General features: G+C 61.9%; 48 protein-coding genes, 1 tRNA gene and 3 pseudogenes (2 of these 52 running past the window's edge). 17 read left to right on the top strand and 35 right to left on the bottom strand.

What is annotated here, in order from left to right:
- The 8 genes and pseudogenes from trbE to ACTJKE_RS14620 all read left to right on the top strand — a co-directional run.
- Window positions 1-2299, top strand: partial view of a conjugal transfer protein TrbE gene (trbE, locus tag ACTJKE_RS14655; RefSeq protein WP_058326606.1) — the 3' portion only. Its footprint begins 146 nt before the window's first position; the window shows 2299 of its 2445 coding nt (coding positions 147-2445); its start codon lies off the left edge, out of view; it ends in the stop codon at window positions 2297-2299.
- Window positions 2296-3051 (top strand): P-type conjugative transfer protein TrbJ, encoded by a 756-nt coding sequence (trbJ, locus tag ACTJKE_RS14650; protein ID WP_058326607.1) that lies wholly within the window; start codon window positions 2296-2298, stop codon window positions 3049-3051. The genes trbE and trbJ overlap by 4 nt, the downstream gene beginning before the upstream one ends.
- An 11-nt stretch (window positions 3052-3062) precedes the next feature.
- Window positions 3063-3437: a putative entry exclusion protein TrbK-alt gene (gene trbK-alt / locus ACTJKE_RS14645; RefSeq protein WP_440636886.1), complete on the top strand. Its 375-nt coding sequence runs from the start codon at window positions 3063-3065 to the stop codon at window positions 3435-3437.
- 4 nt (window positions 3438-3441) lie between these two features.
- A complete protein-coding gene (gene trbL, locus ACTJKE_RS14640) occupies window positions 3442-4788 on the top strand; it encodes a P-type conjugative transfer protein TrbL (RefSeq protein ID WP_112995891.1) in 1347 nt (448 codons plus the stop codon).
- A complete protein-coding gene (gene trbF, locus ACTJKE_RS14635) occupies window positions 4785-5474 on the top strand; it encodes a conjugal transfer protein TrbF (protein WP_058326608.1) in 690 nt (229 codons plus the stop codon). The genes trbL and trbF overlap by 4 nt, the downstream gene beginning before the upstream one ends.
- Entirely contained in the window at window positions 5471-6535 is a 1065-nt protein-coding gene (gene trbG / locus ACTJKE_RS14630) for a P-type conjugative transfer protein TrbG (protein ID WP_082663457.1), read from the top strand. Before trbF ends, trbG begins: the two co-directional genes overlap by 4 nt.
- On the top strand, window positions 6532-7764 hold the full coding sequence (locus ACTJKE_RS14625) for a TrbI/VirB10 family protein (RefSeq protein ID WP_440636889.1): 1233 nt from the start codon (window positions 6532-6534) through the stop codon (window positions 7762-7764). Before trbG ends, ACTJKE_RS14625 begins: the two co-directional genes overlap by 4 nt.
- Window positions 7764-7970: pseudogene (locus ACTJKE_RS14620) on the top strand (DUF2274 domain-containing protein); the annotation flags it as partial. The gene ACTJKE_RS14625 and the pseudogene ACTJKE_RS14620, both read left to right, overlap by 1 nt.
- Window positions 7971-8060: 90 nt before the next feature.
- Here the strand turns inward: ACTJKE_RS14620 and ACTJKE_RS14615 are convergent.
- On the bottom strand, window positions 8061-8768 hold the full coding sequence (locus tag ACTJKE_RS14615; RefSeq protein ID WP_440636891.1) for a hypothetical protein: 708 nt from the start codon (window positions 8766-8768) through the stop codon (window positions 8061-8063).
- A 1077-nt stretch (window positions 8769-9845) separates the two neighbouring features.
- On the opposite strand from ACTJKE_RS14615, the pseudogene ACTJKE_RS14610 reads away from it, so the two are divergent.
- Window positions 9846-9956: pseudogene (locus ACTJKE_RS14610) on the top strand (JAB domain-containing protein); the annotation flags it as partial.
- Window positions 9957-9996: 40 nt separating this feature from the next.
- Here the strand turns inward: ACTJKE_RS14610 and ACTJKE_RS14605 are convergent.
- Window positions 9997-11040, bottom strand: a complete 1044-nt coding sequence (locus tag ACTJKE_RS14605) for a magnesium and cobalt transport protein CorA (protein ID WP_440636893.1) — start codon at window positions 11038-11040, stop codon at window positions 9997-9999.
- A 200-nt stretch (window positions 11041-11240) separates the two neighbouring features.
- Here ACTJKE_RS14605 and sthA point away from each other — a divergent pair, with 200 nt between their 5' ends.
- Window positions 11241-12656 (top strand): Si-specific NAD(P)(+) transhydrogenase, encoded by a 1416-nt coding sequence (gene sthA / locus ACTJKE_RS14600; RefSeq protein ID WP_112995893.1) that lies wholly within the window; start codon window positions 11241-11243, stop codon window positions 12654-12656.
- Between the two features lie 187 nt (window positions 12657-12843).
- On the top strand, window positions 12844-13668 hold the full coding sequence (locus tag ACTJKE_RS14595; protein ID WP_112995934.1) for an endonuclease/exonuclease/phosphatase family protein: 825 nt from the start codon (window positions 12844-12846) through the stop codon (window positions 13666-13668).
- A gap of 85 nt (window positions 13669-13753) precedes the next feature.
- Here the strand turns inward: ACTJKE_RS14595 and tig are convergent, their stop codons facing one another.
- From tig to ACTJKE_RS14575, 4 genes are all read right to left on the bottom strand, one after another.
- Window positions 13754-15232, bottom strand: coding sequence for a trigger factor (gene tig, locus ACTJKE_RS14590; protein WP_057255849.1), 1479 nt, complete (start codon window positions 15230-15232; stop codon window positions 13754-13756).
- A 178-nt stretch (window positions 15233-15410) separates the two neighbouring features.
- Window positions 15411-15495: transfer RNA gene (locus ACTJKE_RS14585), tRNA-Leu, on the bottom strand.
- 183 nt (window positions 15496-15678) lie between these two features.
- Window positions 15679-16266 (bottom strand): GDYXXLXY domain-containing protein, encoded by a 588-nt coding sequence (locus ACTJKE_RS14580; RefSeq protein WP_440691925.1) that lies wholly within the window; start codon window positions 16264-16266, stop codon window positions 15679-15681.
- The gene (locus ACTJKE_RS14575) at window positions 16263-17372 is read right to left on the bottom strand and encodes a DUF2157 domain-containing protein (RefSeq protein ID WP_440636896.1); all 1110 of its coding nucleotides are present in this window, start codon (window positions 17370-17372) and stop codon (window positions 16263-16265) included. Before ACTJKE_RS14575 ends, ACTJKE_RS14580 begins: the two co-directional genes overlap by 4 nt.
- A 938-nt stretch (window positions 17373-18310) precedes the next feature.
- Between ACTJKE_RS14575 and ACTJKE_RS14570 the strand changes: the two genes are divergently transcribed.
- From ACTJKE_RS14570 to trmFO, 3 genes are all read left to right on the top strand, one after another.
- Window positions 18311-18454, top strand: a complete 144-nt coding sequence (locus ACTJKE_RS14570; RefSeq protein WP_065376908.1) for a DUF1127 domain-containing protein — start codon at window positions 18311-18313, stop codon at window positions 18452-18454.
- Between the two features lie 420 nt (window positions 18455-18874).
- Complete coding sequence (locus ACTJKE_RS14565) at window positions 18875-19018, top strand: DUF1127 domain-containing protein (RefSeq protein WP_082616298.1); 144 nt, start codon at window positions 18875-18877, stop codon at window positions 19016-19018.
- 100 nt (window positions 19019-19118) lie between these two features.
- Entirely contained in the window at window positions 19119-20537 is a 1419-nt protein-coding gene (gene trmFO, locus ACTJKE_RS14560; protein WP_058320626.1) for a methylenetetrahydrofolate--tRNA-(uracil(54)-C(5))-methyltransferase (FADH(2)-oxidizing) TrmFO, read from the top strand.
- Window positions 20538-20622: 85 nt separating this feature from the next.
- On the opposite strand, the gene ACTJKE_RS14555 is transcribed toward trmFO, so the two are convergent.
- From ACTJKE_RS14555 to yajC, 5 genes are all read right to left on the bottom strand, one after another.
- Entirely contained in the window at window positions 20623-21090 is a 468-nt protein-coding gene (locus ACTJKE_RS14555; protein WP_058320625.1) for a hypothetical protein, read from the bottom strand.
- 143 nt (window positions 21091-21233) lie between these two features.
- Entirely contained in the window at window positions 21234-22076 is an 843-nt protein-coding gene (locus ACTJKE_RS14550; RefSeq protein ID WP_057255840.1) for a phytoene/squalene synthase family protein, read from the bottom strand.
- 22 nt (window positions 22077-22098) lie between these two features.
- A complete protein-coding gene (locus tag ACTJKE_RS14545; RefSeq protein WP_057255838.1) occupies window positions 22099-22485 on the bottom strand; it encodes an Mth938-like domain-containing protein in 387 nt (128 codons plus the stop codon).
- Window position 22486: 1 nt separating this feature from the next.
- Window positions 22487-25057 carry a protein translocase subunit SecDF gene (secDF, locus tag ACTJKE_RS14540; RefSeq protein WP_112995895.1) on the bottom strand — a complete coding sequence of 857 codons (2571 nt, stop codon included), beginning with the start codon at window positions 25055-25057 and terminating at the stop codon, window positions 22487-22489.
- A 47-nt stretch (window positions 25058-25104) separates the two neighbouring features.
- Window positions 25105-25440, bottom strand: a complete 336-nt coding sequence (yajC, locus tag ACTJKE_RS14535; RefSeq protein WP_057255835.1) for a preprotein translocase subunit YajC — start codon at window positions 25438-25440, stop codon at window positions 25105-25107.
- 302 nt (window positions 25441-25742) lie between these two features.
- Here yajC and ACTJKE_RS14530 point away from each other — a divergent pair, with 302 nt between their 5' ends.
- Complete coding sequence (locus ACTJKE_RS14530; RefSeq protein ID WP_058320623.1) at window positions 25743-26612, top strand: ATP-binding protein; 870 nt, start codon at window positions 25743-25745, stop codon at window positions 26610-26612.
- Between the two features lie 227 nt (window positions 26613-26839).
- On the opposite strand, the pseudogene ACTJKE_RS14525 reads toward ACTJKE_RS14530, so the two are convergent.
- The 15 genes and pseudogenes from ACTJKE_RS14525 to ACTJKE_RS14455 form a co-directional block, all read right to left on the bottom strand.
- A pseudogene (locus ACTJKE_RS14525) lies at window positions 26840-28380 on the bottom strand (peptidoglycan DD-metalloendopeptidase family protein).
- A 219-nt stretch (window positions 28381-28599) separates the two neighbouring features.
- Window positions 28600-29244 (bottom strand): biotin biosynthesis protein BioC, encoded by a 645-nt coding sequence (locus tag ACTJKE_RS14520; protein WP_440636900.1) that lies wholly within the window; start codon window positions 29242-29244, stop codon window positions 28600-28602.
- Window positions 29245-29425: 181 nt separating this feature from the next.
- Window positions 29426-30079: a protein-L-isoaspartate(D-aspartate) O-methyltransferase gene (locus ACTJKE_RS14515; RefSeq protein WP_440636902.1), complete on the bottom strand. Its 654-nt coding sequence runs from the start codon at window positions 30077-30079 to the stop codon at window positions 29426-29428.
- Complete coding sequence (gene surE / locus ACTJKE_RS14510) at window positions 30080-30847, bottom strand: 5'/3'-nucleotidase SurE (protein WP_440636904.1); 768 nt, start codon at window positions 30845-30847, stop codon at window positions 30080-30082.
- A gap of 27 nt (window positions 30848-30874) precedes the next feature.
- On the bottom strand, window positions 30875-32158 hold the full coding sequence (gene serS / locus ACTJKE_RS14505) for a serine--tRNA ligase (RefSeq protein WP_093232422.1): 1284 nt from the start codon (window positions 32156-32158) through the stop codon (window positions 30875-30877).
- Window positions 32159-32204: 46 nt separating this feature from the next.
- Window positions 32205-33047, bottom strand: coding sequence for a twin-arginine translocase subunit TatC (gene tatC / locus ACTJKE_RS14500; protein WP_057255820.1), 843 nt, complete (start codon window positions 33045-33047; stop codon window positions 32205-32207).
- Complete coding sequence (tatB, locus tag ACTJKE_RS14495; protein WP_057255818.1) at window positions 33044-33721, bottom strand: Sec-independent protein translocase protein TatB; 678 nt, start codon at window positions 33719-33721, stop codon at window positions 33044-33046. Before tatB ends, tatC begins: the two co-directional genes overlap by 4 nt.
- Window positions 33722-33795: 74 nt before the next feature.
- Window positions 33796-34002 carry a twin-arginine translocase TatA/TatE family subunit gene (locus tag ACTJKE_RS14490; protein ID WP_057255816.1) on the bottom strand — a complete coding sequence of 69 codons (207 nt, stop codon included), beginning with the start codon at window positions 34000-34002 and terminating at the stop codon, window positions 33796-33798.
- A 93-nt stretch (window positions 34003-34095) separates the two neighbouring features.
- Window positions 34096-35208 (bottom strand): ABC transporter ATP-binding protein, encoded by a 1113-nt coding sequence (locus ACTJKE_RS14485; protein WP_112995896.1) that lies wholly within the window; start codon window positions 35206-35208, stop codon window positions 34096-34098.
- A 76-nt stretch (window positions 35209-35284) separates the two neighbouring features.
- Window positions 35285-36016, bottom strand: a complete 732-nt coding sequence (scpB, locus tag ACTJKE_RS14480) for an SMC-Scp complex subunit ScpB (protein WP_057255812.1) — start codon at window positions 36014-36016, stop codon at window positions 35285-35287.
- Window positions 36009-36875 carry a segregation and condensation protein A gene (locus ACTJKE_RS14475; RefSeq protein ID WP_375374138.1) on the bottom strand — a complete coding sequence of 289 codons (867 nt, stop codon included), beginning with the start codon at window positions 36873-36875 and terminating at the stop codon, window positions 36009-36011. The genes scpB and ACTJKE_RS14475 overlap by 8 nt, the downstream gene beginning before the upstream one ends.
- A gap of 36 nt (window positions 36876-36911) precedes the next feature.
- Window positions 36912-37928: a beta-N-acetylhexosaminidase gene (gene nagZ / locus ACTJKE_RS14470; protein ID WP_112995897.1), complete on the bottom strand. Its 1017-nt coding sequence runs from the start codon at window positions 37926-37928 to the stop codon at window positions 36912-36914.
- 154 nt (window positions 37929-38082) lie between these two features.
- A complete protein-coding gene (locus ACTJKE_RS14465) occupies window positions 38083-38694 on the bottom strand; it encodes an SPOR domain-containing protein (protein ID WP_440691924.1) in 612 nt (203 codons plus the stop codon).
- A gap of 2350 nt (window positions 38695-41044) precedes the next feature.
- Window positions 41045-42805, bottom strand: a complete 1761-nt coding sequence (argS, locus tag ACTJKE_RS14460) for an arginine--tRNA ligase (protein WP_057255806.1) — start codon at window positions 42803-42805, stop codon at window positions 41045-41047.
- 96 nt (window positions 42806-42901) lie between these two features.
- Entirely contained in the window at window positions 42902-44119 is a 1218-nt protein-coding gene (locus tag ACTJKE_RS14455; protein WP_057255805.1) for a deoxyguanosinetriphosphate triphosphohydrolase, read from the bottom strand.
- A gap of 214 nt (window positions 44120-44333) precedes the next feature.
- Here ACTJKE_RS14455 and erpA point away from each other — a divergent pair, with 214 nt between their 5' ends.
- Entirely contained in the window at window positions 44334-44666 is a 333-nt protein-coding gene (gene erpA, locus ACTJKE_RS14450) for an iron-sulfur cluster insertion protein ErpA (protein ID WP_057255803.1), read from the top strand.
- Window positions 44667-44699: 33 nt separating this feature from the next.
- Here erpA and ACTJKE_RS14445 read toward each other — a convergent pair whose 3' ends face one another.
- Window positions 44700-46163, bottom strand: a complete 1464-nt coding sequence (locus tag ACTJKE_RS14445) for a phospholipase D-like domain-containing protein (RefSeq protein ID WP_058320614.1) — start codon at window positions 46161-46163, stop codon at window positions 44700-44702.
- Window positions 46164-46369: 206 nt separating this feature from the next.
- Between ACTJKE_RS14445 and xth the strand changes: the two genes are divergently transcribed.
- Window positions 46370-47161, top strand: a complete 792-nt coding sequence (xth, locus tag ACTJKE_RS14440; RefSeq protein WP_057255799.1) for an exodeoxyribonuclease III — start codon at window positions 46370-46372, stop codon at window positions 47159-47161.
- Between the two features lie 58 nt (window positions 47162-47219).
- On the opposite strand, the gene exoR is transcribed toward xth, so the two are convergent.
- The 8 genes from exoR to exbB all read right to left on the bottom strand — a co-directional run.
- Entirely contained in the window at window positions 47220-48026 is an 807-nt protein-coding gene (exoR, locus tag ACTJKE_RS14435) for an exopolysaccharide production regulator ExoR (protein WP_058320613.1), read from the bottom strand.
- A 474-nt stretch (window positions 48027-48500) separates the two neighbouring features.
- Window positions 48501-49781, bottom strand: a complete 1281-nt coding sequence (locus tag ACTJKE_RS14430; protein WP_065376932.1) for an OmpP1/FadL family transporter — start codon at window positions 49779-49781, stop codon at window positions 48501-48503.
- A gap of 488 nt (window positions 49782-50269) precedes the next feature.
- Window positions 50270-53110, bottom strand: a complete 2841-nt coding sequence (locus ACTJKE_RS14425; protein WP_057255793.1) for a valine--tRNA ligase — start codon at window positions 53108-53110, stop codon at window positions 50270-50272.
- Window positions 53111-53232: 122 nt separating this feature from the next.
- Window positions 53233-54048: a PopZ family protein gene (locus ACTJKE_RS14420; protein ID WP_057255791.1), complete on the bottom strand. Its 816-nt coding sequence runs from the start codon at window positions 54046-54048 to the stop codon at window positions 53233-53235.
- Window positions 54049-54228: 180 nt separating this feature from the next.
- On the bottom strand, window positions 54229-55599 hold the full coding sequence (locus ACTJKE_RS14415) for a TolC family outer membrane protein (RefSeq protein WP_057255789.1): 1371 nt from the start codon (window positions 55597-55599) through the stop codon (window positions 54229-54231).
- 286 nt (window positions 55600-55885) lie between these two features.
- Entirely contained in the window at window positions 55886-56551 is a 666-nt protein-coding gene (locus ACTJKE_RS14410) for a protein-L-isoaspartate O-methyltransferase family protein (protein ID WP_057255786.1), read from the bottom strand.
- A gap of 237 nt (window positions 56552-56788) precedes the next feature.
- A complete protein-coding gene (gene exbD, locus ACTJKE_RS14405) occupies window positions 56789-57214 on the bottom strand; it encodes a TonB system transport protein ExbD (RefSeq protein WP_057255784.1) in 426 nt (141 codons plus the stop codon).
- 3 nt (window positions 57215-57217) lie between these two features.
- On the bottom strand, window positions 57218-57671 hold the 3' portion of the coding sequence (exbB, locus tag ACTJKE_RS14400) for a tonB-system energizer ExbB (protein WP_058320609.1). Its footprint extends 620 nt past the window's final position; 454 of the gene's 1074 nt are visible here — the last part of the coding sequence; its start codon lies off the right edge, out of view; the stop codon is at window positions 57218-57220.

The following is a 57671-nucleotide window of genomic DNA, read 5'->3' as shown; positions in this document are numbered from 1 at the left end:
GGCCGTGCCGGCCGAACTCGTCGCCGTCGCCGGGCGCCTCAACAACGCCTTCCGCCGTCTTGGTTCCGGATGGGCGATCTTTGTGGAAGCGCAGCGCCATCCCGCCGCCGCCTATCCGGCAAGCCGTTTCCCCGACCCCGCTTCGGCTCTTGTCGACGCCGAGCGGAAGGCGGACTTCGAGGAAGCCGGCGCGCATTTCGAGTCGAGCTATTTTTTGACCTTCCTCTACCTGCCGCCCGCAGACGAGGCTGCCCGCGCCGAAAACTGGCTCTACGAGGGAAAGGCCGAGACCGGCGTGAATCCACGCGAGATCCTGCACGGCTTCATCGACCGCACGACCCGTGTACTGCAACTCGTCGAGGGCTTCATGCCAGAATGCGCCTGGCTCGACGACGCCGGGACGCTCACCTATCTCCACTCGACCGTCTCGACCAGGCGTCACCGGGTGCGCGTCCCCGACACCCCGATCTATCTAGATGCCCTACTTGCTGACCAGCCGCTCACGGGCGGTCTCGAGCCGCGCCTCGGCGACGCGCATCTCAGGGTGCTGACCATCGTCGGCTTCCCGACCGCGACGACGCCCGGCATTCTCGACGACCTCAATCGCCTTGCCTTTCCCTATCGCTGGTCGACGCGCGCGGTCATGCTCGACAAGACCGATGCGACGAGATTGCTGACGAGGATCCGCCGGCAATGGTTCGCCAAGCGCAAGTCGATCGCCGCGATCCTCAAGGAGGTTATCACCAACGAAACGTCCGTGCTCGTGGATAGCGATGCCGCGAACAAGGCCGCGGACGCGGACCTCGCGCTGCAGGAGCTCGGCGCCGACCATGCCGGACAGGCCTATGTGACGGCGAGCGTCGTGGTTTGGGATGCCGATCCGCGCGCCGCCGACGAGAAGCTGCGCCTCGTCGACAAAGTGGTGCAAGGCCGGGACTTCACGGCCATGACGGAGACCATCAATGCCGTCGACGCCTGGCTCGGCGGCCTGCCGGGGCACGCCTATGCCAATGTGCGGCAGCCACCGATCTCCACCTTGAACCTCGCCCACATGGTGCCGCTCTCCGCCGTGTGGGCAGGGTCGGAACGGGACGAGCACTTCCAAGCGCCCCCCTTGCTGCTCGGCAAGGCCGAAGGCTCGACCCCGTTTCGGTTCTCCATCCATGTCGGCGATGTCGGTCACACGCTCGTGGTCGGACCTACCGGCGCCGGCAAGTCCGTTCTGCTGGCGGTGATGGCGCTGCAGTTCCGCCGCTATGAGCGCTCCCGGATCTTTGCCTTTGACTTCGGCGGTTCGATCCGCGCCGCGGCTCTCGCGATCGGCGGCGACTGGCACGACCTCGGCGGCGAGTTGACCGAGAGTTCTGTCTCGCTGCAGCCACTCGCCCGTATCGACGACGTCGCAGAACGCGCCTGGGCGGCGGACTGGATCGTCACCAACCTGCACCGGGAGGGCGTCGCAATCTCGCCGGACGAGAAGGAGCACATCTGGACGGCGCTCACCTCGCTCGCTTCCGCGCCAACCATCGAGCGCACCCTGACCGGCCTCACCGTCCTTCTGCAATCGAACGATCTCAAGCAGGGGCTGCGCCCCTATTGCGTCGGCGGTCCCTATGCCCGCCTTCTCGATGCGGAAAGCGAGAATCTGGGCACGGCCTCCGTCCAAGCCTTCGAGACCGAGGGACTGATCGGCACCGGTGCGGCCTCCGCCGTGCTCCAGTATCTTTTCCACCGCATCGAGGACCGGCTGGACGGCAGCCCCACTCTCATGATCATCGACGAGGGCTGGCTCGCCCTCGACGATCAAGGCTTCGCCGGACAGCTGCGCGAATGGTTGAAGACGCTGCGCAAAAAGAACGCGTCCGTCGTCTTCGCCACCCAGTCGCTCAGCGACATCGACGGTTCCGCGATCGCGCCGGCGATCATCGAAAGCTGCCAGACGCGTCTCCTCCTTCCCAACGAACGCGCGATCGAGCCGCAGATCGCGGCGATCTATCACCGCTTCGGCCTCAATGACAGGCAGATCGAAATCCTCGCGCGGGCTACGCCCAAACGCGATTATTACTGCCAGTCGCGGCGCGGCAATCGCCTCTTCGAACTCGGCCTCTCGGACGTCGCGCTCGCGCTGTGCGCCGCATCGTCAAAGACCGACCAGGCCGCCATCGACAAGATTGTCGCCGAGCACGGCCGGGAGGGTTTCCTCGCCGCGTGGCTGCGCCACCGCGGCGCCACCTGGGCCGCCGACCTCATACCCGACCTCACCAATCTCATCCCTGAAGCCCTCGAGGTACAATCATGACCAACCGTTACCGTCCGCATTTTCGGGCGCTTCGCGTTGCCGCAGCCCTGCTTGCCGCATCGCCAGTGATTTCTCTGCTCACGGCGTCGGCGCAGGCGCTCATCGTCTTCGACCCGAAGAACTATGCGCAGAACCTGCTCTCGGCAGCGCGAGCGCTCCACCAGATCAACAACCAGATCAACTCTTTACAGAACGAAGCTCAGATATTGCTCAATCAGGCCCGCAATCTTGCGAGCCTGCCACACTCGTCCCTTCAGGAGCTGCAGCAGTCGGTTCAACGCACCCAACGGCTCCTCGCCCAGGCGCAGAACATCGCCTTCGACGTCCGCCAGATCGACCGTGCCTTCGAGACCACCTATCGCAGGGCCCCGATCTCTACGAGCGACCAGCAGCTCGTCGCCAACGCGCGCACGCGCTGGCATTACACGGTCGGCGGTCTGCAGGATGCGATGCGTGTGCAGGCGACCGTCATCGGAAACATCGACACCAATCGTAGAGAGATGTCGGCGCTCGTCGGCAAGAGCCAGAGCGCCATCGGCGCCCTGCAAGCCACCCAGGCCGGAAACCAGTTGCTAGCACTGCAGGCACAACAGCTCGCCGACCTGACCGCAGTGGTTGCAGCCAACGGACGGGCCACGGCGCTCAGCGACGCCGAGCGTGCGGCCGCCGCCGAGCAAGGGCGCGAACAGCGTCGCCGCTTTCTCGCCCCGGGCGTCGGCTACCAGCCGGGCAATGCCCGGATGTACCGGTGATGGAGGCGGGCATGGGCGGGAGCCGGTTGATCAGGGTCGCCGCCGTAGCCCTCGTGGCCGTCGCATTTCTTGGAGCGGCGATCGCGATGAGCCGGAAAGGGGACGGGCCGCTGGAGGCAGCGGTCGGCGGACGGGGCCCGGCCTCCGCAGATCCCCTTCGATCGGAACTCAGGCGCTGTGTCGGCATGGGAGAGGCCGGTGCCCGCGATGCCTCGTGCCTGCGTGTCTGGGCTGAGAACCGGCAGCGCTTTCTCAGGCCCGGACACGCAGAGCGTCCGGCCTTTCCCGACACCTCGCTCAGTTCACCTGCGCAAGCCGTGCAGCCCGGGGCGCCCGTCAAGGTGACCGCGCCGCTCGCCGGGCCGAACGCGGACGAGGTCCGGTGAGAATATGGGCGGCACCGGCGTCATTGACCAGTTCCTCGAGGTCTTCACCCGATACATCGATTCCGGCTTCGGCCTCCTCGGTGCAGAAGTGGCTTTCATCGCCACGACGCTGATCGTGATCGACGTGACGCTCGCCGCACTCTTCTGGAGCTGGGGTGCCGACGATGACGTTATCGCGAGGCTGGTGAAGAAAACCCTGTTCATCGGCGTCTTCGCCTATCTGATTTCCAACTGGAACAATCTCGCCCGTATCGTGTTCGAGAGCTTCGCGGGCCTCGGCCTCAAGGCGTCCGGGACCGGCTTCTCGACGGCTGATCTGCTCCGGCCGGGCAAGGTCGCCCAGACAGGCCTCGATGCCGGACGCCCTCTCCTCGAATCCATTTCCGATTTAATGGGTTACTGGAGTTTCTTCGAAAACTTCATCCAGATCGCCTGCATGATGTTCGCCTGGGTGCTGGTGCTACTCGCCTTCTTCATCCTCGCCGTCCAGCTCTTCGTCACACTCATCGAGTTCAAGCTGACGACGCTCGCCGGCTTCGTGCTCATTCCATTCGGTCTCTTCGGAAAGTCGGCCTTCATGGCCGAGCGGGTGCTCGGCAACGTGATTTCGAGCGGTATCAAGGTGCTCGTCCTCTCCGTCATCATCGGTGTCGGCTCGACCCTCTTCTCGCAATTCACTCAAGGTTTCGGGGGCCAAACGCCGACCATCGATCAGGCCATGGCGATCGTGCTTGCGGCGCTGTCGCTGCTCGGCCTCGGCATCTTCGGACCGGGTATCGCCAACGGCCTCGTCTCAGGCGGTCCGCAACTCGGAGCGGGAAGCGCAGTCGGCACCGGGCTGGCCGCTGGAGGCGTCGTCGCGGCCGGAGCGGCGACTGCCGGCGCCGCCATCTCCGGTGGCGCGGCGCTCCTTGGCGCTGCCGCGGCTGCCGCTCGCGGCGGCGCGGCCCTCGCCGGTGGAGCCTCCGCCGCCTACAGCCTCGGTGCGGCCAGCAAGTCGGGTGTCACCGGCGTCGCATCCGGGCTCGGCAGCACGGCCAGATCCGGCGCGGCCGCCGCGGTCTCGCCCCTGAAGCGCATCGGCGCTCGCGCCGCCGAAAGGCTGAGCTCAAGCCGCGCCAGTGGAGCCCAGTCCGCCTCCGCAGGAGGTGACGGCGATCGTCGGGCTGCCGGCGATGCCTCGCAAACCACCGGTCCGTTGCATGGCGACAGTCCGCCCGACTGGGCCAGGCGCATGAAGCGCGCACAGCAAATGTCACATGGCGTTCAGGCAACTGCCCACGCAATCCGCTCCGGAGACGCCCACGGCGGCGGCTCCTCCGTCAATCTCTCCGAAGGCGACCGCTCATGAATCCCTTCCGACGACCCTCCACGCATTACGGAAAGACGCCAGAGCCCGAGACACCCTATCAGCGCGCCGCCCAGGTCTGGGACGATCGCATCGGCTCGGCCCGCATCCAGGCGAAAAACTGGCGGCTCATGGCATTCGGCTCGCTCATCCTCTCGGCCGGCTTTGCGGCAGCCCTCGTCTGGCAGTCGGCCCGCGGCACGGTCGTCCCCTGGGTCGTTCAGGTCGACCGGCTCGGACAGGCGCAGGCAATCGCCCCGGCAGAAGCGGATTTTCGCCCGACCGATCCCCAGATCGCCTGGCATCTCGCGCGCTTCATCGAAGAGGTAAGGAGTATCTCGGCCGACGCGATCATCGTGCGGCAGAATTGGTTGCGCGCCTACGAATTCACCACTGATCGCGGCGCGCTGGCGCTCAACGACCATGCACGCACCAGCGACCCGTTCACCAAGGTCGGCAGAGAGCAGATCGCCGTCGACGTTTCCTCCGTCATCCGCGCCTCGCCCGACTCCTTTCGCGTCGCCTGGAGCGAGCGCCGCTATCAGGACGGGTCGCTCGCGGAGGCCTCCCGCTGGACCGCGATCCTCACGATCGTCGTCGAGCCACCGCGCGATGCCGAGAAGCTTAAGCGCAATCCGCTCGGGATCTACGTCAACGCGATCAACTGGTCGAAGGAGCTGGGACAATGAAACCGCCGTCTGAAGCCACGCAACCTGCTTTCCTCACGCGCGTCAGTTCGCGGAAAGGCGGAAACGCCGCCGCATTGTGCGCAAATGTCGTCCTCGCGATCCTGTCCGCCACGGCGCTCGCCGGATGCGCGACAGCGAAGAAGCCTCCGGAGATCTCCTACGACGATGCCGCGCCGGCGGTGCAGACCATCAATCCTCCAGCTCCAGTTCGGGTCGTCGAGATTGCGAAGCCCCTGCCCTTGCCGGGACAGATGAAGCCGATCGAGATCAGCCGGCTGAGGCCCGAACCCGCCGACCCGGCGGCCAGGATCCACCAGGCCAATGCGGCGGCCCGCGTGCAGCCGGTTCGCAACGGCTTCATCAACGCCATGCAGGTCTATCCCTTCACACAAGGGGCGCTCTATCAGGTCTATACAGCCGTTGGTCAGATCACCGACATCGCGCTTCAACCTGGAGAGCAACTAGTAGGTACTGGCCCGGTCGCCGCCGGCGACACGGTGCGTTGGGTTATCGGCGATACCGAGAGCGGATCAGGCACGACCAGGCAGATCCACATCCTCGCGAAGCCCACGCGGCCCGATCTCACGACGAACCTGATCATCAATACCGACCGCCGGACCTATCACCTGGAACTGCGATCCGGGGAGCGCACCTACATGGCATCGGTGTCATGGCAATATCCCCAGGACCAGTTGATCGCGCTTCGTCGCCAGAATATCGAAGCTCAAGCCGCGCAGCCCGTCGCCTCGGGTGTCGATCTGGCGCGCCTCAACTTTCGCTACGCGATCGAAGGCAACCGCGCCCCGTGGCGGCCGCTTCGCGCCTTCGACGACGGCCGGCAGGTCTTCATCGAGTTTCCGCGCGGCATCGGTCAGGGCGAAATGCCGCCTCTCTTCGTCGTCGGCCCCGACGGCAACGACTCCGAACTAGTGAACTATCGGGTTCGCGGCCACCACATGATCGTCGACCGGCTCTTTGCCGCCGCTGAGCTTCGTTTCGGCGCCGGCCGGACGCAGATGCGAGTGCGGATCCTGCGGACCGACGGGAGACGGATGTTGTGAGTGATCAAGAACCCCGGAACGAAGAAGGTCTGGAACCTGATGAGGCTCGCCCGCTGACGGGCGAGCCCGTGATCTCCATGCGGCTGCGCCCCAAGGCGCCGCGCGTGACCCGTCTGTCGCGGAAATTCCTGGCCGGTGTTTCCTTGATCGCCGGCCTCGGTCTCGGCGGCGCGCTGATCTACGCTCTCCAGACATCTGATGGGAGCGGGCCTGCCGAGGAGCTCTACTCGACCGAAAATCGCACCACGGCCGACGGGCTTTCCAACTTGCCGCGCGACTATACCGGTCCGATCCTCGGACCTCCGCTCCCTGGCGATCTCGGCCGCCCTATTCTCGACGCGCAGAAACGCGGGCAGGCGGTTCCCGCACCCGAGGTCGTCATGCCTGAGCCAGGCCTCAGCGAGGAGGAGCGGCGCCGGCAGGAGGAGATGGAGGCGGCACGCACGAGCCGGCTCTTCGCCAGTACCGAAACAACGCCGGCAGCCGTGGACTCGGATAGCTCCACGCCCCCGGCCGGTAATTCAACCGCCCTGTCCGATCTTGCAAGCCTTGACATCGCTCCTGAGCCCGCGACACCCACAGCAGAGGAACGGCGGCTCGCGTTTTTGAACGCCACCCCTGACAAGCGGACGGTCGCGCCGGATCGTGTCGCCACGCCAGCCTCCCCGAACATTCTCCAGGCCGGCGCCGTCCTCCCGGCCGCGCTCATCACCGGTATCCGCTCCGACCTTCCCGGCCAGATCACCGCCCAGGTGACCGAGAACGTCCATGACAGCCCGACGGGCCGCATCCTGCTGGTCCCGCAGGGCGCGCGGCTCATCGGCCAGTACGATAGTGGCGTCGGCTACGGCCAGAGACGTGTGCTCATCGTCTGGAACCGACTGATCATGCCGAACGGCCGCTCCATCGTGCTCGAACGCCAACCCGGCGCTGACAGCGCGGGCTACGCCGGCCTCGAGGACCGCGTGGACTATCATTGGGGCCAACTGTTCTGGGCCACTGCCCTCTCGACGTTGCTGAGCATCCGCGCCGAGGCGGGCTCTTCCAGCGAGGAAAGCGATATCGTCCGAGCTCTTCGCCGAGGCGCATCCGACAGCATCAGTAAGACCGGCCAGAAGATCGTTGAGCGCCAGCTCGACATTGTCCCGACGCTGACCATCCGGCCCGGTTTTCCGGTTCGCGTGCTCGTCACACGCGATCTCGTACTCGAACCCTATGGAGAATCCTGATGGCGAAGCTGAAACTCGGGCCGGTCGCGGACGACAAGCCGGTGAAGATCAGCGTCGAATTGCCTGCAACCTTGCATCGCGACCTCGTCGACTGTGCGGAACAGCTCGGTCGCGAGACCGGGCGTCCTGTCAGCAATCCTCTTAAACTGATTGTGCCTATGCTCGAGCGCTTCATCGCCACAGATCGCGGGTTCGCAAAGACCAAAAGCCCCCATCCCCGCCGGCCCCACGGGCTTAAGCCCTTGGCACGTTACAGTTTGTGCACATTGCCCAGGCCATGCGGACAACTGGCAAGGTCAGGACGTCGCCAGCTCCACGCCGAACGAGTCGAGCACGTCGGCGATGTGGTTCGCGAATGAAATGGTTGAAGTTCCCGCGAACAGCAGTCCAATTGCCATGCCCGTTGTCTGCTCAAGGATGAGCGCCCCGGAATCGCCCTCCTCGCTGAACGGGAGGGCGTCGATCGATTTAATCGCGATCTGATCGTGGAACAGAATCGTCCCGATGTCGTAGGGTACCTTGAGGTCCGTGCTGGCGCTGTCTACGTAGCCGGTCGTGTAGCCGGTTGTGCGCCCGAATTTCTCGACGATCGTGTTCAGTGCCGCGGACTTGGCACCGACAGGCGGGCCGATTGCCAAAATATCGGGGATGGCGAGTTGCCGCTTAAGCAGACGAGCAATAGCGCCATCGACGTAGTTCGGCTGCAATGTGTCGAGAGGGACAAATCCTTCCAGTTCGGCGATTTTGTCCTTCGTTGGATTGCCGGCATCGAATGGACTCGGTTCGAATACGGCCGTTCCAAACGGTTGCCGGTTCTGGTCCGCGAGCACATGGTTGTTTGACAGGATGTAGCGACCGAGACTGTCTGCCACGAGCCCGCCGAAAGTTCCCGCGAGCGAATTGAGCGGGTTGGCGTCGGCAAAGCCCGTTGAACAGCCCGGCTGCGCCGGTCGCATGCGCGAACGTGGATTTGCGAGCGGCTGCAGAAAGCCGATCTCCTCCACGTCGGTCGGTATGCCGTCGATTGCTCGGGCAGCAGATCGCCCGTGCCAATCTCGGACTTAGGTTGCTTGCGTCGGACGCAGAATTTTAGCGCCGGCTCCGAGGTTGTCCGGCCCGACACGATTTTGAAGCCGATGCCGATGCCCTGGAGATTGATGTTCGGGGAGGGCGATACCACGCGACGTCCGCCGCGAGAAACCGCCTCGAAAGCGCTGACTTGGCCTCGCCGAGATGTGTCGAGGCCGGCGCAATCGTCGATCTGCCATCCAGTTTTATGGGACTGGAAGTCGAAATAGCGGCGGTCGGGCCGGCGCGACCGCTCGACGTGCGTTAAGGGCGGCGTCATCTCGTCCGTCCCCAGTTTGACCTGATTTTGATTCCTCGACGCTTTCTAGCTCTCCACGCAATTTGAACTCTATCTGAATGCTTTTCTGCTTGCCAAAGGTGTAGATCGAGAGACCATCCGCGGACTTCAGCACGATATGGGCGAGCGATGACGACGGGCGATGGATGCTGGCCTGGTTCTGCGCAAGCGCACTGTTGCGCACTTGGCGACGTTGTCCGATAACAGGGAGTATCTCGTCACCAGATACGGACCTGAAATGGACTGTCTCAGATAAATCGGGTCACGGCGACACTTGAGGAATTGGCGCATACAGTTCGAACGATTGTGGCGGCCGAGAAATCCTACAAGTAGAAAGATCCAAGCATGGCCATCGAATAGCCCACGGACACAATCGCGTTTCACGCGGTTTCGTCGGCGGAGATGTCGTTGCGACGATCATCAAGCATAAGAACGACACGAACACGAACAGTGGATTCTACTACGTAACAGTGCTTGGCACAGATCTGCGGGATCGATTTCGTTACATCGGCGAAGCGCGGTCGGCGGCTGAACGGATATACGGCGAGCGCTGATCTCAGGCAAAAAGGGCCTGTTGCGTGGGTGCGGACCGGCAACTCTGGATGCAGCCGATCCCCATTATCCGCTAAATGTACCAATCCGCGTCCAATGAGTACGCCTCGATGTAGTCGATCTTCATCTCTGATCCATCGACAAAGTCGTCATTCGGTTTGCGTCGCGCGCGGATATCGACATGACCAAGCTGATCGTCGAAACGGCGAAACCGCTGGGGATCGCCGTGCACGATCACATCATTATCGGCAAGGATGGGCATGTCAGCCGGAAAATGCCCGCGACTGTTTTGACGTCCGCCCCGGTTTACAGGACTACAGCCACTTCGCGCGACGGAAGAAGCGAAAGAGCGTCAGGCACAAACCGATAATCACCGCCAGCACGACGAAATAGCCGTAGCGGAACTTCAACTCCGGCATATCGTCGAAGTTCATGCCGTAGATACCGGCTATCGCCGTCGGCACGGCAAGGATCGCGGCCCAGGACGCCAGCTTGCGCGAAATTTCCGTCTGTTCGGATTGCCCGACCATCAGGCTCGCCTCGAAGGTAAAGGCAAGCACCTCGCGCAACGCATCGATATCCTCCTGCACCCGGCGCACGTGGTCCGTCACGTCGCGGAACAGCGGCTGTAGCGCCGCATCCATGCCTGGCAGATCGATGTGCTCGTGCCGGCGGCAGACATCGACGAGCGGCACCACGGCATTGCGCAATCTGAGAAGATTGCGGCGCATCAGGTAGAGTCGTTCGATGTCACCCTTGACCAGTCGCTCCCGCAACAGCCGATCTTCCAGTTCCTCGACCTCCTCATGGATCGCCTCGATGACCGGCATATAGTTGTCGACGATGAAATCGAGGATCGAATAGAGGATATAGTTTTCGCCATGGGCGAGTGCTGCCGGGGAGGATTCGCAGCGCTGGCGGACGGCCATGTAGGAGGTCGATGCGCCGTGCCTGACCGAGACGACATAACCGCGTCCGACGAAGAGATGGGTCTCGCCGAACGCGATTTCGTCGCCGACCATGTGGGCGGTGCGCGCCACGACGAAAATCGAGTCGCCATAGATCTCGAGCTTCGGCCGCTGGTGCGCCTTGCAGGCGTCTTCGATGGCCAGGTCGTGCAGGTCGAACTCCTGCTGTATCTGGCGCAGCAGTTCCGCATCAGGCTCATGCAGCCCAATCCAGACCACGGCGCCCGGCCGCGAGCGCCACTTTCCGGCATCTTCAATGCGGATATCGCGTACCCTTACGCCGTTCTCATAGACCGCCGCCGCAACGACACCCGACCGATGCTCCGCTTGCGGGATGACGCTCTCGCCCTCAGACTGCCGCACCGCTCTGTTCGTCAACTCCAATCCCATCGCCCCCTCCCAGGCAAATACGACACCGATGGGCCCGGCATGTCGTAACGAAGCCAGCATACGCACGTTCCCTTATATTCTCATCCAGCTGTTTCGGCTATGAAAACCACTTCATTAAACCGTGCCATTGACGGTATAGACGCTTGCAAGCGAGAGTTTTTGCGATGCACAACGATTCCTCCCTTCAAACGGAAATGCCCATGACTCAGTTCGATCTCATCGTCGTCGGAAGCGGGCCCGCCGGCCGCCGCGGCGCCATCCAGGCCGCCAAGCTCGGCAAGAAGGTCCTCGTCATCGAACAGGGAAAGCGCGTCGGCGGCGTTTCGGTGCACACGGGCACCATCCCCTCCAAGACGCTGCGCGAGACGGCGCTCAATCTTTCCGGCTGGCGCGAGCGGGGCTTCTACGGGCGGGCCTATCGCGTCAAGCAGGAGATCAGCGCCGACGATCTCCGGCAACGGCTGATCATCACGCTCAATCACGAGGTCGAGGTCCTCGAACACCAGTTTGCCCGTAACCGCGTGCAGCAGATGCGCGGCAAGGCAAGCTTCGTCGATCCGACCACGCTCGAGGTCGTCAAGGACGACGGCGAGACCCTGCTTGTTTCAGGCACCAGCATCATGCTTGCCGTCGGCACCAAGCCTTTCCGTCCGGACTACATGCCCTTCGACGGCAAGAGCGTGCTCGACAGTGACGAATTGCTCGATATCGCAGAACTGCCGCGTTCGCTCGTCGTCATCGGCGCCGGCGTCGTCGGCATCGAATATGCGACGATCTTCAGCGCGCTCGACACGCACGTGACGGTCATCGACCCGAAGACAACGATGCTCGACTTCATCGACAAGGAGATCGTCGAGGATTTCATCTACCAGCTGCGCGATCGCAACATGAAGCTGCATCTCGGACAGAAGGCCGAGACGGTCGAGCGGCTCGACGATGGTAAGGTGCTGCTGACGCTCGACAATGGCCGCAAGATCGTCACCGACATGGTGCTTTTCGCCGCCGGACGCATGGGGGCAACCGATACGCTCAACCTGCCGGCCGCCGGGCTCGAGGCAGACAGCCGCGGGCGGCTCAAGGTCAATCCGGAGACGTTCCAGACATCGATCCCGAACATCTATGCCGCCGGCGACGTCGTCGGATTCCCGAGCCTTGCCTCGACCTCTATGGAACAGGGCCGCATTGCGGCTCGCGTTGCTGTCGGCGCGATTGCCATGGAACCGCAGAAGTATTTCCCCTACGGCATCTACGCGGTGCCGGAAATCTCCACCTGCGGCCTTTCGGAAGAAGAGGTGAAGGAACGCGGCATCCCTTACGAATGCGGCATTGCCCGTTTTCGCGAGACCTCGCGCGGTCACATCATGGGTCTCGAATCCGGTCTTCTGAAGATGATCTTCTCGATGAAGACCCGCCGTCTTCTCGGCGTGCACATCATCGGCGAAGGCGCGACCGAGCTGGTGCACATCGGCCAGGCCGTGTTGAACCTCAAAGGCACGGTCGAATATTTCGTCGAGAACACCTTCAACTACCCGACGCTTGCCGAAGCCTACAAGATTGCCGGTCTCGACGCCTGGAACCGCATGGGCGAGATCAAGCAGGAACTACCGAAAGCGTAAGCCGCCAGCGACATAGCTGAGCACGCATCAAACGACGACAACGGCAGTCAAAGGAATCCAATTCGATAGGTGACGAGCAATAGCGCTTTGTCACCTATCGCCCAGAGCGCCGTTCAAGATTGCGTGCACGCCACCATGCCGGCAAATCGGGTAGCCTTGCCGCTCCTGATGAAGAGACATGAACGCCATGCGCATCCTTTCCCTCAATGCCTGGGGCGGCAAGCTCCATTCCCCATTGATGAGATATCTGGCGGAAGTCGACGCCGATGTCCTGTGTCTGCAGGAGATCGCGCGGTCGCCGACGACCGACGCCGAATGGCTCACCTATCGCGATACAGATGTCGAACTGCCGCAGCGCGCCAACCTCTTCGATGAGATCGCGGCAGCACTTCCTTGGCATGATGGCTGCTTCTGCCCGACGGCGCGCGGCACGCTCTTTGACGGCGACAGGCCGGTGGCCTCGGAATTTGGGCTCGCGACCTTCGTCCGACGCTCCCATTCCGTCATCGGTCAGGCGCTCGGCTTCGTGCATGGCAGCTTTTCATCCGAGGGCTGGGGGCCACATCCACGTGCCCGCAATGCCCATTGCATCCGCCTGTTCGACCATGATGCCGGCACGGCAATCACCATCGCCCAGATGCATGGCCTACGGGAGATCGGCGGCAAGAACGACACACCGGCACGGCACGCGCAGGCAGACGCGCTGGTAAACCTCATCCGTCAGGTCTGGCCGGGCGATGAGCGGCTTGTCGTGTGCGGTGACTTCAACGTGCTCCCGGACAGCGTGACCTTTCAGGTGCTCGCAGAGCTAGGGCTGACTGACCTGGTCGCTTCCCGTGGCCACACGGATACTCGGACGTCGCACTATCTAAAGGGCGGCCGCTTTGCCGATTACATGCTGGTGGGTGGCGAGGTTGATGTCGCCCGGTTCGATGTCGTCGAACGGCCGGAAGTCTCCGACCATCGCGCCCTCCTCCTGGACATCGGCTGGGCCATTTCGCCACGCCGCTGAGACGGCGACGTCACCGACGCCCCTCAAACGAAAAAAGCCCTGCCGCAAGCGGCAGGGCTTTTCGATTCCTAAGGCTTCGGTCCGATTACTCGGCGCTGTCGTCAGCGGCCTTCTTCTTGGCCGGAGCCTTCTTCTTCGGAGCGGCAGCTTCTTCGCCTTCGGCGGCTTCAGCCTTGGCAGCGGCCTTCTTCTTGGCCGGAGCCTTCTTGGCAGCCTTGCCTTCGCCCTCTTCGTCGTCAGCCGTCAGCTCTTCCTTGGAAACCGTCTTGTCGGTTACCGAGATTTCGCCGAGCAAGTGGTCGACGACCTTTTCTTCGAACAGCGGAGCGCGCAGCGAAGCAGCAGCACCGGGGGTGTTCTTGAAGTAGTCGAGGATCTGCTTTTCCTGCCCCGGGAACTGGCGGAGCTGTTCGAACAGCGAACGCTGCAGTTCGTCGTCGCTGACCTGGACGCCGGCCTTTTCGCCGATTTCCGAGAGAACCAGGCCGAGGCGAACGCGACGCTCAGCGAGCTTGCGGTATTCGGCGCGGGCTTCTTCTTCGGTGGTTTCTTCGTCAGCGAAGGTCTTGCCGGCCTGCTGCAGGTCGGTGTTGATCTGGCGCCAGATGTTTTCGAATTCGGCTTCGACGAGGCGCTCCGGCGTTTCGAACTGGTAGAGTTCGTCGAGCTGGTCGAGGATCTGACGCTTGACCTTCTGACGGGTCAGGTTGCCGTACTGGCTTTCGATCTGGCCGCGGACGATTTCCTTCAGCTTGTCAGCCGATTCGAGGCCGAGCTTGGTGGCCAGTTCGTCGTTGATTTCGATGTCCTGGGCGGCAGCGACGTCCTTGACGGTGATGTCGAAGGTCGCTTCCTTGCCGGCGAGGTTTGCAGCCGGATAGTCAGCCGGGAAGTTGACAGTGATGGTCTTTTCGTCGCCGGCCTTCAGGCCAACGAGCTGCTCTTCGAAGCCCGGGATGAAGCGGTTGGAACCGAGAACCAGTTCAGCGTCTTCGTCCTTGCCGCCGTCGAAGGCAACACCGTCGACCTTGCCGAGGTAATCGATCGTGACGCGGTCGCCGTTGGCGGCCTTGCCCTTCTTCGATTCGTAGCTGCGGGCGCTTTCGGCGATCTTCAGGATCTGCTCGTTGACTTCCTCGTCAGCGATCTCGACGACTTCGCGGGTCACCTTGATGCCGCTCACGTCCTTGAGTTCGATCGCCGGGATGATTTCGTAGGCAACGGTGAACTCGAGGTCAGCTTCCGCGTTGAGGATCTTGTCGGCTTCGGCCTCGTCCTCGGTCATCGCGACTTCCGGCTGGGTCGCCGACTTCTCGCCGCGGCCCGACAGGATCTCGGTCGGCTTCTCGCGGACGATCTCATTGACGAGGTCAGCCATGATCGACTTGCCATAGACCTTCTTCAGGTGCGCAACCGGCACCTTGCCCGGACGGAAGCCGTTGATCTTCACACGGTCCTTCACTTCGGCCAGGCGCTCGTTCATCCGAGCTTCCATGTCCTTGGCCGGGATAACGACCTTGAGTTCGCGCTTCAGCCCTTGAGCGAGCGTTTCGATAACCTGCATGTTCAAACCTTCATTTCACGTTGACTGTGCTCTTCCCCTTCGAAAGGTCTGGCGAGCACGTGAGCCGATCCATTTGCCGGGAGTGGCTTTACGCAGTTCTGCAACCGTTTTGCAAGCAAAATGGCACTCCAGCCCCCTTCATCCTCGCAGAATCCGGACTTTAGGCGCGATCGCTGTCTGGTGCGGGTAGAGAGACTTGAACTCCCACGCCTTGCGGCACCAGAACCTAAATCTGGCGTGTCTACCAATTTCACCATACCCGCGTTCAGACAATCGCACCGCCTGACCGTATTTCCGCAAGTCCAACCAGCGGAATACCGCGGATACAATGGGCATGCTGAAAGTTCAGGGCTTTCCCGAGCGCGGCGTCTCTATATCACTCGTTTTCACGGGATCAAAGGGAAAATGCGGAATTCCACGACGGATCGGAGCGCGTTCGCGGAGCCTCAATAAAAGGGCTCTTCATAGACCGGACTTCCGTTGACCGCGATCTCGCGGATCTGTGCTCTGCCCTTGCCATCTACGCGGATGTTGACGGAGAGCGCCTCGGCATTGCGCGCCTCTTCCAATGTGCGCCCTTCGCCCTCCGGCACGTAGAAGCGCTCGATGCCATAGTCCACGGTCAAGGGTAGCGGCGACGGCGACGGATAGTAGGAGAATGGAAGCGAGCGGAGCACGACGCTGTCGCCGGTCACCGGCAGCGGCTGGAACGACGCTTCTGTCGCCGTCCAGAAACCGTCTGGCTGCTTCGCCAGCCGAACATAGAGCATCACCTCGCCCGATTGTGTCGGAAGTCCACCTTTGAACAGTTCCGGCTGCAACATTGAAATATCATAGCTCAGTATCACGTAGTCGCCTCTGAGCAGGTCGCGCGGATCGACGGGCACGGTCTTCAGAAGGACATCCCGCCCGCTTCTGAGGATCGAAGCCCTGCTTTCGATCATGTAACCGAGCGCCGCCGTCTGGACGCCGGCCGCAAGCAGGGCGGCGAGCAACGGGTTCAGCCAACGTCTGGTCGATGCACCACTGTTCATTGAGAAACCTCCGCCTGGCGCGTTCGCGCCATATGCCCCTCGATCCGAATGACCAGCCAGGCGACGCACGCGACGACCACGCCCGAAATCAGGAAGAAGCCCGATGTGCCAAGCATCGATCCCAAGGTTTCGAAGGCGAGATAGAGAAGCTCGCCGGCAAAGGCGATGTAACCGAGATAACGCACCGCCCCGTTCTGCGCACCGGCAAGCGCAATGCCCAGGAGCGCAACCAACAGCGTGCCTGTTCCGGTCGCGACCTCCGTCGTCACCCCAACCGCCTCGTATTGAAGTCCGGTGAAACCAAGCAGGGCGAGCGCGAAGGAATAGAAAGCGGGCGCCGAACCCGCCTCGAGCGCAAGTTGGCGCACGGGCGAACCCGGCAGGGTCGCCGCCAGAAAGGCCGCAAGGCCGAGGACTGCGAGGCCGACCGCGAAAGCAAGTGACGGACTATCCAGATAAAGCCAGCCGAGCCAGGAAAGGACGAGCAGATAGGCCAGATGCCGGGCCCTGCCCGCCTCCGTGAAGCGGACCAGAAGAACGACGATCACGGCCAGAACCGGCACGGACCACAAGTGCCAGTCAGAAGCCGTGCTGAAACCATTTTCCGTCAACATGGTACCGAAATAGAACCAAGCGAGCCCGCCGGCGGCCGTTGCCATCGCTGCAGAGCGAAACGCGAGCGCCGAAAGGCAGGCGCCAACGAACCAGAGCAGCGCTGCATCCGCCGCATCGCCCGACAAATGATACATCTGCCCGATGAGCGCGATGCCGCCGCCAAAGGCCGCCGCGCCCAGAACCAGCGCCGCGGCGGCAAATGTCGTCCTGCCATTCTGAATCAGCCAGGCAGCGGCGAAGTGGAAGCCCCAGATCAAGGCGACGATGCCGGCGACGCGCGCGAGGCGCGGCAGTTCCTCCCAATTGGCGGCAACAAGCAACAGGATCGATGCGGATAACAGAAGGGCCGCCAGCATAAGCAGGACGCGCCCTGCCCGGAACGTCGACTCGCGTCCGTCATACTCGGCAAGCATGGCGCGCGCGGCATCTTCCTGCAGCAGCCCCTTGTCGATCCAGTGTTTGAAGTCTCGCTCGAGACGCGCGCGATACATCCTGCCCCCAGCCCTAAGAATCCAATGCTTGAAATGATCCAGTTGCGTCACCAACTAACCACGTATCGGCTCGGAAACACAATCGCTCTGTCGCGACTGAGGCCCCAGAGCCGAAAGGCACTGATGAACGGCTTGCGCGATGCGCATATCTTCCATGCGGATATTGCACTGCACAAATCGATTTAAAGCGCCTATATTCAAATCATCAAAGGCGAACGACGGCATGAAGCCAGACGGTCGCCGGCGGAAGCGGCCAACCGCCTCAGTTTACTGAGAAAGGCCCGGGCAAAACCCGAGAGAATTCGGTCGAGCGTACTCCTCCTCCCAACGCTCCTCCGATCAGATTGGCAACACTCCTCCTCCCAGTTGCCAATCACTTCAAATGACGCTCGCTGGACCTCCTCCCCAGCGGGCGTTATTGTTTTCAGCCCTCCCCCAGCAAGAAAATCTCCGACTTTGCGCAATTGCACAATATTCGTGCACACTTTCTCTGTATTCGCTCGCAGCCATGCACTCGATGCATAGGTGCCATTCTGGATCAGCGCTACCCTTCCGCCCGACTCCATACTATCTTCAACTCATCGATCGGGGCGGCGCACTCCTCCTCCCAGCGCCCCTCGATTTGGATCGGCGACACTCCTCCTCCCGGTTGCCGATCAGAACAAAGCGACGCTCGCTGGATCTCCTCCCCCAGCGGGCGTTGTTTGTTTTCCGGCCCTCGATTTGGGTCGAAAGCTTCAATCATCAGAACCTGATTGCAGATGCGTTTCGAACGCCATCCGACATCTGTCCGCCGCGCTCAGGCTTGCACGTGCTGCATGGGTGCGATGCAGCATTATCTCTGTAACTTCTGCTCAAAACGATTATATTCCAGACCATCAGATGACGGCCAGCAAGAGAGATGAGCGCTGGCACACGACCCTAGAAAGGATAGGATCATGAACCTCGCACGTTCTTTCAACAATTGGCGCAAGTATCGTCAGACCTGCAACGAACTCGGCCGCATGAGCGACCGTGAGCTGAGCGACCTCGGCATCGGCCGCGGCGACATCCCCTACGTTGCTCGCCAGGCGATCAAGTAATTCAGGCTGCGCTTCAAGCGCGACCGACCTCCAGTAAACGCCCTCCGGTTCATTCCGGGGGGCGTTTTCTTTTGCCTCTTGCTCTGGCATCACCGCCGCCCTTTCGCACGTGCGAAATGCTGTTGCGCACCTCGCCGGCGAGCAGCGAGCACCACCCTCGTGCCACGCATTGCAACCGCTCGCGCTCCAATTCCAAAAACATATGAAAAACAAAACACTAGAGCGTAGTGATCCGCATTTTAATCAATCGTTAATTGATGCCACCTTTTGAAGCGGTGCCCATCTATGCGGCGATGCACTGCACAAATGCATAGCAGCTGCATTTTCTTTGCACTCCACCTTCTAATTAGACAAGCGTATAAGAACCTCAACGACGCAGACAGATGGCTGTCGCGACAAACCGATCTTGAGGAAAAAGTCATGAACCCGATTCGTATCGCAAAAAGCTGGATCAACTACCGCCGCACCGTCAGCGAGCTCGGCAACCTGTCGAACCACGCTCTCAGTGATATCGGCATCACCCGCTACGATATCCGCAACATTGCGGCCCGTTCCTTCCGTTAATCTCAACGGTTCGAACTGACTTCCAAAACGGCGCCCTTCGGGCGCCGTTTTCGTTTATTGACATTGGAACGAAGGGCCGAGCCGTGATAGGAAGCCGCCCATGAGCAAAGACACCTCTTCCCATTCTCCCATCCATGTCGTCGGCGGCGGCCTTGCCGGTTCGGAGGCTGCCTGGCAGATCGCCGAGGCCGGAGTCCCGGTCATTCTGCACGAGATGCGCGGCGTGCGCGGCACCGATGCGCACAAGACCGACGGTCTCGCCGAACTCGTCTGTTCCAACTCGTTCCGCTCGGATGACGCGACCAGCAATGCGGTTGGCGTGCTGCACGCGGAAATGCGCCTTGCCGGCTCGCTGATCATGAAGTCCGCCGATGCCAACCAGGTTCCGGCCGGCGGCGCGCTCGCCGTCGATCGCGACGGCTTCTCTGACGCCGTCAGCGCCGCGATTGCCGCCCATCCGCTGATCACGGTCGTGCGCGAAGAAATCACCGGCCTGCCGCCGAGGGAATGGGATCTTGCGGTCATCGCAACCGGCCCGTTGACGGCACCCGATCTTGCAGAAGCCATCCGCACGGAAACGGGCGCCGATGCGCTCGCCTTCTTCGACGCCATCGCGCCGATCGTCTACACCGAGACGATCGACATGGACGTCTGCTGGTACCAGTCGCGCTACGACAAGGTCGGCCCCGGCGGCACCGGCAAGGACTACATCAACTGCCCGATGACCGAGGAGCAGTACAACGCCTTCGTTGACGCGCTGGTCGCCGGCGACAAGACCGGCTTCAAGGAGTGGGAAGGTACGCCCTATTTCGATGGCTGCCTGCCGATCGAGGTCATGGCCGAACGCGGCCGCGAGACTCTACGTTACGGACCCATGAAGCCGATGGGCCTCACCAACGCCCATACCCCCACGGTCAAGCCCTATGCCGTCGTGCAGCTGCGCCAGGACAACGCGCTTGGCACGCTCTACAATATGGTCGGCTTTCAGACGAAGCTGAAATACGGCGCCCAGGCGGAAGTCTTCCGGATGATCCCGGGCCTGGAGAATGCCGAATTTGCACGCCTCGGCGGCCTGCACCGCAACACCTACATCAATTCGCCAACGCTGCTCGACCGAACGCTGACGCTGAAGTCGCGCCCGGGCCTGCGCTTTGCCGGTCAGATCACCGGCTGTGAAGGATACGTGGAGAGCGCCAGCATCGGCCTGCTCGCCGGGCGCTTCGCCGCCGCTGAGCGCAAGGGCGCGACTTTGGCCGCACCGCCAGCGACCACCGCCTTCGGCGCGCTGCTGAACCATATCACCGGCGGGCACATCGTTTCCGACGATGAGCCGGGCAAACGTTCGTTCCAGCCGATGAACGTCAATTTCGGCCTGTTCCCGCCGCTCGATCCGGGAGCAATCACCAAGCCGGAGGGCGCCAAGCGCTTCCGTGGCAAGGAAAAGGCCGCTGCCAAGAAGCAGGCAACGGCGTCGCGTGCGCTCGCCGATTGCGCCGCATGGCTCGGCAAGTCCGCCTGACGGCGAATATGAGACCAGAACAACGAAACGGCCCGCTCGTGATACCGCCAGCGGGCCGTTTCTTTTGAATGGAACTGTGAAGTCGCTACTCGCTCGACTGCGCTGCAGGGGACGGTTCCGAGTTGGGCTGCGTGAATTCCGATTTCGGGTTGAAGCTGCCGAGCAGCCAGAGAGAAACTTCCGCCGCCTCGCCGGCGTTCTGGAACTCGAAGGCATTGTCCAGATAGGCAAAGTCGGGGAAATGCACGATCAGCCCACGGCCGGTCTCAGAGCTGTTCACCCGGACCTTTCCAGGCTGGATGACGTGGCAGACATAGTGCGTGCCATGCGATTGGATGAAGCCCGCCTTGCCGTCGTGCAGCCTCAGGAAGATCGCCTTCCGATCCGCGGTGGAATGCAGTGCCCGGATCGCCTCATCCGGAAATGCGCGCCCGAATTCCACCATCGCAGAACCTGCATCGGGATTGTCCCAATCCCGCTCGGCACGAGCGTTCATCCACATGTAGAATGCGCCGGCCAGAACAATGACGGCGATGAGCAATAACCAAAGCATCCGCGGGCGCTCCCCTTCGCTCGGCATGACGCCGATAAACCGCTTCTATAGACTACGAGGCTTGTGCCAATTTGGCGTCCCGTCGGGCGCGCCGACGCGGAACGCATCGGGTTCTTAACAAGTAGCGCGTCTGCTTTGCCGCCCTAGAAGCGACGCCGCCGAGCGGCGCGCCACATCCACCATTGCCGCCGCCATTGCGCCGGCCGGATGGGTGTCTTTAAAAGTCCAGCGCCAGCCGCCTCGGCGCGATCGAAGATCGGCTCGGCCAGCGCGAGCGGCACGAACGCCGGAAAATTCGACGGCGAGATCGCCGCCATCTGAGCCCGTGCCTTGGCCAGATGATCCCGCCCGAACCCAGAAAATGCCCTAATCGCCCGGCCGATACCGTCGCTGTCTTTGCCGGCAATAAGCGTTTCCCGATCAAGGCCGGTCGCGCGCAGCAGTTCTGCCGGCAAATAGACCTGGCCGCGTCTCAGATGCAGCGGCAACAGCATCAGGAGGCCGGCGACAGTCTGCGCCACACCGGCGTGACCAGCGGCTTCCGCCGATTTGGCCGCATTCTGCGGGTCGAGCACCAGCGACGAGAGCTGGATCAAGGCCGAAGCGGTCTCGCCGGCATAACCTTCGAGCGCCGAGCGGTCTTCCAAGGGGTCGTCATAGAGATCGAAGATCCGGGCATCGATCATGTTCTGCAGGACCGAGACCGGCAGCCTGTGCTCGCGAATGCACTGCAGAAGCGCTTCGGCGAGCGGATGCCCCTCACCGGAGGCTGCATCGTTGCCGATGAGATCGCGCCACCACTGCATGCGGATTTCGCCTGGAATCGGCTCATGCACGAGATCGCGAATTCGCGCGATTTCCGCGTTGAAGGCATAGAGTGCCGCGAGCGAGCGCTGCTTGTCGGCGGGGGCAAGCAGGCAGGCGAGATAGCGGTCGCGGTCCGTATCCCTGAGGTCGGCCAGGATCTGAGCGGAAATATCTTGCACGTCGTCTTCCCCGAATGCCCGATCAGACGGCGATCAGCGCGACGGCGACAGCACGCGATTCGGCCAGCATCACATTGTAGGTGCGAACCGCAGCCCCGGTGCTCATCGGATCCGACGATACATTGACGGCACGCAGCGCGGCCTTCAGGTCTGCGGGCAGCGGGCGGATGTCCTTACCGGTGCCAACCAGCAGCACTTCGATGTCTTTCGCCTCATCGATGACCCTGAGGAATTTCTCGACGGCCAGGGGATCGCCTTCGGCCACGTCCCACGCATAGACGCCCGAGGGCAGCATCAGGATCGAGCCGCGATGCGACATGTCCGCAAAGCGAAAGCCGCCGTTGCCATAGGCATCGATCGGTGCGCGGCCCGGAAAATGCGCTTCGCGAATTTCAATACCCTTGGGCATTTCAAACTGTACCCTTTGCCGCGCCGGCAGCACCCGTATCCGCGCCGGACGCGTTTTCGTCCCCCGGAATGTGGTCGGTCCGCTTCCCGAAGAGGATGAGGATCGGGCCGGCGATATAGATAGAGGAGATCGTCCCGGCGACGACACCAAACAGCATGGTGATGCTGAATGAGCGAATGAGGCCGCCGCCGAAGAGATAGAGCGCGGCGAGCGCCAGAATGGTCGTCAGCGCCGTCAGGATCGTGCGCGAGAGTGTCTGGTTGATCGACGTATCGATCAGCACCGAAAGCGGCATGCGGCGATAGCGGCCGAGATTCTCGCGAATGCGATCGTAGATCACAACTGTATCGTTCAACGAGTAGCCGACGATGGTGAGAACGGCGGCGATACTGCCGAGATTGAACTCGATGCCCGTCAGCACCAGGAACCCAATCGTCAGCAGCACGTCGTGCACGGTTGCGATAATCGCACCGACGGCAAAGCGCCACTCGAAACGCAGCCAGACATAGAGCAGGATCGCCACGAAGGAGATTGCGAGCCCAAGCGTTCCCGCGCGCGTCAGCTCGCTCGAAACAACCGGGCCAACCACTTCGACGCGGCGGAAGTCGTATTCGTCGGCCAGCTCCGTCCTGATGACGCTGGCTGCGGTCTGCTCGGCATTGTCGCCCGCTTCTTGAGACGGAACCCGCACCAGCACATCCTCGCCCGAGCCCAGTTGCTGGACCTGGACCTCGCCAAAGTTCAGCTCGTCGAGGCGGGTGCGGAGGTCGGCAACGTCGACGGGACCGCCCTTGGAGTGCAGCTCGATGATCGAGCCGCCCTTGAAGTCCACACCCAGATTGAGCCCGATACCCGCAAGCAGGAGCACCGAGGCCGCCGACAAGGCGGCCATCAGGATGAACACCGGATTACGGATCTGCATAAAACGGATGTCCAGATCGCTGAAGCGCCCGGTTCGAATGCCCTTCGGCAGGCGTTCCGACTTCCACTGCCGGAGCCAACGCTTCACGATCAGACGGGTCACCGTATAGGCGGTGAAAAGCGTCGTGACGCTGCCGATCGCGAGAGTGACGGCGAAACCGCGCACTGGCCCGGAACCGAGGTAGAACAGGATGGCGCTGGCGATCAGCATCGTCAGGTTGGCGTCGAAAATGCTGCTGAAGACGCGAGAGAAGGCGTTGTTGATCGTGCGGAGCAAGGGCTCGCCACCACGAACCTCCTCGCGAAGGCGCTCGTAGATCAACACGTTCGAATCGACCGCGACGCCGATCGTCAGGATGATGCCGGCAATCCCCGGCAGGGTCAGCGTCGCCCCCGACACGGAAAGCGTCGCAAGGATCAAGACAATATTCAAGGCGAGCGCGATGATGGCAAAGACACCGAAAACGCCGTAGAAGAAGATCATCGAGGCGGCGACGGCGATCGCCGCGACAAAGCCGGCCTTGAGGCCATAGGCAATCGCGTCGTCACCGACACCCGGGCCGACCGTCCGCTCCTCGACGAAAGTCAGCGGTGTTGGGAGCGGTCCGGTCCTGATGAGAGCGGCGAGATCCGCAGCAGAGTCGGCCGGAAGCTCGGCAGAAATGCGCGCCGTGTCGCCTTTGACGGCTTCCGAAAGCTTGGGCGTTGCGGCAACCTGGCCATCAAGAACGATCGCAATCTTCGCCTCCGGCTGCTGCGCCGTGACGGCGGTAACCCGCTGCTGCGCGGCCGCCTCGAGCTTGACCGCGACCGACGCCGTATCGGCGCCGGCATCTGCTTCCGGCTGCGCGGCGACAAAACTGGCCGCCGCCAGCAATGGTTCCTTCTGGACCAGATAGGGAACCGGCGGATCGTCATAGGAAAAGAGGACTTCTGCGCCCGCTGGCACCTGGCCATCGACGGCTCGCTCAACGGGCACGGACGTATCCAGCAATCTGAAAGTCAGATGTGCGCTTTGGCTGAGCAGATCTTTCAGTCGTTGTGGGTCGTCGAGCCCCGGCACCTGGACGATGAGCCGATCTTCGCCACGGCGCTGGATCAGCGGCTCCAGAACGCCAACTTCAGCGACGCGGCGACGCACCACATCGATCGATTGCGCAAGGGCCAGTGACAGCCGGTAGTCGATGCCTTCGTCGGTCAGGCGCAGACGGACGAGTTCATCCTCGTCGGCGCTGTCAAACACAACTTCGGAAATCGACCCGGAGCCAAATCCGCCGGCATCGACCGGCGCCGTCAGTGTCTTCAGCTTATCGCGAGCGGCGGGGAGTTGCGCACGGTCCCGAACCCGGAACGAAATCGACTGACCTTCGCCCGATAGGCCGATATAGGCGATATCGGCATCGCGCAGGGACTTTCCGACTTCGCTGGCGACCGCTTCGAGCCTCTCGGCGACGATGTCGCTGCGCGCGGCCCGCAGCATGAAGTGCGAGCCTCCCTGGAGATCAAGGCCGAGCGCCACCTGGCGATGCGGCAGCCAGGACGGTAATCCGGCTGCCTCTTCACGGCTCAGAACATTCGGCAACGCACAGGCGATGCCGGCGAGTGCCACCAACCAGACGAGGATACGTTTCAACGGCGGAAATCTGCGCATGCCTCAAACGCTCCAGTTGTTCGTCGGATGGTGGCTGTCCGCGTCCCTTATTCTTTCACAGGTTCGCCTTTGACGCGAACTTCAGATACGCCGCTGCGAACGACGCGGATCTTCACGCCTTCGGCAATTTCGACTTCGAGTTCGTTGTCATCGACGACCTTCGTAACCTTGCCGACGATGCCGCCGCCGGTCACCACCTGATCACCGCGGCGGATGTTCTTCAACAGCTCCTCGCGGCGCTTCATCTGGGCGCGCTGCGGACGGATGATCAGGAAATACATGACAACAAAGATCAGCAGGAACGGCAGGATGGACATGAGAATGTCCGCGCCGCCGGTGGAAGGGGCACCGGCTGTCTGCGCAAAAGCTTCGGTAATGAACATCGATCACTCCTTGAGTTCAAATATCGGCGGTTCCTCCGCACCAAATCGGCCGGAATATAGGGGCGCGCGGCCGCTCTGCAAAGCGGCGGCACCCTTACCCGTTCCTGTGCCTCTGACACAATTTGCACAAGAGGAGAACCCCCCGCACGGGGCTCTGCGGCCTTTTCCAGCGCAAACCTGCGTGCTACCGGGTGTCTGTTAACGGTAGCGTCGCAATTGCGGGGCAATCGCGTGCCGTTTCAGGCGCCCCGTTTTCATTGCAGTGCGACCAAATGATTGATTCAGTTGTTGGAGATAGACATATGCCGGATGCAAAGATCGACGTTCTCATCAGGGAAATGCAGAAGCTTTCCGCGGCGATCGAGCGCATGGCCGGTCCAGCCGCAGCAAGCAATGACTGGGACGGCGCCGAATGCTTCGTCTGGGCTCCAGCCACACATCACCTGCAACCGGTTGCCAAGCCCAACCGTATCGAGTTGTCGCTGATATCAGGAGTGGATCACGTCCGTGACATCCTGCTCGACAACACGCTGCGCTTCGCCGAAGGTTTTCCTGCCAACAACGTTCTCCTGTGGGGCGCCCGTGGCATGGGCAAGTCTTCGCTGGTGAAATCCGTGCATGCGCAGGTCGCCCGCGATACCGGCGTCGCGGTCAAGCTCGTCGAGGTGCATCGGGAAGACATCGCCACCCTGCCCGCGCTGATGGACATCCTCAAGACCGCACCGGTGCCCGTGATCGTCTTCTGCGACGACCTGTCCTTCGATCATGACGACACGTCCTACAAATCGCTGAAGGCCGTACTCGACGGTGGCGTCGAAGGTCGGCCGTCGAACGTGCTGCTCTACGCGACATCGAACCGGCGCCATCTGCTGCCGCGCCACATGATGGAAAACGAGCAGTCGACCGCCATCAATCCTTCCGAGGCGGTCGAGGAAAAGGTGTCGCTGTCCGACCGCTTCGGGCTGTGGCTTGGCTTCCACAAGTGTAGCCAGGAAGACTACCTTGCCATGGTCGATGGCTATGCAAAGCATTACGGCTTTGCGGTCGAGGCCGAGACCCTGCATGCGGAAGCACTCGAATGGGCGACGACCCGCGGCGCAAGGTCCGGCCGCGTCGCCTGGCAATTCATTCAGGATCTTGCCGGACGCATGCGCCATCGACTGGACGCATAGGCGTTAGCGATCGGATCGTTGGCCAAATCTGCTCGACCATGGACAAAAAATACCGCCCGCCGAAATCCGGCGGGCGGTTTCTGATTCTTACGCTTCCTACAGCGCCGCGCGTCTTATCAGACGCGCAAAGGTCGCTGTAGCACTTTGATTTTCTGCATGTCTTTGTCCTTAGATCGAGGTCGATTTAAGGAGACATGCAGTAGATCCAGTCGGACCCGGAGGCCGGACTATTCGAGGAAGGTCGAAGGGTTCACCGCCGTCGCATTCTTGCGCACCTCGAAGTGCACCTGCGGCTGGCTGGCGCGACCGGTCATGCCGGAAGCCGCGAGCGTCTGGCCGCGCTGTACCTTCTGGCCGCGCTGAACCTTGAGCTCGGAAGCGTTGCCGTAGACCGTGACCGTGCCGTCGTCATGGCGGACCAGGACAGCGTTGCCGAGCTCCTTCAGGCTGCTGCCCGAGTAGATGACGACGCCGTTCTCGGCCGCCTTGATCGGCGTGCCCTCAGGCACCGAGATGTTGATGCCGTCGTTGCGGTTGCCGTCGACGTTGGCGCCGTAGCCGGCGACCACTGCGCCGCGAACAGGCCAGCGATATTTGCTGATCCCGGTCGACTTCGGCGAGTCCTCATCGACATCCGCCTTGAGCGCAGCAACGTCCGTAACGCTCTGCTTGGCGGCCGGCGGCTGGTATTCTGCCGGCTTACCTTTTTCGAGTGAGGCAACCTGCGGCTGCTCAGTCTTCTTGCTCGGAACCGATGCGGTTTTGACCTGGTCCGGNCGCCCGGCAACTGCAGCGTCTGGCCGACGCGGATCGATTCTGCGCTCAGACCGTTCGCCTGCTTGAGGGCTGCGACAGACACGCCCGTCGTCTTGGCAATGCGATTGAGCGAGTCGCCGGGCTTCACGGTGTAGGTGCCGCCGCCACTGCCTTCGCCGTTCGTTGCCGGCTTGCCCGCAACGACATCCGTCTTGCCAGCGTTCTTGTCGCGAGACTGGGCGGAGCCCGGCAGGATTGCAACGTCGCGCTGATCGTTGGGCAAGGGCGAAGGCTGGCGCTTGCTACCATCGAGACCAGCGATCGAGTTGGTCGCAGCCCCCTTCGCAGGGCTACCGACGGAACCAAAGGTCGGGATGACCAGGCGCTGGCCGGTTTCGACCTGAGCAGCCGATTGCAGACCGTTGGCCTTCAGAATTTCCTTCTCGGGAACGCCGAAGCGCTTGGAGAGAACTGCGACGTTGTCGCCGGGCCGAACCATGATCGTCGGCGCATTCTGCGTCGTCCAGCCGCTCTTGCTTGCGGTTTCGTTGACGGCCGCCGGGAGCGTCTGCTGCGTCGCGATTGCCGCCTGCTGACGAGCAGCGGGGAACGGCTGCGCTTCTGGACGCTGACGCGTCGTCGCGCTCGGATCGGCCAGGGTCGTGCGCTGGACGGAGATCGGCGTTGACGCACCACGGGCAGCCGACACCGGAGTGGAAGCGGTATTCACTGGATCATAGCCACCCTGCGCGCTTGCAGTCGGATAGGGTTGGCCGAGAGCACCGTTATCCGCCGGAGAAGCTGCCGCCATCTGGCCGACTGCCACGTCGCCACGCGGAACCGGCGTCGCATCGCGCGGAATTGAATTTGTGGTGATGTTGTCCGACCGGGAGAACAGGCCATCAAATCGGCTGGCATCCGAACTGCAGCCCGTTGCGGCGCCTGCTAGCAGGACCGCCACGCAAAGGCGGATCGTGGACTTTCCAACCCCGGGAGATACAAACTGACGCATGACGCTTACCCACTCCGAACGCAACTCGATGTGGGATGATTAAAGCGTATTAGAGTTACCGCCCGGTTAAGGTCAGCACCACCAAAGGACTAATTTGACGAAACGCTAACCATAGGCCCGGCCGGCCATCTGAGAATGCCGATCGGCCTGGCCGCACGCCGCGAGCGTCCCGCCACGCTTCGCGGGCGCAGAAGCCCCGCGTGCGGCAATCGCGAGAACCTAGCTCAGTTCGGAATAGAGACGCTCGATTTCCGAAACGGAACGCCGCTCCGTTGGTTCATCTTCATAGCTGATGCTTGTCAGATCCCAGGCGAAAATCGGACGCCCCTCGGGACGGACCGGGGTTTCGGACTGAGCGGTCTTGTCTTCTTCAAGCAGGACACTCACCAGCGTCTGGAACGTGGTGTCGCCGTCCGCACCGCTCGCCCGTTCATATTCAAGCGACCGCAGACCGGCCACGGCGGCCTCACGCGTCCCAAAATAGCGCAGGCTGTCCTGATCTTCGGGACGAAGGCTGTCGTAGTAGTCGATGAAGTTCTTGTAGTAGCCCTCATGATCCCCGGCATCGAGAAATTTGCCGAAGGCCTGGTATTCGCGCAACGCCAGCTGCGGAGACAGGCGGTTGTTCCACTCGTCGCGGCTGAGCGCCGGCTGTCCGTCCGATGCCTTCTTCGTTTGGCTGAGATAGAGCAGAGCATCGGCGGAAAGGGAGATGCGCGGAGTAGGGTCGAAGAAACTCGCCGCGAGCGCCTGTGCGGACTGTTCGTCCTTGCCGGCGGAATTCGCCTGGCCGGCGTTGCGCCCTGCAAGATTATTCAGCCCGTCGCCCGATGCTGCGGCCGTCAGCCTGTTCGCGATCTGCATTTGCCGTCTCCGTCAATCTCACGATCCGGCAGCAACATCCCAGTCGTGCAAGAGCGACGACTCGCGGGCGGAACCTATCGTGCAGTGGAGGGGTATGGCGCGAAGCTTGCGCGAGGCTGGACGCGGTTAAGAATTCCTTAACGCACCAAAGTGCCGGCGGAGATGTTCGGCAGCGGCCGTATCACAGGAACGACGCGAGCTGCGGCACGATCGGAAGGTAGGGCGCATCGAACAGATCCTCGCGATCGAAGCGGCTTCCCGTTCGGTTGACCCGAACGACCCGGCAATGAGTCTCACTCATCATGATCGGCACCACCAAGGTTCCGCCTGAGACGAGATGATCGGAAAACATGCGCGGCAGGCTATTGAAGGCAGCGGTGATCAGGATGCGGTCGAACGTGCCCTCGCCCGGCACCCCGGCGCTGCCATCCGCATGGCGAACGATGACGTTGCGAACGCCTGATTTCTCAAGGTTTTTCTGCGCCGTACCGACGAGTGTCTGATAGCGGTCGATCGTCAGGACGCGTTCAGCCACCCGCCCCATCACAGCTGCGGTAAAGCCGCTGCCGGTACCGACCTCGAGGATGCGCTGTCCTGTCTTCAGGTTCAGACAATGCAGCAACCGCACCGCGAAATCATAGCCTTCCATGAACGAGCCGCACTCGAGCGGAATCGTGCGCTGCGAGTAAGCCTCGGCCTGATATTGCGGCGGCGCGAACTGGCCGCGCGCGGTCTGCTCGACCGCCTTGAGGAGGTCATGATTGATGATGCCGGCGGCGCGCAGCCGTAGCACCATCCTGGCAAAGCCTTCCTGTTCCGAAACGCGCACGCTCAATCAATGAGCCCCTTCGTTCAAAGCCCGCATCAGACGGTCCTGGACGCTATAGTCCGTCAGGTCGAGCTTGAGCGGCGTCACCGAGATGTGATTCTCGCGCAGAGCATGAATGTCGGTTCCGGCGCGAAAATCGCCGAACCGCTCGCCAAAGCGCAGCCAGAAGTAGGGAAAACCACGGCCGTCCGTCCGCTCATCGATCGACAGGCCAAAGTCGAGCTTGCCTTGCGACGTTACCTCGATCCCGGCAACGGTGTCGGCTGAGCAGTTCGGGAAATTGACGTTGAGGAACGTGCCATCGGGCAAGTCCACGGCCATCATTTTGCGGATCAGGCCCGGCGCGTGCGTCTCCACCACATCCCAAGGCACGGACTTGCCGACGGCGTGGTGATAGGCCTGGCTGAGCGCGATCGAGCGAATGCCCTGCAACGTGCCCTCGATAGCGCCCGCAACCGTGCCGGAATAGGTCACGTCATCGGCCATGTTGGCACCGATGTTGACGCCGGAGAGCACGAGATCAGGCTTGCGATCCAGCACCTTGCGAACCGCCATGATGACGCAATCCGTCGGCGTGCCCCGGAGGGCAAAGCGCTTCTCGGCGATCTGCCGGAGCCGCAGCGGCTCCGACAGGGTCAGCGAATGCGCCAAACCGCTCTGGTCCGCTTCGGGTGCCACGACCCAGACATCGTCCGAGATCGTCCTGGCGACCCTTTCGAGCACAGCGAGACCTTCAGCATGAATGCCGTCATCGTTTGTCAGCAGGATCCGCATGGTTGCCGTCCTTCCCTTGACGTCCGCTCAGACGGCCTTCTCGATGCGCGTCTGGCCGCCCATATAGGGCACCAGCACATCCGGCACCGATACCGAACCGTCTTCGTTCAGATAGTTTTCGATGACGGCGATCAGCGCGCGCCCGACGGCGACACCGGATCCGTTCAACGAATGAACGAAGCGCGTGCCCTTGTCTTCCTTGGTGCGGTAGCGGGCATTCATCCGGCGGGCCTGGAAATCGCCGCAGACCGAGCAGGACGAAATCTCGCGGTAGGTATCCTGTCCCGGCAGCCAGACCTCCAGATCATAGGTCTTGCGTGCACCGAAGCCCATGTCGCCGGTGCAGAGCGTCATCACACGGTAGTGCAGACCCAAGCGCTTCAGCACCTCTTCCGCACACGCCGTCATGCGCTCGTGCTCATCCACCGAAGTTTCGGCATCGGTGATCGAAACCAATTCGACCTTGTTGAACTGGTGCTGGCGCAGCATGCCGCGGGTGTCGCGACCGGCCGAACCCGCCTCCGAGCGGAAGGACGGCGTCAGCGCGGTGAAGCGCAGCGGCAGCTTTTCGCCTTCGAGGATCTGCTCGCGAACGATGTTGGTGAGCGGCACTTCTGCAGTCGGGATCAGCCAGCGACCGTCCGTCGTGCGGAACAGGTCTTCGGCAAATTTCGGCAGCTGTCCCGTACCGTACATCGCATCGTCGCGCACGAGGAGCGGCGGCTGCACTTCGGTGTAGCCGTGTTCCTGGGTGTGCAGGTCGAGCATGAACTGGCCGAGCGCACGCTCGAACCGGGCCAGCTGGCCTTTCAGGATCGTGAAGCGCGAGCCGGAAATGCGGGCAGCCCCTTCGAAATCCATGAGGCCGAGCGCCTCGCCGATCTCGAAATGCTCGCGCGGCTGGTGATTCCAGGTGGGCTTGTTGCCGACCACGCGCTTGACGACGTTGCCGGTCTCATCTTCGCCGACCGGAACGTCCTCGAGCGGGATGTTCGGAATGCGGGAGAGCGCGTCGTTGAGCTCTGTTTCCACCTTGCGGCTGTCTTCCTCAAGCGCCGGCATGGCGTTCTTGAGTTCGGCCACCTCGGCCTTCAGTTTTTCGGCAAGCTCGGCGTTCTTCTGCGCCATAGCGGCGCCGATGTCCTTGGACGCAGCGTTGCGGCGCGACTGCATGTCCTGCAGCGACTGAAGGATCGTGCGGCGGCGTTCGTCGAGGGCGATCAGCGACGCCGACAAAGGCTCCGCGCCCCGCTTCGCCAGGGCGGCGTCCAGCATCTCGGCATTTTCACGGATCCATTTAATATCAAGCATTGTCGTTCCACGCGTTGGTCAACTCACGGCGCGAAATCTCGAATGCTCAGCCCTTGGCGGGGCCGACCTCTCCGGAAGATCCTTCCTGCGACTCGGCAACTTCGCTCTTGAGCGCGTCCGCTGCCCGCTGTCTTTCGATGAGTCGCGCCGTATAGATCGAAATTTCGTAGAGAAGGATGGCTGGCAGTGCAAGGCCGATCTGGGAAACGGGATCGGGCGGCGTCAAGATGGCTGCGACGAAGAACGCAATGACGATCGCGTACTTTCGCTTATCCTTGAGGCCCTGGGAAGTGACGAGCCCGACGCGCGCAAGCAACGTCGTCACCACCGGCAACTGGAAGACGAGGCCGAAAGCGAAGACCAGCGACATGATCAGACTCAGGTATTCCGATACCTTTGGCAGGAGCTGGATTGCCACCTGCCCTTCGCCGCCGCCCTGCTCCATGGCCAGAAAAAACCACATAACCATGGGCGTGAAGAAGAAATAGACCAGGGCGCCCCCCATGAGGAACAGTATCGGCGACGCGACCAGGAATGGCAGGAAGGCAGCGCGTTCGTTCTTGTAGAGGCCTGGGGCGACAAACTTGTAGATCTGCGCGGCGATCACGGGAAAGGCGATGACCATAGCGCCGAACATCGCCACCTTGATCTGGGTAAAGAAGAATTCCTGCGGGGCCGTATAAATCAGCTCGACATTGCGATGGTTCAGGCCGGCCCAGCCCACTGCCCATTTGAACGGCAGCACCAAAAGGTTGAAGAGGCCCTTGGCAAAGTAGAAGCAGACGAGGAACGCCATGAAGAACGCGCCGACGGCCCACATCAGGCGTCTGCGCAATTCGATCAGATGCTCGATCAGCGGCTGCGGCCGGTCCTCGATATCGCCGCTCATGCTTCACCTTTCTTGCGCGTGCTGGCGCGCGGCTTGGACGTCTTGGTAGCCGGCTCGGCTGGAGCGGGCTTCGACGACTTCTTCTCGGCCACCGCCTTTGCGGGTGCCTTTGCCGGAGTTTTGGGCGCAGCCGCCTTTGGCGTTGCAGATTTCTTTGCCACCGGTGCCGGATCGGCCTTCGCCTTTGGCATCCGCTTGGGCTTTTCAGCCGGGACGGCAACCTCGGCGCGCTCGAGCTGACGAGTGGCAGAGCCTACGGCCGCAGCGGCGACCGCATCTGCGGGCTTCGCTTCCGCGACAGCTACCGGAGCGGCCATGACCGGCTCCGCAGTCGCGGGCTCGGTGGTACCCGTCGTGGCGGGCTTGTCAGGCGTCGCAGCCTTCTGCAGGTCCGATTTGATATCGTTGCCGATCTGGCGAAGCGGATTCATCGCATCCCTGAGCGCATTGGCCGGGTTGAGACTTTGCGCATCGCTGATCGTTTTTCGGACGTCGTCCAGATCCGCTTCGCGCAACGCTTCATCGAACTGCTGACGGAACTCGGAGGCCATGCCACGCAATTTCGTGGTCATGCGCCCGAATGCCCGCAGCATCGGCGGCAGATCCTTCGGCCCGACAACGACAATGAGAACGATTGCAATGACGACAAGCTCGGTCCAGCCGATATCAAGCATTTGATATGTCCTGCAAATCCATGACCCAGCCCGCCTGGCATCAATGCCAGCCGGGCCCTACGGACGCTTGATCGTTAGCGAACTTCGTCTGACTTGTGGTCGACCGTCTTGTTGTCGATCGTCTTGTCAGCCGAACCGGCGTCGTCCTCGCTCATGCCCTTCTTGAAGTTCTTGATGCCTTTGGCAACGTCGCCCATCAATTCCGGAATCTTGCCACGGCCGAACAATAGCAGGACCACCGCCAAAAAGATTAGCCAGTGCCAGATGCTTAAGGACCCCATGCTCTTACTCCCTTGAGGCTCTCATCAAAATTAAGAGCCTGCCACATGTCAAATTTCAGGCGTGCCACGGACAATCGCGCCTTGCGATCGACCCTAAGACGTTGATGCGTCTTTTTCAAACAGCAATATATCCCGCTCGTTAACCGAAAGCATTACGTCACGCAATCCTTGCGGCAATTGGTCCGCGCGGATACGGGCGCGCACAATGTCCTCGCAGCCCGGCACGGCCAGTTCCAACAACTCCACCACACCGATGAACCGGCGGGAAACGATGCGCGCAGGCGTGTCGCCATTCTCCTCGCCGACGCGCACCCCGGAAAGCCGCACCGCGACCGAAACGCGCTCCCCTTCGCCGTGGCGCCCGGCCGCTACGGTGCCGACCGGCGTATCAACGCGGCCATTGCGAACCTGCGCATTGAACACGTTGATTTCCGAGAAGAAACCGGCCGCAAAGAGGTTTCTCGGATGGCGGTAAAGCTCATCTGCCGTACCAACCTGGACAAGTCGCCCATCTTGCAGCAGCGCAATTCGATCGGCCATGCGCATCGCTTCTTCCGCATCGTGGGTGACGACGATCGCCGTCGCCCGGGTCTCTCTGAGGATAGCGAGCGTATCGGCGCGGATCGAATCCTTCAGACGCGAGTCGAGGCCGGAAAACGGTTCATCCATCAGAAGCACGGCAGGACGCGGCGCAAGCGCGCGCGCAAGCGCCACACGCTGCTGCTCGCCGCCGGAAAGCACGTGCGGGTACTGGTTAGCGTAGTGGGAGAGCCCCACACGCTCGAGTGCCGCGTCCGCCTGGTTCAGGGCTTCCTTCTTTGGCAGCGCCGTCAGGCCAAAGCGGACGTTGTCGCGAATGGACATGTGCGGGAAGAGCGCGAAGTCCTGGAACATCAGCCCGACACCGCGTTTTTCGGGCGGCAGGAAAACCGTGGGGCCGGAAATCTCCTGGCCATTGAGCAGAAGGCGTCCCGTGCTCTGCTTCTCGATCCCTGCGGCGATACGCAGCAAGGTCGTCTTGCCGGACCCAGACGGACCGAGCAGGCAAAGGACCTCGCCGGCCTTGGCCGCCAGGCTGACGCCCTTGATCGTTTCCTTGGCGTGATAGCTGTGATGAATATCTTCGAAGGCCAGGCTCGCCGCGAAGGATACACCCGCCGTCCGTCGCGTTGTCATGACGGGAGCGTCCTGCGGATCTGAAACCATGCTCGCATTCCTTGACACCAGTCGCGCCCGCTGAAACGGCCGGGCGCCAGGGAAAGCCGATATCCCCATTCAGGTTTTAATCAGCTTCTTCGCCCTTCGGTGTCAAGAGCCCCAGTTCTTCAAGGTCCAGCTGGGTGATGGGGTCTTCGTTCTCGGCAAGTTCGTCTTCGCCTACCGGAACGGGAATATTGAGATTGGACGGCACGCGGCCGGAAAGCAGCCCCGCCCCCTTCAGCTCCTCGATACCCGGCAGGTCGCGCAGTTCTTCGAGACCGAAGTGATCGAGAAAATCGCGGGTGGTGCCGAAGGTGACCGGCCGGCCCGGCGTGCGCCGGCGTCCCCTGAAGCGGACCCAGCCCGCTTCCATCAGCACGTCGAGCGTGCCCTTCGACGTCTGAACCCCGCGGATATCCTCGATCTCCGCGCGGGTCACCGGCTGGTGGTAGGCAATGATGGAAAGAACTTCGAGCGCAGCGCGCGAGAGCTTGCGGACCTCCTGTTCGTCGGTCTGCACGACGAAGGAGAGATCGGCTGCCGTGCGGAAAGCCCAATGGTCGGCGACCTGAACCAGGTTGACGCCGCGCGTCGCGTAGAGCGCCTTCAGCCGCATCATGATGCGACCGACATCGGCACCACGCGGCAGGCGACTTTCGATATAGGTCTCCGACACCGGCTGCGCCGAAGCAAACACCAGGGCTTCCGCGATCCGCTCGGCTTCCTGCTCCATCCGAGGATCGAAGGTCGGCGTCGCTCCGATCTCATCGTCCTCGTCGGAAGCTTCGGGCACGTACTTTTGGGCTTCAGCCACGGGCTGCCTCCATTTCGGCAAGCGTCTCCGCATCGATCGGGTTCGGTCCGCGCCGAAGATAGATGGGCGCAAAGGCCTCTTCCTGGCGGATCTCCAGCCGGCCCTCGCGAACCATCTCGAGCGAAGCTGCGAAGGAACTGGCGATCGCCGTTGCCCGCTCCTTCGGCGTCGTCATGTAGCGGATGAGAAAATGATCGAGCGCTGTCCAATCGTCGAGACCGCCGATCATGCGCGCCAGTATCAGGCGCGCGTCGGCAAGCGACCACACATGGCGCTTCTCGATCGTCACCTGCGTGATCGCCTGACGCTGACGCAGGCTCGCATAGGCGCTCAGGAGATCATAGAGCGAGGCATCGAAGCCGGACTTCTTCTCGGTGACGATATGTTCCGGGGCACCGCGAACGAAGACATCCTGGCCGAGCCGGTTTCTATTGATGAGCCTTGTTGCCGCCTCACGCATCGCCTCCAGGCGTTTCAGCCGGAAAGCCAGGGCCGAGGCCATTTCCTCGCCCGTTGGACCGTCGTCCTTCGCCTGTTGTGGGATCAGCAGGCGCGATTTCAGATAGGCAAGCCATGCCGCCATGACGAGATAGTCGGCGGCAAGCTCGATGCGGATGCTGCGCGCCCGCTCGATGAAGGCGATATATTGCTCGGCGAGTGCAAGTACGGAGATGCGCGAAAGATCGACACGCTGGCTGCGGGCAAGATGAAGCAGGAGATCGAGCGGGCCTTCGAAACCGGCAAGATCAACCACCAGCGCTTCTTCATGCAGCCCGCGCTCTGAAGTCTCTTCCTGCCACAGGGGCTCCATCGGCGCCTTCGACGCAGGCTTGCCTTGTCTTTCGCCCGCATTGCTCACTGACAGTCCAATCCTTTCCTGCCGGCCGCGCCTACCTTACACCGTCGCGAACTGGCCGTTAAACTCCGTCCGTAGATCGCTTTCGCTCGCATCGTCAGGCGCCCGGAACGCCGCTTCGACAGCCTTCGCCCGACGCAGGCTCTCGCCGGCGAGAACCGGCACCACGTCGGCGACGGCCTTCATTTCTTCCATTATGCCATGACAATGCAAGACGAGATCAAGCCCCGCGGCGATGATGTTGCGCGCGCGAGCGGTCATATCGCCGGCAAGCGCGTTCATCGAGACGTCGTCCGACATCAAGAGACCGTCGAAACCGATGTGACCGCGAATGATCTCGCGGACGACCTTCGCCGAGGTTGTCGCCGGATTGTCCGGGTCGATCGTCGTGAAGACCATGTGCGCCGACATCGCCATCACCTCGTCCTTCATGGCAACGAAGGGCAGGAAGTCGCTGCCAGCAAGTTCTTCGAAAGTAGCACTGACCACAGGCAGATTGTGGTGCGAGTCGACGAAGGTGCGGCCGTGACCGGGCATGTGCTTCATGACAGGCAGCATGCCGCCGGCCTTCAACCCCTCGCCCATCGCACGGCCGATCGCCGTTACGGTCTCAGGGTCGTGACCATAAGCGCGATTGCCGATGACGTCGTGGCTGCCGGGCACCGGCACATCGAGCACCGGCAGACAATCGACGGTAATGCCGAAGCGCATCAGGTCGAAGGCGTGGAGGCGTCCCATCAGCCAGGCAGCGCGCAGACCGAGCTCCCGGTCGCGTCGGTAGATTTCGCCGATCGCCGCGCCATTCGGGTATTGCTGGACGAGCGGTGGGCGAATGCGCTGCACGCGCCCGCCTTCCTGGTCGATGAGCACAGGTGCGTTCGGATTGCCGATGCTGTCGCGAAGCGACGCCACCAGATCGGCGATCTGCTGCTCCTCGCCGATATTGCGCCCGAACAGGATGAAGCCCCATGGCCGCTCGCCGGCAAAGAACTGGCGTTCGTCTTCGTTAAGAGAAAGGCCCTTGCAGCCCGAGATAAATGCTTTTGATTCGCTCATTGAGAGAGCATAGAGCGGGCGTCGCCCGGCGCGAAGCCACAAAGACGAAGCCCCGTCGTTCATGCACAAGGCCATGGGGCAAACGAAAACCCTGAAATGCGAAGGGCGCGGCCTATGAGCCGCGCCCTCCTCAACTCTATCCGTTGTGCCCGGCTTACTTGGTCACCAGGCAGCTTCCGCCAGCGCCCTTGTACTTGGAGCACAGGGCATTTGCCTCTTCCTTGGAGCCGGCCGGGATGCGGACACGATAGTAGGTGCCCTTGCCGGCGATCTCCGCCTTGCGGATATCGACGCCACGGCCGCCAATGACGCTGCCGAACTTGCTGGAAAGGCTGTTGTAGGACTTCTGTGCTTCGGCTTCGGACGGCAGGGATGCGACCTGGATGAAGTATCCGCCGGTCGGAACCGATGCGGTTGCAACCTGCTGCGCCGGCTGGGCTTCTGCAGTGGCAGCCGCCGGCTCTTCGGCCGGACGCACGTTGCTGCGCTCGGTAGCAGTGCCGGCAACATTAGCCGGCTGCTCGACCGGACGCGCCTGCGGCGTTGGCGCCTTGTCGCCTGTTGCCGTCGTCGTCACGCTGCGAACCGGAACCTGTTCGATATCGGCATTGCCCGTTGCGGCAAGCGCCACCTGATCGACATTGGCCGATGCCTGACCGGCAGCAGTGACATCAGCCGAAGCGACTTCCTTCGAGGGCGCTTCCGGCAGCGGCTGCGTCGCACNCCGGTGCGGCAACCGGCTCTTCACGAGCAACCAGCGTGCCATCCGGCTTGACGATCATTGTGCGCACTTTGCGCGGTGCAACGGCCGGTGCCTTGTCTTCTTCCTGAGCGGCAGTCTGGGTGCCGCCATCCGGCAGCAAGCGAGCGCCGTCCTCGTCATCGGCCGGCAGGTTGGCCTGCAGGCCATCCGAGTCGTCGCTGCCTTCAAGCGGCAGCGTTTCCGGCGTCAGCGTCTTCTGAACGACGTCCATCGGCTCTTCGGTCGAAGAAACCAATGCTTCCTGCTGCGGCGCACCGGCTTGGGCTCCAGCGACGCGGTCGTAAACGGCCTTGTCCTGGTTCGGAACGGTCTTGCCGCCCTTTTCTTCCGGCACGACCTTAACCGGCCCCTTGTCGGCGAGAATGATCTTGGGACCCTCGGCAGAGGTTACCGCACCACTGCCGCCCATCCAGGCGTAGACAGCCGCGCCACCGAGAATGATGACGCCAGCAACGCTTGCCGCGAGCAGCATCGTACGCTGCGACCGCCGGCCCGAGCCGTAGTCGCGATAGTCGCCCGCATCGTCCTGGCTCTGCACCGGGGAAACCCGCTCGGCATCACGCGTCGGGGACTTCCGTTCGGTCATGGAGCGGCGGAAGTCCTCTTCCATCGCCTTCTCGAATTCGTCGAAATCGTCGAGCGCGCCGCCTCCGAACGACGGATTTGCATTTGCTGCCGAGGTCGGACGAGCCACCTCGGCCTTTTCAACCGCGGCCGGACGGGGATCCTTGGCGGCCGGAGCCGGCGTGCCGAACAGCTGCGCCATTTCCGCGTCGATATCGAGATCGTAGTCTGCTGGATAGGCGACCGGCTTTTCCGTTTCGATGACGGGCAGCTGCGGCACGTCCATGTCGGCGATCGGCGCAACGCCATTCTCGGCTTCGGCGATCATCGAGGGATCGAAGGGCAGCGTGCTTTCAGGCTGCACGTCCTGCTGCTCCACCGGGGCCGGAGCCACGAAGGTTTCGACGGAACGTTCCGGTTCACGCTGCGGAGCAACCGCTTCGATGACCGGCTGCGCAGCAGCCTGCGACACGACCACAGGTGCGACGGCAATCGGTTCGGTCGGCCCGAGGTCCGCAAGATCGAGCTTCAGTGCGGCATCGGAGAGCTCCATTTCGAAGTTCTCGATGTCGAAGCCCGGCTCGTTCTCCTGTTCTGCAACGGGCTGGACCGGCTGGACAGCCTCAACCACCGGCGAAACGGCAGGCGTGGCGACTGCGGCAGCTGCGGGTGCCGCAACAGGCGCTGCCTGCGTCACGAGCGGACCGGCGAAGGCGCGCTGCTGGCTGGCGCCCGAGGGCGAAGCAACGGGCGTCGCCCGGCTGAAGGTCGGCGTAAAGGGATAGGGACTCTTCTTCGCCGGCGCCGCAACCGTGTTTACCGGCGCGGCGGCGGGAGCAACGACCGGCTGTTGCGTGGCGTGAAGGGCCGGATGAGACTGCACGGCAGCGGCAACCACGGCGGTGATCGGCGGAACCGGGAAGCGCTCGATATCCGCAAGAAGATCGTCGCGGGCAGTGTCATGGCCAGCGGGCTCTTCCGGGATTGTCTCGCTCACGTATACGGCATCGTCCACGCGCTCCTCCGGAGCGACGTCAAGGCTAGCAACGTCAAGGTTGGCAACCTCAAGGCTCGGCTCGTCGTAAACCGGGAACGCTTCGGCGACAGCAGCGGGCTCGGCCCAAGCCGTCGACAAATCTGCGGCCGGCGCTTGCCAGTCGTCGACTACCTGTTCCTTCGCCTCAGATACCGGCTCTTCTTCGAACGGCAACAGATCGGCTTCGCCGAGCGACAGTTCGAGCTCGCGCTCCAGATCGAACGCCGGCTCGTCGGCGACGAATTCGGCGTTATCGACTTCGGCAGCCTGAGGGGCGGCCGAGAACGACTGCACCTCGACAACCTGCTCCGGTTCCTCTTCGGCGACAGCGGCCGGTGCTGCGACCGGCTCGGGCTGACGGAATATCGGCGCCTCGTACTCTTCCGCGAATTCGGCTACCGGCTCGATCCGGGCCTCTTCGACCGGCTGCGGCGCCGAAACCGGCTCCACAGCAGGCTGCTGCCCAGCACGGGGCGCATCGTAGCTGTCGAAAGCGCGAAGGAGTTCGTCTTCGAGATCGAAGGCGGGCTCCTGACGGACCGCCTCCTGATGTCGCTGCAACTCTTGCAATTGCTGTACGGCCGGACGGGCATCGTAACCGACGATCCGGGCGAGTTCGGCCAACGGATCATCGTCTGCCAATACATCGAATTCAGCCGGCCCGCTTCGTGCGAATTGTTTGTCTGCCATGCTCTCCACTCACAATTGCCTGTATTTATGTGCCAGTGCATTGTGGGAAAATGGTGACAATACTTATCGCATTTCCTCCGGTGCGGAGGTGCCTGTAATAGACAGGCCGGACTTCAATACCGAAGCGACAGCATGCACCAGCCCGAGTCTGGCAGTACTTAATTGTCTATTTTTATCGTTAACAAAACGTAATTCCGGATTCTCTTTACCTTTGTTCCAGTGTCCGTGGAAGGCAGCGGCAAGATCGTACAGGTAAAACGCGATACGATGCGGCTCCTGAGCCAGTGCCGCGGCCTCGATCACGCGCGGATATTCTGCGAGCTTGGCAACGAGCTGAAGCTCCGTCGGATCCTCGATCTGCCCCTGAACCGCACCGGCGAAATCAAGCGATTCGATGTCCAGATCCGGGAACGCGTCCGCCGCCTGGCGGAACACAGACCGGCAACGCGCATGCGCATACTGCACGTAAAAGACCGGATTATCCTTGGACTGTTCTGTAACCTTGGCAAAGTCGAAGTCGAGCGGCTCGGAATTCTTCCGGTAGATCATCATGAAACGAACCGGATCACGGCCGACTTCATCGACGACTTCGCGCAGCGTGACGAAATCGCCGGAGCGCTTCGACATCTTCACCGGCTCACCGTCGCGGAAGAGCTTGACCAGTTGGCAGAGCAGAACCGTAAGTTTCGACGAACCGCCAGACACGGCGCGCGCCAGCGCCTCAAGCCGCTTGACGTAACCGCCATGGTCGGCGCCCAGCACATAGATCATCTCGTCGAAGCCGCGGTCGAACTTGTCCTTGAAGTAGGCAACGTCAGCGGCGAAGTAGGTGTAGCTTCCATCCGACTTGATCAGCGGCCGGTCGATATCGTCACCGACCTCCGTCGAGCGGAACAGCGTCTGCTCGCGATCTTCCCAATCCTCCGGGAGCTGCCCCTTCGGCGGCGGCAACGTACCCTTGTAGACGTGCCCCTTGAAGGTCAGGTCGTTGATTGCCGTACGAATCGCAGCCGCCCCATTGGCGTGAAGCGTGCGTTCGGAGAAGAAGACGTCGTGAGTGACGTTCAACGCCGCGAGATCCTCTCGGATCATCACCATCATGGCATCGATCGTCCGGTCCTTGACGAGCGGCATCCACTTGTCTTCGGGCATCAGGCGCAGGCTCGTGCCGAATTCATCGGCGAGCGCTTCGCCAACCGGAACGAGATAATCACCCGGATAAAGACCCGGCGGGATTTCGCCGATGTCTTCACCAAGCGCTTGGCGATACCGCATGAAGGCAGAACGTGCGAGAACGTCGATCTGCGACCCGGCGTCGTTGATGTAGTATTCCTTGGTCACCGCATAACCGGCAAAGGCCAAAAGGTTGGCAAGCGCGTCGCCGACCACGGCGCCGCGGCAATGGCCGACATGCATCGGTCCCGTCGGGTTGGCCGAGACATATTCGACGTTAACCTTGCGGCCCGAACCGACAGTGCTGCGGCCATAGTCGGGGCCGGTGCGCACCATGTTCGACAGCAGCTTCTGCCAATAGGAAACCGAAAGCCGGACGTTGATGAAGCCCGGGCCGGCAACGGTCACTTCGGTGACTTCCGGATCCTGCTTGAGCTTCTCAACGATGAGCTCAGCGAGCGCCCGCGGGTTCAGGCCGAGGGGCTTGGCCAGCACCATGGCGGCATTGGTCGCGACATCACCGTGGCTTGGATCGCGCGGCGGCTCGACATTGACACGGCCGAAGTCAAGCTCGGATCGCTTTTCTCGAACGCTGTCAAGCGTTTCGAGAATGTCCTTAATTCTTGATTCGAAGTCCGTGAAGAGATTCATCTGATCCGTCCGCTTTTCCCGACCACATGTGGCCGGCGCAAAACTCAAAAAGGAGGCTCGGTTCGCTTGAACCGTAAGCCTCCGGGCGGGGCGTCCCTACCGCAAATCCGGCGTGTGGTCAAACAAGCGCTTGTGCACGCTGATCGCGAAGGTATCGGTCATGCCGGCCAGATAGTCGCCGACATGACGGGCCCTCGCCGGTTCGGCCATGCCCGAGATCTGATCGATCCAATAGTGCTCCCGCATCAATTGTGGGTCGTCCATGAAGGCATGATAGAGATCGCAGACGATCGACGCCGCACCTTCCCGCACCCGCATCACTTCCGGGTGGCGATAGATCCGGGTCATCAGCAGACGCTTGATCTGCTTGTCCGTCTCGCTCATCTCCTCGGAGAACGTCGCCATGACCGTACCCGCCTGACGTACCTCGGCTACGCTCTCGGGGCGAATGTCCGCGATACGCTGCTGGGCGACGCCGATCACGTCCTCGACCATTGCCGTGATCTGACGGCGCATGATTTCGTGCGTGAAGCGGCTGCTTTCAAGACCGGGATAGCGATCGTGAACCTCGCGCATCAGACGGGCAAGGAACGGCACGTCTTCCAGCATCTCGAAGGTCAGGTAGCCGGCCCGCAGGCCGTCATCGATATCATGGGTGTTGTAGGCGATATCGTCGGCGATGGCCGCGACCTGCGCCTCCAGGCTCGCGTAACTCGCCAGTTCCAGATCGTGAAGAGCACAGTAGTCCAGGATCGGCTGAGGGACCGGTCCACGCGTGCCCTGCCCGTCGGGCGTGAGCAACGGCCCATTGTGCTTGACCAGCCCCTCAAGACTCTCCCAGGTCAGGTTCAGCCCGTCGAACTCGGCGTAGCGCCGCTCGAGTTTGGTGACGATGCGCAGCGACTGGGCATTGTGGTCGAAGCCGCCATGGGGCTTCAGCATCTCGTGCAGGGCGTCCTCGCCCGTATGGCCGAACGGCGTGTGACCGAAATCGTGAACGAGGGCGACGCCTTCGGCGAGGTCCTCGTCGAGCTTGAGGGCACGCGCCAGGGCGCGGGCGATCTGCGCCACTTCGATCGTGTGCGTCAGCCGCGTCCGATAGTGGTCGCCGTCGGCAGCGATGAAGACCTGTGTCTTGTGCTTCAGCCGGCGAAAGGCCGTCGTGTGGACGATGCGATCGCGATCGCGCTGGAAATCCGAACGTGTCGCGCTCGACGCTTCCGGATAGAGCCTGCCGCGCGTCGCCCAGGGGTTCGACGCGAACGGCGCGTGTTCACCATAACCGAAGCCCAGCGCATTTTTGTCGAATGTCATTTTCCACCCAAATCGTCATCCCATTGACGGGACATTGAAGCCTTCATACCTATAGTGAAAGCCACGGAAACGCGTCGCGCAAGCATCGACCGATTCCGCAAGCGAAAGCAACGGCTTGGCCGCGGGGGTTGAAACGACCTCCCGGCGTTGGCCGAGGCGGTGCTGCAAACGACAATCAAATCTCTCCGGTTCTTGACCCCGGCAGGAGGCAGATATGACGCAAGAAACCGTGACCCTTTCGGACGCTGCTGCAAAGCGGATCGCCACGATCCTTCGTTCGGACAGTCACAACAACGCGATGCGGGTGTCCGTCGAAGGCGGCGGCTGCTCGGGATTCTCCTATAAGTTCGACCTGGTCGACAGCGCCAACGACGACGATCTGGTGCTGGAGAAGAACGACGCCAAGGTGCTGATCGACAGCCTGTCGCTCGTCTATATGGGCGGCTCAGAGATCGACTTCGTCGACAACCTGCTCGGCCAGTCGTTTCAGATCAAGAATCCGAATGCGGTCGCAAGCTGCGGATGCGGAACGAGTTTTTCCATCTGAGCCAACGGCCACCTGGCCTGCCTGGGGTCGCCGTCAGAGATACGGCGACCCCAGCCAAAGCACACGGTTCGCCAGCCGGTCGATAAGTGGCTTGGCGCGCAAGGCCTCGAGCGTGACCGGTTCGGCCGAAGCCAGCACATCCGATATCATGCCGCCGATCGTATGGGCGAAACCATCGTCCAGCACTTCGAGATCGAACTCGAAGTTGAGACGCAGGGAACGCGGATCGAGATTGGTCGACCCAACATAGGCCCAGCGCTCGTCCACGATCAGAAGCTTCGAATGGTTGAAGGCGCCCTCGGCGCGCCAGACCCGACAATGACCTTTCAATACCTGATCGAACTGGGCGGTCATTGCGCGATCGACCAGAAGCAGATTGTTGACCGCCGGCACGATGATGTCGACCTCGACGCCCCGGCGCGCCGCGGTCACCAAGGCGCTGATCAGTTCGCGGTCCGGAAGGAAATAGGGCGACATCAGGCGGATGTTCTTGCGCGCCACCGAGAACGCCCCCATCAGCATCTTGTGATTGGTTTCGTTCGTGGCGTCCGGCCCTGAGGGTATGGCGCGCATCAGCACAGAAGACGTTTCTGCCGGCAAAGGCATTTCTTCGAGCGCCCAGGCACCGCCCGTCAGCATCTCCCCGCTGGAAAACTGCCAGTCCTCGGCGGCGACCTGAAAGATGTCGGCGACCACCGGGCCCGTTACCCGAAAGTGCGTGTCGAGGGCCGGCTCCTCGCCGGCAATCTCGCTGCTAAAGCCCGCCCGGATGTTCATGCCGCCGGCAAAGGCGACGCGGCCGTCGACCACGAGAATCTTTCGGTGCGTGCGCAGATTGGCATAGGGCAACCTCAGCCCCATGATGATATTGCCGTTGAAGACGGCCGTCGGAACGCCGGCCGTCTTCAGATGACCGACAATGCTGGGGACGGAGTAGCGCGCGCCGACTGCGTCGATCAGTACGCGCACCTGGACGCCACGCGCGATCGCGGCGATCAAGGCGTCGGCAAAGCGAAGGCCGACCACGTCGCGATCGAAGATATAGCTCTCTATCAGGATGCTGCGCTGCGCACCGGCAATGGCCACCAGCATGGCCTCATAGGCAGCATCCCCGCCGGCCAGCACCTCGATGCCGTTGCCGGAACACATGCGGTGCCGGGAAACACGGTCGCCGAGAATTTTCATCGCGGCAAAACGATTCCCGAAACTTCCGGCAATATCTGTTTCAGAGATATCGAACCTGCCGAACTGATCGGGGCCTTGCCCGCGCAGCAGTGCGCGTTGCGAGCCGATCGAGGAGCGGCGGATACGGTTGATGCCGGCAACGGCATAGAGCAATGCCCCGACGATCGGCGAGAGCAGAACGACACCGACCCAACCTGCGGCGGCGCGAACGTCGTCCTTGGTCATGGCGGCGTGAATGGCAGCCGGGATGCCAAGCGCGAAGGACAGCAGCGCCAGGATATGCGGCCAGTAGTTCTGCACGAGATCGATCATGCGCCGGACTATAGCCGGCCATGGATCGGAATCAATTCAAGCAGCCGCACCTATACCGTATATAAACTGCGCGCGGCGTCGCCCGTCGTCGTTGCAGCTCTGCCCAGCGCTGAAAGTCCGCAGGTATCGGATTTGTCAAAAGAATCCGGAGCGGCTAGAAGAGTCCCGCCGCAAGGACTCACCTGTATGGAAGGGCGTTTCGAGCCATGAAGATTGCCACCTGGAACATCAATGGCGTCAAGGCGCGAATCGACAGCCTGTTGGCATGGCTGAAGGAAGCCAATCCGGACATCGTCTGCCTGCAGGAGATCAAGTCTGTCGACGACGGCTTTCCTCGTCTGGAGATCGAAGCCCTCGGCTATCATGTCGAGACCCACGGCCAGAAGGGCTTCAACGGCGTCGCCCTGCTCTCCAAGCTGCGTCCGGACGAAGTCAACCGCGGCCTGCCGGGCGACGACTCCGATGAGCAGTCGCGTTTCATCGAAGGCGTGTTCTCGGTTGCCGGCGGCGTGATCCGTGTCTGCTCGCTCTACCTGCCGAACGGCAATCCCGTCGATAGTGAGAAGTACCCCTATAAGCTCGCCTGGATGCGCCGGCTGACCGCCTATGCCGAGCAGCGCCTTCTGCTCGAAGAGCCCTTCATCCTGGCAGGCGACTACAACGTCATCCCGGAGGAGCACGACTGCTGGGACATCAAAGTCTGGCAGAACGACGCACTTTTCCTGCCGGAGACGCGCGCGGCCTATCGGCGCCTGCGCAATCTCGGTTTCACCGACGCGGTGCGGGCCACCTCAGACGCGGTGCCGCTCTATACGTTCTGGGATTATCAGGCCGGCTGCTGGCCGAAGAATTTCGGCATTCGCATCGACCATCTGATGCTGTCGCCGGAGGCAGCCGATCGACTGGTTTCGACGTCGATCGACAAACATGTTCGCGCCTGGGAAAAGCCCTCGGACCACGTTCCTGTTATCGGCGAGTTTGCTTTCGCGGCCGCCTGAGGTGCGGATCTGCCGTTCGGCTATTCGGTGCTGGCTGAGGAGTAGCCGCGCGGCGAACTCAGTCGTCGTCGCCCTGCATATGTAGATTCTGCGAAAGCGAGATTGCCGTACGGCGATCATCTTCGGTGGCAAGCGAGAATGCCTGCTCCTGCATCGACTGGAGCCAGGGCCGATCCTTCGGCGAACACTGATCGAGCGCGGCGGTCATATAGGCGAGACCGCGAATGGTCTGGCCTTCCTGGAAGATTACGTTGCCGAAGACACCCATGGCACCGGCATGGCCGCTCTTGCGGGCACGGTTGAGCCACTTCTTGGCTTGCTGAACGTTGACGCTACCGCCCTCGCCCGACAGCAGCATGCGCGCAAGCTGGAACTGCGCCTCAGCGACACCAAAGGTCGACGCCGCCTGGAAATAGAGCTGCCGCGCCTGGGCCATATCCGACTGGATCGGGCTGTCGGGAATGCCGCGTCGGTAGTAGCCGGCAAGAGAGATCAACGCGTTGACGAAATAGCCGGTATCCTCAGAACCCGGCTCCACACCCTGCTGGGCGATCTCGCTGTAGATCTTGAAGGCCTCGAGGTCGTTTTCGGCGACACCGTCGCCATAGGCATACATGTTGGCCAGAGCCCAGCGGGAGCCGGTATGCCCCTTCTCCGCAGCGTATTTGTAGGCCTCGACGGCCTCGTCCTTGCGGCCGTTCTTGTAAGCGGAGAAACCGAACTTGAAGAGCGCGAAGGGACCGGATTCCTTCGTGACGCCTGCCCCCGGATCAAAGGCAAGGGCCGGCATGGTGCTGGTCCCGCAGACCGCCAGCGACACGCCGAGTATCGCAACCTTCAGTGACTTCAGTTCACCCGCAAGCATCACAGTCTAATTCTTCCGTTCCAGCCGGCCACGCCGAACTCATCACCGCTGCAAACACAAACGCCCGGACGACCCGTCGCCGCCCAAAACTTCACCAATTCCGCCGAGAACATCGACGCACCATTCCAGAACGAAACTTCGACACATGCACCGAAAAGACCATTTCAGTCGACCACTTGCACAAAAGTGCCGAAGGCCACATCTGACATGAACATCGACGGTCCAAGTTTCACTTCACACCAAACGCCGCAGGTTTCGTTTTCACGGTTGCAGGTTTGTCCCTACTATCGCTGCTCCCTGTTTGTGGCGGGAAATGGACATAGCCGGGACGAGTCCGATGCTAGCAAACTCTAGCATTAAATGTGTTGCTGAATCGTCACATTAGCGAACGGTGCAAAGGCAACAGCGAACAGTTCCACATCAAAAAGAAAGGCCCGGTCGAAACCGGGCCCAAACACTCAGATTGGCGAAGGATCAGAACTTGACCTTAAGGGACGTCGATATGGCGCCGAAGAAATCGTTACCGTAGTCGTAGGACACATCGCCGCCGATAACCTGCCCGTCGAAGTTAACGGGGCCCGAACTGCCGCTCGTCAGGATGCCCACTGCACCAGCCAGTCGAAGCTCGATATTCTTGTTTGGCGAATAGGATACACCCGAGCCAAGCGACCAAGTATCGGACTGAGTGCCATAGCCGTGGCTGGTACCGCGGTCCCAGGTCAGGCTAATAGCGCCGTTCCACTGATCGTTGAACTTGTGACCAAAGCCGCCTGAAATCGTCCAGCCGTCTCGATAAAGCAGGTCAAGCGAGGTGCAGGGCTGAGCCAGGGTTCCGCCCGACGAAGGGCAAAACTTGAGAACCTGGAGTTGGCTCCAATCCGTCCATTTGACCGAGCCGAAGGCGACCCAGTCGGGCGCAATACCGGACTGAATCTTCAATTCGAGTGAATCCGGCATCGATGCAAAGCCGGAGACCCCATAGAAGTTAACCGGAGCCGGCCCGCGAACGTCACGCAGGTCGATCGTTCCCGCAAGGTTGTCGAGGTCCACGGCACTGTTGTAGACGAGGCTCGCCCGCACTGCGTATTCAGGAATTTCGTAGCCGACGCCAGCGCGCCAGCCCCAACCATCCCCCTCGAGATCCAGCCGACCGATGCCGGTACGCCCGGCGGCCAATACCGGTGGCACGCCCGTGAAATCCTGAACCAACCGCTCCTTGAAGCCGCTGACCTCTTGGTAGAAGACGCCGCCGATGATGCGGAACTGACCTTGGCCGACGTCCCATTTATAGGAGCAGGTTGCGGCGTAGTTGTCGCTTTCGACCTTCGTCTCGACGTTGTTGTTTGCACCGGCCCAGTTGAGGCCCGGGTTGGTATGCGCACCCCAGGGCTGCGAATAGTCGGCCATACAGTCGATATCGTCAGCAAAGCGCGCCTTGACCCCAACGCGCGGAACCCAATAGCTCTCGGTATCGTCGGCGGTATTCGGTCGGGAATTCAAGTTACCACCGCCAGCACCCGGCCCCGTTCCATTAAACGGGAAAACCGCAGACGTCGTATCCGTGTCTCTGACATTCTTCAGTTCGCGCTGCGGATTGACGTAGGTCGCCGAAGCTTCACCGGCGTAGTCCGACGGGTCGAACAGCAGATCGATGTTGTAACCACCGCGCTCAAGACCGCCGGCGTGGGCCGCCGACGCAAACAGCAAACCAGCCGCCACCGTCAGGACGCCACGCTTAAAATTCATGTGAGCCATCAAGCTCCTCCCCTGCACTGCAATCTGCGACATTCCACCTCATGCCGCGTGTGGCGGAAGTATTCTCACGAACATGTGAAATCGCAAATGCCAGATGCAGAGTCGGTGCGGCACTATGCGTCACATAATTTACGTAAGATTCTCATGATTTAGACACATTCGCGCATTTCCGAAATGATATTCCGAAAAATAGGTAAATAAGCCAATAAAATAGGACAAACTTCCAACACCCGCGAAAGCTGTGTCGCGGAAACAACAATATTGGTTTTTGCTGGAGATCAACAAAAATGGCCGTTGAAACTCCGCCGGCCGATGCCAAGCGATTTCGTGAACAGCCGACAGTATTCAGCTCAGCGATTCGATCGCAAAGCGCGCCTCGGTAAGTATATAAAATCATACTAAAATAAAAAATCCGCGACGGACCTGTCGCGGATTTTGAATTCCTTGGCCGATCAACCCGGTGGGCGGTTGCACCCTTAGCGTGCTTCCTAACCGGCTTCCGCCACGCGCGTGAGCGCGACGCCAAGCGAATCTTTCTGAAGATCGAGTTCCACCAGGCGCTCACGCTCCGCTTCCACCAGTTCCGGTTTTGCGTTCGCGACGAACTTTTCATTGGCCAATTTGCCAAGAATACGCTCGCGCTCCGCATCCACCTTGGCGATCGCCTTCTCCAGGCGCGACTTCTCGGCGGAGAGATCGATCAGGTTGCCAAGCGGCAGGCACGCGGTCGCCTCGCCCACAACGATCTGGGCGCTGCCGCGCGGGGCGACAGTCGCATAGTCGATGTGTTCGACACGCGCCAGGCGCGCAATCGCCGGAGCATGCTGCTGCAGGCGCTCGCGCGTCAGATTGTTCGCACCGACGACAATCAGCGGCGCGGTTGCTGCCGGCGGAACATTCATCTCCGAACGGACGGAGCGGATGCCTGAGACTAGGTCGATCAGCCAATTGATCTCATCGGCGGCCGCATCATCGGCATAGGAAGCCGCCGGCCATTCGGCGTGGCAGAGCAGCGTCTCGCGTTCGCGGCCCTCGCCTGCCGTCTGCCCCCAGAGTTCCTCGGTCATGAACGGCATGAACGGGTGCAGCAGCTTGTAGATCTCATCGAGAACATAGGCGACGCAGGCCTGCGACTCGCGCTTGGCCGCCTCGTCCTCGCCGTTGAAGACCGGCTTCAGCAGTTCGAGATACCAATCGCAGAACTGGTTCCAGACGAAACGATAGAGACTGCCGGCGGCTTCGTTGAAACGATAGGCCTCGATCGCCTCGGTGACGTCGCGGATGGTGCGCGAAAGCTCCGTCAGGATCCAGCGGTTGATGGTAAGCGACGCGGCTTCGGGGATGAAACCGTCGCTGTCGACCACGCCGTTCATCTGGGCAAAACGCGTCGCGTTCCAGAGCTTCGTGCCGAAGTTGCGATAACCGGCGATGCGGGCGGGATCGAGCTTCACGTCGCGGCCCTGGGCAGCCATGATCGCCAGCGTGAAGCGCAGTGCGTCGGCCCCATATTCGTCGATAAGTTCGAGCGGGTCGATGACGTTGCCCTTCGACTTCGACATCTTCTGGCCGTTCTTGTCGCGAACGAGCGCATGGACGTAGACCGTATGGAACGGCTCGACCGGGGTGCCGTCGGCATCCTTCATGAAGTGCAGGCCCATCATCATCATGCGGGCGACCCAGAAGAAGATGATGTCGAAGCCTGTCACCAGGACGTCGGTCTGATAGTACTTCTCCAGTTCCGGCGTCTCGTTCGGCCAGCCGAGCGTGGAGAACGGCCAGAGCGCCGACGAGAACCAGGTGTCGAGCACGTCTTCGTCGCGAGTCAGGATTTCGCCCGGCTTGAAGTTTTCGAGCAGGTCCTCGACATAGGCCTTCATCGGGCCTTCATGCGCGAGATAGTGCTGGATCGCGGCGTGCAGCGCCTCTTCCTCGGTCTTCTCGACGAAGACCTGACCATCCGGGCCGTACCAGGCCGGGATCTGATGCCCCCACCAGAGCTGGCGCGAGACGCACCAGGGCTGGATGTTTTCCATCCACTCGAAGTAGGTCTTTTCCCAGTTCTTCGGAACGAAGTTCGTCCGGCCTTCCTTGACGGCGGCAATCGCAGGCTTCGCGAGCGTCTTGGCGTCGACGTACCATTGTTCCGTCAGGCGCGGCTCGATCGGCACGCCGCCACGGTCGCCATGGGGGACCATGTGCTTGTGCGGCTCGATCTTGTCGAGCAGGCCAGCCTCTTCGAAGATGCGGACGATGATCTTGCGCGCCTCGAAGCGGTCCTTGCCTTCGAGTTCGTCCCACGCACCATGCAGGGCTGCCGGATCGGAAAGCCCTTCGAGGAACTCCTCGTTGTCCTTGATGGTGATGCGACCTTCGATCGTCATGACGTTGATCGCGCTGAGGCCTGCGCGCTTGCCGACGTCGAAGTCGTTGAAGTCGTGCGCAGGCGTGATCTTCACCGCGCCGGTGCCGGCCGTCGGATCCGCATAGCTGTCGGCGACAACCGGAATGCGCCGGCCGACGATCGGCAGGATGACATGCTTGCCGAGGAGCGGTTTATAGCGCTCGTCGTCCGGGTTGACGGCAATGCCGCTGTCCCCGAGCATCGTTTCCGGGCGGGTGGTCGCGACGACCAGATAGTCGCGCTTCTCCCATTCGGTCGCCTTGCCTTCCTCATTGAAGGCAACCGGATGTTCATAGGTGACACCCGGTTCGAGCGGATAGCGCAGATACCAGAGATTGCCGTTGATCTCGTGCTGCTCGACCTCCAGATCGGAAATCGCCGTCAGAAGCTTCGGGTCCCAGTTGACCAGGCGCTTGTCCTTGTAGATCAGCCCTTCCTTGTAGAGCGAGACGAAGACCTCCAGAACGGCTTCCGAGAGGCCGTCGTCCATGGTGAAGCGTTCACGCGACCAGTCGCAGGATGCGCCGAGCCGCTTCAACTGATTGAAGATCAAGCCGCCGGATTCGGCCTTCCACTCCCAGACCTTCTCAATGAAGGCCTCGCGCCCCATCTGCCGACGGTGCTGCTGGGTTTCCATCAGCTTGCGCTCGACGACCATCTGGGTCGCAATACCGGCATGGTCCATGCCCGGCTGCCACAGCACGTCCTTGCCGCGCATGCGCTCGAAGCGAACCATGACGTCCTGAAGCGTGTTGTTGAGCGCGTGGCCCATGTGCAGCGAACCGGTTACGTTCGGCGGCGGGATCACGATGCAGAAGCTATCGGCGCCGGGCTTGGCACCCGCGCCTGCACGAAACGCGTTTTCTTCGTCCCACTTCTTGGCGATACGTGGGTCGACGGATGCGGAATCGTAGGTCTTATCAAGCATTTTGGAGCCAATTTTGGAGAGTGATGTCTGTGTCTTGTAAACCGGAACGGCCGGTGCAAGTCAACACGAACGCAAAAAGCCGCGACGGTCGCCGCGGCCCCACGCATCAAAAGATCTGAATTTCAGCGACGCGGCCCGCGGGCAACACGCTCGATTTCCTCGCGAACCAGCCGTTCGACGAGTGTCGGCAGATTGTCGTCCAGCCATTCCTGTAGCATCGGCCGCAGCATTTCCTGGGCGATTTCGTCGAACGAGCGCCTTGCGCCCTGATCGACCGCGAGAGCGAGGTTGTCGAAGGACTGCGCGACCTTCCGGCCGACTTCCGGAGAGACGATGGCTGCGATCGCCTTCTCGGGGGCCACCGTGTCGATCACGGGCGCCGGCGCCGGCGCTGGCGATTCGACGCTGTCGCGACGCTCCGATGGCTCTGGGGCAGCGACGGCTTCCGCATCCTCGTGTGTTTCTGGGGCCACGATCGACTGAACGGCCGGAGCCTTGGGCGCTGATACCGCGGCCATGCGCGACGTTACGACGGGGCTGTCCTGGATCGCCGGCGCTGGCGCGACTGGCTGCGTTTCGCGCGGGGCAAACCCCGTTGCGTGACGCTCCGAAGCCGCACGAACGCGTGCTGCGACATCAGCCAGCGAAAGCGGCGGCTGTGCAACCGACGCGCTGGCCTCGGACGAGACGATGGAAAGCTCTACGGCAGGAGCCGCGGGGGCGGGCCTCGATGTTTCGGCAGATTCCTCGCGCCGCCCGAAGGCTACGGTCTCGATCTCGCTGTCGATCGTCAGCTCGATCTCGTCACCCGCCTCGTCCTCGAAATGCTCCTGCGGCGAAAGCCCGGCCTGCCCAGGCTCATTGCTCTCGATGATCTTGCGAATGGATGCCAGGATCTCATCCATCGAAGGTTCACGCGCGACATTGAGCTGTGCCATTTCTATCCCCGTTTGACGCGGCCGGCATGTGTTTCAAAACAGGACATGCGCCGATTTCCGACAAACCTTATGTGAGTTCGCGGACGAAACATACGCCACGAATCAGCCACTCAGATCCTTGCACAGATTTGTTTTCAGGGGGAAAAATAGAAACGCCCCGGGGAGACCGGGGCGTTTTCTTTAGCGACCGTCGACGGTTCGAAGACCGAACCATTTATCCTTGACCGCCTCGTAATGTTCTTCGGCGCGATATTCGGCCACCTGCAGACCCTGGCTCTTCACGGTCAGCCTCGCGGAGGCTGCAAGCAAGGTATAGCTCGCGACGACCGCATCGCGCTGCGCAAGCGCCAGGAGTTCCTGCGCCTGCAGCACGTCCTGCTGCGAATCGAGAACGTCGAGGGTCGTGCGCTGGCCGACTTTGCGCTCTTCAATGACGCCATCCAGTGCCAGCTTGGCGGCAGAGATCTGCGCCTTGTTGGCGGAAATACGCGCGATCGCTGCTTCGAGCTGTGCGTAGGCCGAAACAATCGTTTCCTGAATCGATGCTCGCGCCGAATCAACCAGAATGCGCTGCTGCCCCAGGCGTTCCTTCGCCTGCCGGATCTGGCCGTATTCGAGGCCGCCCTGATAGATCGGGACTTCGAGGCGAGCAGTGATGCTCGATGTGTTGCTGTCGATGCCATCACCGACATTGCCAGTGGTGCGGCCGACCTGTCCCTGAAGCGTCACGCCGGGCAGCATCGTGCCCTCAGCCGACTTCACCTGGTAACCGGCCGAATCAACCGAGTACTGCGCCGCCAGAATGGTCGGGTGGTCGCGCAGGCCGCTTGCGACCGCCTGGTCGAGCGAGCGCGGCAGGCTCTTCGATGCGGGAGACGCCTGCTTGATGTTCTTCGGCAAGTCGCCGACGATCCGCACATAGGTCGCTTCGCTCTGCTTCAGCTGCGCAACAGCGACGATAAGCTGCGACTGCGCGTTGGCGAGCGAAGCCTCTGCCAGGCTCACGTCCGTACGGGTGCCCTCACCCACATCAAGCCGCGCCTTCGCGGCGTTCACCTGTTCCTGAAGGAACGCGATGTTCTGCTTGCGGATCGACACGAGCTGCTGATCGCGGGCGATATTGGAATAGATGGTCGCCGCCGAAAGCAGGATCTGCATCTCGTTGGCGAGCAGCGATTCGCGGGTGGCAAACACATTCGATTCGGCCGCGCGAACATTGTTCAGCGTCTGAAAGCCATCAAAGACCATCTGCGTTATGGAGATGCCGACCTGCCCCTGGTGAACGTCCTGAGTTCCGGAACTCTCCCTGTCGATGGTCGAAAGCGTCCCGCTGGCGAAACCAGCCACCTGGGGGCGAAAGCCGGACTTGGCGATCGGTACGCTCTCGTCGGTGGCGCGCAGCCCCGCCCGCGCAGCGTTCAGATCCGGGTTGTTTGCGTAGGCTTTGGCCATTGCGCCGAAGATCGTCTCGGCCAGTACTGCGTGCGGGGCAAGCAGCACACTCGTCGAGACGGCGGCCCACAGGGCCGCTTTGCGGACAATCGACACCATTACTTCTCTCTCCGATCGGGGGCGGCAAAGCCTGCCCTCATTTCCCGCAGCGCTGTCCTCGTTACAAAACGGCGCTGCCTAGACACGGCGATGAGCGCTCACACCGCCCACTGGTGAGCAAATCACTACCACTGCACTCTTTGAAACCCGGATTCCAAATTCCGACAACTGCGCAGCCCTACTCTGCGCAGGCATTTCAAAAAGAAACAAGTACCGCGTTGCGAATTGGCAACATTGTTATTTTAGCAGTACATTCAAATGTTGATATCCCTCAATAAGCGGGACCTCAAAAAACAAATTCCTGCTCGCGGCGGAAGCCGGGAAGCGGCTTCACCGCAGTGTTGAAGTCGGCACGCTCGGAGGTTTTTCCGTGCTCGTGCACATAGAGTTTAGCGCGCGAAGCGTTGCCAAATCCTTCGACCACCACGAGTCGGCCGCCATCACGCAACTGCTCGAACAGAGCCGCAGGCAACACTTCCACCGCACCGTGAACGAAGATGACATCGTAAGGCGCTTCGGCAGCGTAGCCCTTCTCGAGTTCGCCGGTGACGACGGCGATATTGTCATAGCCGAGACGTGCCAGCGTTTCGGTCGCGGTGGCGGCAAGACCCTGATCGCTTTCGAGCGCGACGACGGAACCAGCAATCAGGGAAAGCAGTGCCGAGGCATAGCCGGTACCGCAACCGATCTCGAGCACGACGTCGGACTTGGCGATCTCGGCGAGCTGCAGAAGCTTGGCAAGCGGCGACGGCTCCATCAGGAAGCGCGGCCCTCCGCCGTTGGCGGCGTCAAGCGCGATGTCGGTGTCGATATACGCGAGCTCCTTCATCTTCGCGGGCACGAACTCCTCGCGCGGCACGGTGAGGAAGGCGGACAAGACCGAGTGAGACGTCACATCCGTGGTCCGGATCTGGTTGTCCACCATCTTGGTGCGCGCTGCTTCGAAATTCATGCTGGTGCCCTCGTATCCGGATAGGCGCGGCGCCGCTTTTCGGAGAAGCCCGCGCGATCGTCTTGTGGCTCTCAACGGAAAGCCTTTGACGTAAGCTCTTAAATCGCCGCCCCGCGGGATTCAAGCGACAGCGGCAAATTGCGCCGGAAAAACGGGGAAGAAGAGCCCTGATCGATCATGGCGGCGACGCGCGGACATGGGCGCGACGCATTGCTGGCACGTGGACCGCGGGCAAACTCAGCGCCCGGGTGCGCCTTCCAGGCCCACGAGGGCGATCTTGGTGTAGCCGGCGTTCTGGATGAGGTTCATGACCGTCATCAGCTCGCCGTAGTCCACGGCCTTGTCGGCCCGGAGCAGGACACGCGTCTCGGTGTTGCCCTCCGTCAGGCGCTTCAGCTCGTCGGCGAAGGTCTCACGCGCCGTTTCCTCGTTGCCGATGGCCAGCGCCAGATCGGCCTTCAAGGTCACGAAGACCGGCTTGTCGTCGCGCGGCGCTGGCTTTGCCGCCGATTGAGGCAGATCCACCTTCATATCCACCGTGGCAAGCGGCGCCGCCACCATGAAGATGATCAGCAGCACGAGCATGACGTCGATGAAGGGCGTGACGTTGATTTCGCTGTTCTCGTCCAGATCGCCGCCGTCCTGGCTTACTTTTCCGGCCATGGGTCACCCGATCCGTGCGATGGTCGTTTCGGCATGGACGAAGCCTTCCTGCCGGCGGGGCTGCGCCTTGCGGACCATGCGGTGGTCGAGGTCGCGGCTGACGAGCCGTTCAACGGCGGCCGCAGCATCGGCAAGGATCACCTTGTAGCCACCCACTGCACGTGCGAAATAGTTGTAGATCACCACCGCTGGAATTGCCGCAACAAGGCCGATAGCAGTGGCGAGCAGCGCTTCGGCAATGCCGGGTGCGACGATCGCGAGATTGGTCGTCTGCGCCTTGCTGATGCCGATGAAGGAATTCATGATCCCCCAAACCGTGCCGAAGAGGCCGACGAACGGTCCGACCGAGCCGATCGAGGCCAGAATACCGGTGCCGCTCGTCATGCGCTTGCCGGCGCGAACCTCGATGCGGGTCAGCAGCGAAGAGACGCGTTCCTTGATACCGCTCGCAGGCGCA

Source organism: Ensifer sp. 22521 (genome assembly GCF_052044795.1).
Classification (GTDB): domain Bacteria; phylum Pseudomonadota; class Alphaproteobacteria; order Rhizobiales; family Rhizobiaceae; genus Ensifer.
The sequence above is the reverse complement of the archived record's forward strand: the minus strand, read 5'-3'. Positions and strand labels throughout refer to the sequence as shown.

Bases quoted from the DNA above. Each gene is read 5' to 3' on its own strand.
- argS (WP_057255806.1), bottom strand. From the start codon at position 42,805: ATGAATCTCTTCACGGACTTCGAATCAAGAATTAAGGACATTCTCGAA.
- secDF (WP_112995895.1), bottom strand. From the start codon at position 25,057: ATGCGCAGATTTCCGCCGTTGAAACGTATCCTCGTCTGGTTGGTGGCA.
- sthA (WP_112995893.1), top strand. From the start codon at position 11,241: ATGACTCAGTTCGATCTCATCGTCGTCGGAAGCGGGCCCGCCGGCCGC.
- ACTJKE_RS14420 (WP_057255791.1), bottom strand. From the start codon at position 54,048: ATGGCACAGCTCAATGTCGCGCGTGAACCTTCGATGGATGAGATCCTG.
- ACTJKE_RS14580 (WP_440691925.1), bottom strand. From the start codon at position 16,266: ATGAACAGTGGTGCATCGACCAGACGTTGGCTGAACCCGTTGCTCGCC.
- ACTJKE_RS14485 (WP_112995896.1), bottom strand. From the start codon at position 35,208: ATGGTTTCAGATCCGCAGGACGCTCCCGTCATGACAACGCGACGGACG.
- ACTJKE_RS14565 (WP_082616298.1), top strand. From the start codon at position 18,875: ATGAACCCGATTCGTATCGCAAAAAGCTGGATCAACTACCGCCGCACC.
- erpA (WP_057255803.1), top strand. From the start codon at position 44,334: ATGACGCAAGAAACCGTGACCCTTTCGGACGCTGCTGCAAAGCGGATC.
- ACTJKE_RS14410 (WP_057255786.1), bottom strand. From the start codon at position 56,551: ATGAATTTCGAAGCAGCGCGCACCAAGATGGTGGACAACCAGATCCGG.
- ACTJKE_RS14520 (WP_440636900.1), bottom strand. From the start codon at position 29,244: ATGCAGATCGCGAACAGGCTGACGGCCGCAGCATCGGGCGACGGGCTG.
- trbJ (WP_058326607.1), top strand. From the start codon at position 2,296: ATGACCAACCGTTACCGTCCGCATTTTCGGGCGCTTCGCGTTGCCGCA.
- ACTJKE_RS14530 (WP_058320623.1), top strand. From the start codon at position 25,743: ATGCCGGATGCAAAGATCGACGTTCTCATCAGGGAAATGCAGAAGCTT.
- surE (WP_440636904.1), bottom strand. From the start codon at position 30,847: ATGCGGATCCTGCTGACAAACGATGACGGCATTCATGCTGAAGGTCTC.
- ACTJKE_RS14575 (WP_440636896.1), bottom strand. From the start codon at position 17,372: ATGTATCGCGCGCGTCTCGAGCGAGACTTCAAACACTGGATCGACAAG.
- ACTJKE_RS14545 (WP_057255838.1), bottom strand. From the start codon at position 22,485: ATGCCCAAGGGTATTGAAATTCGCGAAGCGCATTTTCCGGGCCGCGCA.
- serS (WP_093232422.1), bottom strand. From the start codon at position 32,158: ATGCTTGATATTAAATGGATCCGTGAAAATGCCGAGATGCTGGACGCC.
- trbK-alt (WP_440636886.1), top strand. From the start codon at position 3,063: ATGGGCGGGAGCCGGTTGATCAGGGTCGCCGCCGTAGCCCTCGTGGCC.
- ACTJKE_RS14430 (WP_065376932.1), bottom strand. From the start codon at position 49,781: ATGGCTCACATGAATTTTAAGCGTGGCGTCCTGACGGTGGCGGCTGGT.
- ACTJKE_RS14455 (WP_057255805.1), bottom strand. From the start codon at position 44,119: ATGACATTCGACAAAAATGCGCTGGGCTTCGGTTATGGTGAACACGCG.
- trmFO (WP_058320626.1), top strand. From the start codon at position 19,119: ATGAGCAAAGACACCTCTTCCCATTCTCCCATCCATGTCGTCGGCGGC.
- exbD (WP_057255784.1), bottom strand. From the start codon at position 57,214: ATGGCCGGAAAAGTAAGCCAGGACGGCGGCGATCTGGACGAGAACAGC.
- tig (WP_057255849.1), bottom strand. From the start codon at position 15,232: ATGCAGGTTATCGAAACGCTCGCTCAAGGGCTGAAGCGCGAACTCAAG.
- nagZ (WP_112995897.1), bottom strand. From the start codon at position 37,928: ATGAGCGAATCAAAAGCATTTATCTCGGGCTGCAAGGGCCTTTCTCTT.
- trbF (WP_058326608.1), top strand. From the start codon at position 4,785: ATGAATCCCTTCCGACGACCCTCCACGCATTACGGAAAGACGCCAGAG.
- exoR (WP_058320613.1), bottom strand. From the start codon at position 48,026: ATGCTTGCGGGTGAACTGAAGTCACTGAAGGTTGCGATACTCGGCGTG.
- tatC (WP_057255820.1), bottom strand. From the start codon at position 33,047: ATGAGCGGCGATATCGAGGACCGGCCGCAGCCGCTGATCGAGCATCTG.
- ACTJKE_RS14425 (WP_057255793.1), bottom strand. From the start codon at position 53,110: ATGCTTGATAAGACCTACGATTCCGCATCCGTCGACCCACGTATCGCC.
- trbG (WP_082663457.1), top strand. From the start codon at position 5,471: ATGAAACCGCCGTCTGAAGCCACGCAACCTGCTTTCCTCACGCGCGTC.
- yajC (WP_057255835.1), bottom strand. From the start codon at position 25,440: ATGTTCATTACCGAAGCTTTTGCGCAGACAGCCGGTGCCCCTTCCACC.
- ACTJKE_RS14555 (WP_058320625.1), bottom strand. From the start codon at position 21,090: ATGCTTTGGTTATTGCTCATCGCCGTCATTGTTCTGGCCGGCGCATTC.
- ACTJKE_RS14595 (WP_112995934.1), top strand. From the start codon at position 12,844: ATGCGCATCCTTTCCCTCAATGCCTGGGGCGGCAAGCTCCATTCCCCA.
- tatB (WP_057255818.1), bottom strand. From the start codon at position 33,721: ATGCTTGATATCGGCTGGACCGAGCTTGTCGTCATTGCAATCGTTCTC.
- ACTJKE_RS14570 (WP_065376908.1), top strand. From the start codon at position 18,311: ATGAACCTCGCACGTTCTTTCAACAATTGGCGCAAGTATCGTCAGACC.
- xth (WP_057255799.1), top strand. From the start codon at position 46,370: ATGAAGATTGCCACCTGGAACATCAATGGCGTCAAGGCGCGAATCGAC.
- trbL (WP_112995891.1), top strand. From the start codon at position 3,442: ATGGGCGGCACCGGCGTCATTGACCAGTTCCTCGAGGTCTTCACCCGA.
- ACTJKE_RS14490 (WP_057255816.1), bottom strand. From the start codon at position 34,002: ATGGGGTCCTTAAGCATCTGGCACTGGCTAATCTTTTTGGCGGTGGTC.
- ACTJKE_RS14415 (WP_057255789.1), bottom strand. From the start codon at position 55,599: ATGGTGTCGATTGTCCGCAAAGCGGCCCTGTGGGCCGCCGTCTCGACG.
- ACTJKE_RS14605 (WP_440636893.1), bottom strand. From the start codon at position 11,040: ATGGGATTGGAGTTGACGAACAGAGCGGTGCGGCAGTCTGAGGGCGAG.
- ACTJKE_RS14445 (WP_058320614.1), bottom strand. From the start codon at position 46,163: ATGATCGATCTCGTGCAGAACTACTGGCCGCATATCCTGGCGCTGCTG.